This window comes from Planomicrobium soli (assembly GCF_003014655.1).
Classification (GTDB): Bacteria; Bacillota; Bacilli; order Bacillales_A; family Planococcaceae; genus Planococcus; species Planococcus soli_B.
Map to the genome: position 1 here is coordinate 1 of NZ_PYAT01000013.1, position 57671 is coordinate 57671.

49 protein-coding genes (1 of these 49 running past the window's edge) are annotated in these 57671 nt (G+C 43.7%); 34 read left to right on the forward strand and 15 right to left on the reverse strand.

Annotated elements, in window-relative coordinates; all coding sequences use genetic code 11:
- Nucleotides 1–537 precede the first annotated feature (537 nt).
- The 8 genes from B0H99_RS14305 (at nt 538) to B0H99_RS14340 (ending at nt 13584) form a co-directional block, all read left to right on the forward strand.
- Nucleotides 538–2082: a response regulator transcription factor gene (locus B0H99_RS14305; protein ID WP_106534375.1), complete on the forward strand. Its 1545-nt coding sequence runs from the start codon at nt 538–540 to the stop codon at nt 2080–2082.
- Nucleotides 2048–3850 (forward strand): sensor histidine kinase, encoded by a 1803-nt coding sequence (locus tag B0H99_RS14310; protein ID WP_245894545.1) that lies wholly within the window; start codon nt 2048–2050, stop codon nt 3848–3850. The genes B0H99_RS14305 and B0H99_RS14310 overlap by 35 nt, the downstream gene beginning before the upstream one ends.
- Before the next feature lie 150 nt (nt 3851–4000).
- Nucleotides 4001–5305: an ABC transporter substrate-binding protein gene (locus B0H99_RS14315; protein WP_106534377.1), complete on the forward strand. Its 1305-nt coding sequence runs from the start codon at nt 4001–4003 to the stop codon at nt 5303–5305.
- 110 nt (nt 5306–5415) lie between these two features.
- Nucleotides 5416–6357, forward strand: coding sequence for a carbohydrate ABC transporter permease (locus B0H99_RS14320; protein ID WP_106534378.1), 942 nt, complete (start codon nt 5416–5418; stop codon nt 6355–6357).
- Nucleotides 6354–7181 carry a carbohydrate ABC transporter permease gene (locus B0H99_RS14325; protein WP_106534379.1) on the forward strand — a complete coding sequence of 276 codons (828 nt, stop codon included), beginning with the start codon at nt 6354–6356 and terminating at the stop codon, nt 7179–7181. Before B0H99_RS14320 ends, B0H99_RS14325 begins: the two co-directional genes overlap by 4 nt.
- 366 nt (nt 7182–7547) lie before the next feature.
- Complete coding sequence (locus B0H99_RS14330; RefSeq protein WP_106534380.1) at nt 7548–9758, forward strand: alpha-galactosidase; 2211 nt, start codon at nt 7548–7550, stop codon at nt 9756–9758.
- A gap of 31 nt (nt 9759–9789) precedes the next feature.
- Complete coding sequence (locus tag B0H99_RS14335) at nt 9790–11514, forward strand: glycoside hydrolase family 35 protein (protein WP_245894546.1); 1725 nt, start codon at nt 9790–9792, stop codon at nt 11512–11514.
- 30 nt (nt 11515–11544) lie between these two features.
- Nucleotides 11545–13584 (forward strand): beta-galactosidase, encoded by a 2040-nt coding sequence (locus B0H99_RS14340; protein WP_106534381.1) that lies wholly within the window; start codon nt 11545–11547, stop codon nt 13582–13584.
- A gap of 116 nt (nt 13585–13700) precedes the next feature.
- Here B0H99_RS14340 and B0H99_RS14345 read toward each other — a convergent pair whose 3' ends face one another.
- Entirely contained in the window at nt 13701–14648 is a 948-nt protein-coding gene (locus tag B0H99_RS14345) for an ATP-binding protein (RefSeq protein ID WP_106534382.1), read from the reverse strand.
- Between the two features lie 207 nt (nt 14649–14855).
- On the opposite strand from B0H99_RS14345, the gene B0H99_RS14350 reads away from it, so the two are divergent.
- Nucleotides 14856–15356, forward strand: coding sequence for a VOC family protein (locus B0H99_RS14350; RefSeq protein ID WP_106534383.1), 501 nt, complete (start codon nt 14856–14858; stop codon nt 15354–15356).
- Nucleotides 15357–15498: 142 nt separating this feature from the next.
- Entirely contained in the window at nt 15499–16551 is a 1053-nt protein-coding gene (locus tag B0H99_RS14355; protein WP_106534384.1) for a C45 family autoproteolytic acyltransferase/hydrolase, read from the forward strand.
- 59 nt (nt 16552–16610) lie between these two features.
- Here B0H99_RS14355 and B0H99_RS14360 read toward each other — a convergent pair whose 3' ends face one another.
- A complete protein-coding gene (locus B0H99_RS14360) occupies nt 16611–17657 on the reverse strand; it encodes a C45 family autoproteolytic acyltransferase/hydrolase (RefSeq protein ID WP_106534385.1) in 1047 nt (348 codons plus the stop codon).
- A 144-nt stretch (nt 17658–17801) separates the two neighbouring features.
- Complete coding sequence (locus B0H99_RS14365; protein WP_106534386.1) at nt 17802–18464, reverse strand: B3/B4 domain-containing protein; 663 nt, start codon at nt 18462–18464, stop codon at nt 17802–17804.
- A gap of 64 nt (nt 18465–18528) precedes the next feature.
- On the opposite strand from B0H99_RS14365, the gene queG reads away from it, so the two are divergent.
- From queG to B0H99_RS14380, 3 genes are all read left to right on the forward strand, one after another.
- On the forward strand, nt 18529–19674 hold the full coding sequence (gene queG, locus B0H99_RS14370) for a tRNA epoxyqueuosine(34) reductase QueG (protein ID WP_106534387.1): 1146 nt from the start codon (nt 18529–18531) through the stop codon (nt 19672–19674).
- 9 nt (nt 19675–19683) lie between these two features.
- A complete protein-coding gene (trmL, locus tag B0H99_RS14375; RefSeq protein ID WP_106534438.1) occupies nt 19684–20157 on the forward strand; it encodes a tRNA (uridine(34)/cytosine(34)/5-carboxymethylaminomethyluridine(34)-2'-O)-methyltransferase TrmL in 474 nt (157 codons plus the stop codon).
- A 419-nt stretch (nt 20158–20576) separates the two neighbouring features.
- Nucleotides 20577–20885, forward strand: coding sequence for a hypothetical protein (locus tag B0H99_RS14380; protein WP_106534388.1), 309 nt, complete (start codon nt 20577–20579; stop codon nt 20883–20885).
- Between the two features lie 191 nt (nt 20886–21076).
- Here B0H99_RS14380 and B0H99_RS14385 read toward each other — a convergent pair whose 3' ends face one another.
- The gene (locus tag B0H99_RS14385) at nt 21077–22378 is read right to left on the reverse strand and encodes an NCS2 family permease (protein WP_106534389.1); all 1302 of its coding nucleotides are present in this window, start codon (nt 22376–22378) and stop codon (nt 21077–21079) included.
- A 211-nt stretch (nt 22379–22589) separates the two neighbouring features.
- Here B0H99_RS14385 and B0H99_RS14390 point away from each other — a divergent pair, with 211 nt between their 5' ends.
- The gene (locus B0H99_RS14390) at nt 22590–23090 is read left to right on the forward strand and encodes a DinB family protein (protein ID WP_181313681.1); all 501 of its coding nucleotides are present in this window, start codon (nt 22590–22592) and stop codon (nt 23088–23090) included.
- A gap of 107 nt (nt 23091–23197) precedes the next feature.
- On the opposite strand, the gene B0H99_RS14395 is transcribed toward B0H99_RS14390, so the two are convergent.
- The 3 genes from B0H99_RS14395 to B0H99_RS14405 are packed head-to-tail and all read right to left on the reverse strand — an operon-like array spanning nt 23198 to nt 24996.
- Entirely contained in the window at nt 23198–24043 is an 846-nt protein-coding gene (locus B0H99_RS14395; protein WP_106534391.1) for an RluA family pseudouridine synthase, read from the reverse strand.
- Between the two features lie 55 nt (nt 24044–24098).
- On the reverse strand, nt 24099–24569 hold the full coding sequence (locus B0H99_RS14400; RefSeq protein ID WP_106534392.1) for a thioredoxin family protein: 471 nt from the start codon (nt 24567–24569) through the stop codon (nt 24099–24101).
- Between the two features lies 1 nt (nt 24570).
- Complete coding sequence (locus B0H99_RS14405) at nt 24571–24996, reverse strand: disulfide oxidoreductase (protein WP_106534393.1); 426 nt, start codon at nt 24994–24996, stop codon at nt 24571–24573.
- A 129-nt stretch (nt 24997–25125) separates the two neighbouring features.
- On the opposite strand from B0H99_RS14405, the gene B0H99_RS14410 reads away from it, so the two are divergent.
- From B0H99_RS14410 to B0H99_RS14425, 4 genes are all read left to right on the forward strand, one after another.
- Nucleotides 25126–26670, forward strand: coding sequence for a carbon-nitrogen hydrolase family protein (locus B0H99_RS14410; RefSeq protein ID WP_106534394.1), 1545 nt, complete (start codon nt 25126–25128; stop codon nt 26668–26670).
- An 81-nt stretch (nt 26671–26751) separates the two neighbouring features.
- On the forward strand, nt 26752–28452 hold the full coding sequence (locus B0H99_RS14415) for a phospho-sugar mutase (protein ID WP_106534395.1): 1701 nt from the start codon (nt 26752–26754) through the stop codon (nt 28450–28452).
- Nucleotides 28453–28554: 102 nt separating this feature from the next.
- On the forward strand, nt 28555–29670 hold the full coding sequence (locus tag B0H99_RS14420; RefSeq protein WP_106534396.1) for a GAF domain-containing sensor histidine kinase: 1116 nt from the start codon (nt 28555–28557) through the stop codon (nt 29668–29670).
- A gap of 15 nt (nt 29671–29685) precedes the next feature.
- Nucleotides 29686–30321, forward strand: a complete 636-nt coding sequence (locus B0H99_RS14425; RefSeq protein ID WP_106534397.1) for a response regulator — start codon at nt 29686–29688, stop codon at nt 30319–30321.
- A 354-nt stretch (nt 30322–30675) separates the two neighbouring features.
- Here B0H99_RS14425 and rsgA read toward each other — a convergent pair whose 3' ends face one another.
- Nucleotides 30676–31731 carry a ribosome small subunit-dependent GTPase A gene (rsgA, locus tag B0H99_RS14430; RefSeq protein ID WP_106534398.1) on the reverse strand — a complete coding sequence of 352 codons (1056 nt, stop codon included), beginning with the start codon at nt 31729–31731 and terminating at the stop codon, nt 30676–30678.
- A gap of 483 nt (nt 31732–32214) precedes the next feature.
- On the opposite strand from rsgA, the gene B0H99_RS14435 reads away from it, so the two are divergent.
- The 3 genes from B0H99_RS14435 to B0H99_RS14445 all read left to right on the forward strand — a co-directional run bounded on the left by B0H99_RS14435 (nt 32215) and on the right by B0H99_RS14445 (nt 35346).
- Nucleotides 32215–33411 carry a cytochrome P450 family protein gene (locus tag B0H99_RS14435; protein WP_106534399.1) on the forward strand — a complete coding sequence of 399 codons (1197 nt, stop codon included), beginning with the start codon at nt 32215–32217 and terminating at the stop codon, nt 33409–33411.
- A gap of 128 nt (nt 33412–33539) precedes the next feature.
- The gene (locus B0H99_RS14440; RefSeq protein ID WP_106534400.1) at nt 33540–34832 is read left to right on the forward strand and encodes a DUF2254 domain-containing protein; all 1293 of its coding nucleotides are present in this window, start codon (nt 33540–33542) and stop codon (nt 34830–34832) included.
- A 109-nt stretch (nt 34833–34941) separates the two neighbouring features.
- Nucleotides 34942–35346, forward strand: coding sequence for a YndM family protein (locus tag B0H99_RS14445; protein ID WP_106534401.1), 405 nt, complete (start codon nt 34942–34944; stop codon nt 35344–35346).
- A gap of 89 nt (nt 35347–35435) precedes the next feature.
- Here the strand turns inward: B0H99_RS14445 and B0H99_RS18240 are convergent, their stop codons facing one another.
- The 3 genes from B0H99_RS18240 to B0H99_RS14460 form a co-directional block, all read right to left on the reverse strand.
- Nucleotides 35436–35777 (reverse strand): DUF5658 family protein, encoded by a 342-nt coding sequence (locus tag B0H99_RS18240; RefSeq protein ID WP_425440390.1) that lies wholly within the window; start codon nt 35775–35777, stop codon nt 35436–35438.
- Nucleotides 35778–36081: 304 nt separating this feature from the next.
- A complete protein-coding gene (locus B0H99_RS14455; protein ID WP_106534403.1) occupies nt 36082–36972 on the reverse strand; it encodes a cation diffusion facilitator family transporter in 891 nt (296 codons plus the stop codon).
- 259 nt (nt 36973–37231) lie between these two features.
- A complete protein-coding gene (locus B0H99_RS14460; RefSeq protein ID WP_146137274.1) occupies nt 37232–38326 on the reverse strand; it encodes a hemolysin family protein in 1095 nt (364 codons plus the stop codon).
- A 506-nt stretch (nt 38327–38832) separates the two neighbouring features.
- On the opposite strand from B0H99_RS14460, the gene kynU reads away from it, so the two are divergent.
- Complete coding sequence (kynU, locus tag B0H99_RS14465) at nt 38833–40086, forward strand: kynureninase (protein ID WP_106534405.1); 1254 nt, start codon at nt 38833–38835, stop codon at nt 40084–40086.
- On the forward strand, nt 40087–40707 hold the full coding sequence (kynB, locus tag B0H99_RS14470) for an arylformamidase (protein ID WP_106534406.1): 621 nt from the start codon (nt 40087–40089) through the stop codon (nt 40705–40707). It begins immediately after the preceding gene.
- Nucleotides 40708–40750: 43 nt separating this feature from the next.
- Here kynB and B0H99_RS14475 read toward each other — a convergent pair whose 3' ends face one another.
- Both B0H99_RS14475 and B0H99_RS14480 read right to left on the reverse strand, forming a co-directional pair.
- Complete coding sequence (locus B0H99_RS14475) at nt 40751–41188, reverse strand: low molecular weight phosphatase family protein (RefSeq protein ID WP_106534407.1); 438 nt, start codon at nt 41186–41188, stop codon at nt 40751–40753.
- Nucleotides 41189–41362: 174 nt separating this feature from the next.
- Nucleotides 41363–41881 (reverse strand): universal stress protein, encoded by a 519-nt coding sequence (locus B0H99_RS14480; RefSeq protein ID WP_106534408.1) that lies wholly within the window; start codon nt 41879–41881, stop codon nt 41363–41365.
- A gap of 474 nt (nt 41882–42355) precedes the next feature.
- Here B0H99_RS14480 and B0H99_RS14485 point away from each other — a divergent pair, with 474 nt between their 5' ends.
- The 3 genes from B0H99_RS14485 to B0H99_RS14495 all read left to right on the forward strand — a co-directional run bounded on the left by B0H99_RS14485 (nt 42356) and on the right by B0H99_RS14495 (nt 46723).
- On the forward strand, nt 42356–44092 hold the full coding sequence (locus tag B0H99_RS14485; protein WP_106534409.1) for an ABC transporter ATP-binding protein: 1737 nt from the start codon (nt 42356–42358) through the stop codon (nt 44090–44092).
- Between the two features lie 2 nt (nt 44093–44094).
- A complete protein-coding gene (locus tag B0H99_RS14490) occupies nt 44095–45849 on the forward strand; it encodes an ABC transporter ATP-binding protein (RefSeq protein WP_106534410.1) in 1755 nt (584 codons plus the stop codon).
- Nucleotides 45850–46198: 349 nt separating this feature from the next.
- Entirely contained in the window at nt 46199–46723 is a 525-nt protein-coding gene (locus B0H99_RS14495; protein ID WP_106534411.1) for a hypothetical protein, read from the forward strand.
- Nucleotides 46724–47824: 1101 nt separating this feature from the next.
- On the opposite strand, the gene B0H99_RS14505 is transcribed toward B0H99_RS14495, so the two are convergent.
- Nucleotides 47825–48028: a YheE family protein gene (locus B0H99_RS14505; RefSeq protein WP_106534413.1), complete on the reverse strand. Its 204-nt coding sequence runs from the start codon at nt 48026–48028 to the stop codon at nt 47825–47827.
- A gap of 74 nt (nt 48029–48102) precedes the next feature.
- On the opposite strand from B0H99_RS14505, the gene B0H99_RS14510 reads away from it, so the two are divergent.
- The 3 genes from B0H99_RS14510 to B0H99_RS14520 all read left to right on the forward strand — a co-directional run bounded on the left by B0H99_RS14510 (nt 48103) and on the right by B0H99_RS14520 (nt 50491).
- Complete coding sequence (locus tag B0H99_RS14510) at nt 48103–49260, forward strand: DUF445 domain-containing protein (protein ID WP_342750519.1); 1158 nt, start codon at nt 48103–48105, stop codon at nt 49258–49260.
- 12 nt (nt 49261–49272) lie between these two features.
- A complete protein-coding gene (locus B0H99_RS14515) occupies nt 49273–49620 on the forward strand; it encodes a YlbF family regulator (RefSeq protein ID WP_106534414.1) in 348 nt (115 codons plus the stop codon).
- Nucleotides 49621–49711: 91 nt separating this feature from the next.
- On the forward strand, nt 49712–50491 hold the full coding sequence (locus B0H99_RS14520) for an enoyl-CoA hydratase (RefSeq protein WP_106534415.1): 780 nt from the start codon (nt 49712–49714) through the stop codon (nt 50489–50491).
- Between the two features lie 261 nt (nt 50492–50752).
- Here the strand turns inward: B0H99_RS14520 and B0H99_RS14525 are convergent, their stop codons facing one another.
- Entirely contained in the window at nt 50753–50938 is a 186-nt protein-coding gene (locus B0H99_RS14525; RefSeq protein WP_106534416.1) for a YhzD family protein, read from the reverse strand.
- 123 nt (nt 50939–51061) lie between these two features.
- On the opposite strand from B0H99_RS14525, the gene B0H99_RS14530 reads away from it, so the two are divergent.
- The 5 genes from B0H99_RS14530 to yhaM form a co-directional block, all read left to right on the forward strand.
- Nucleotides 51062–51961, forward strand: a complete 900-nt coding sequence (locus tag B0H99_RS14530; RefSeq protein ID WP_106534417.1) for an ABC transporter ATP-binding protein — start codon at nt 51062–51064, stop codon at nt 51959–51961.
- Complete coding sequence (locus B0H99_RS14535; RefSeq protein WP_106534418.1) at nt 51954–53201, forward strand: ABC transporter permease; 1248 nt, start codon at nt 51954–51956, stop codon at nt 53199–53201. The genes B0H99_RS14530 and B0H99_RS14535 overlap by 8 nt, the downstream gene beginning before the upstream one ends.
- 101 nt (nt 53202–53302) lie before the next feature.
- Nucleotides 53303–54520, forward strand: coding sequence for a metallophosphoesterase family protein (locus tag B0H99_RS14540; RefSeq protein WP_106534419.1), 1218 nt, complete (start codon nt 53303–53305; stop codon nt 54518–54520).
- 4 nt (nt 54521–54524) lie between these two features.
- The gene (locus B0H99_RS14545) at nt 54525–57362 is read left to right on the forward strand and encodes an ATP-binding protein (protein WP_106534420.1); all 2838 of its coding nucleotides are present in this window, start codon (nt 54525–54527) and stop codon (nt 57360–57362) included.
- Nucleotides 57359–57671 carry the 5' portion of a 3'-5' exoribonuclease YhaM gene (yhaM, locus tag B0H99_RS14550; RefSeq protein ID WP_106534421.1) on the forward strand. The gene runs 626 nt beyond the window's last position, so the window shows 313 of its 939 coding nt (coding positions 1–313); the start codon lies at nt 57359–57361; its stop codon lies off the right edge, out of view. The genes B0H99_RS14545 and yhaM overlap by 4 nt, the downstream gene beginning before the upstream one ends.

A 57671-nucleotide genomic window follows, 5' to 3' on the forward strand; every position in this document is an offset into this window, starting at 1 on the left:
TGGTCGTGGGGGATGACAAGATCATAAAGGGCGGCATAAGGACTGGGTTTCATGGACGGTCTGTCTGGCATCATGGTTATCCCTCCTTGAAGTTAAAACCAGTATACAACAAAAAAAGCACCAAATTTCTAAAATCAGAAATTCGATGCTTTTTCTTAGGGTTTTTCAGTGGCCTCCCTTGAATGGGAAACGCCTTTTTTTCTTTACCATTGGTTAAATAGATCTTTCGTTTATGAATATTTATTTGGGTCCTTTGCCGGCAAACCCTTCTTAAACTTGGTTAACTCATTTTCTACTATCGAAACGCCTTGTGCTTGAAGCGGGCATGGGCGCTTTACATGTTGTTAACTATTCTAGCCATCGTTATACTAAAGGAAAGTATGGCAACAGTAAATATGGGTCAGTTATTTCATAACAACAGCTATATTAAATTTTAAGAGAGATTTTTACATCATTAGAAACTTGAAACCGTTTTCGAAATGGATTATTTTCTAAAAAATTTGCTTCTTACAAGTTTTATTCTAGGGGGATGCACTTATGGAAGAGCCTTGCAAAGTTCTGATTGTCGATGACGAGATGTTAATAAGGCAAGGAATCATCAACTATATCGATTGGGAATCAGAAGGATTTCAAATTATAGGAGAAGCTTCTAATGGCAAAGAAGCGATGCACATGATTGAACAATGTCGCCCTCATATTGTGGTTACTGATATTGTCATGCCGATAATGGACGGAATTGATCTGGTAAGAGAAGGGAAGAAAGCATTTCCCGAAATAGAAATAATTGTGCTAAGCAGTTTTGAAGACTTCGACTATGTCCGCTCGACTTTCCAAAGCGGCGTAGCTGACTATATATTGAAGCCTAAATTAAACGGACAAGAATTGGTGAAGATTTTGAACCGGGTGGCGGATCGGATTCCCAATTTAAGGCGTTCGACTGGCTTGCCGGAACCTAACCGGTCGATTGAAGAAATGCTTGGAAATTTACTGTTAGGTTACGAATCTTCACTGGATAAAACGGTTTTATCTTCTGTTTTTGTCAACAGTCATTTTCAATTAGTGGCCGTGTATGGAGAAAACTATGACATTTCTCAGCTTAAAACTGCATTTGCTAGTAATGTGGCGATCTTTCAGGTCTTATCCGAAGAAGCTGAAGCAACATTTCTGATTAATTTCAACTTTGATCAGTTGGAAGCTATAAGTGAAACAATCGAAGAGTATTCCCAAAAAGATGCGAAGCTAACTTGGTTAGTAAGCGAGCCGTTCGAGTCGATTGATAACTTGAAAAATGTATATGATGAAAGTCTTGTGAAGATGAAAAAATATTTGTTTTATCTGCCAGAAAAAACTTTGTTCATGCACAATCAGTTGCCGGTGGAACACGCCAAGCAACCCATTTTTGACTTGAACCATTTTATTGAAATGTTTAAAGACCGTATGTTCAATGCAGCTTTTACGTATTTAGAAAATCATATCGAGTATTTGTCCGGGCAGTATAACAACGACAGTTTTGAATTTAAATCATTTTTAGGCAATATCGTTTTCAACATTATCGTGTTAATGGACAATATGAAATATGGAACCCAGGATATTGAACGAAAAAAGTACAATTACTTTTCTTCGATCAATGAAGCGAATCACGTCAATGAGGCACTCCTTCAATTTAATGAATTTTTAGATGAAGTGCGGATAATCATTCTGTCGAATGACGAAGCAAATGAGCAGTCCAATAATCTCGAAAAAATCTTGGCTTATATTGAGCAGCACTACACTCAGCCGCTTCGGTTATCTGAAATTGCTGAGCATTTTCATTTTAATGCATCCTACTTATCTTCTTATTTCAGCACCCACCACAAAGAAGGCTTCAGCGAGTATTTAAACCGGGTCCGCATTAAGAAATCAATGGAGCTCTTAGAAAACAGCACCGTCTCTATATCGAACATTAGCGGGATGGTAGGATATTCGGAACATAGTTATTTTTGCAAAGTGTTTAAGCGCATAACGGGGACGTCTCCAGGCAATTATCGAAAGGAGCACCATGCCCAAAATGAAGAAACAAATAGTTCAAGTCTTAAAAAATAACAGCCTGTTCATCAAAATGTTTTTGATCATGGTGATCAGCATTGTTGCGGTTTCCTTATTGATTACCTTTAGCTCGATCCGGATGTCTTCCAACTTATTCATGAATACGTTCAGCATCACCAACACAAAAGTCTTGGAGCAAATCAAAACCCGATTCGAGTCGTATAGTTTTGCTATCGTCAGTGCAACGCATGAAGCTCAAAACAACGGCACCATTAAACGGGGACTGACGCGGGAAAATGAAAACGCGATTCAAAAATCCGGATCATACCTCAATATCATCAGGCAAATGGAGAGAATTTACCCGACAGTAGATTCTTATGACGCAAACATGATCATTCTAGGTGAAAATGAGCGGTTGTTCAATATGAATTACTCAAATTGGCCAGTATCCTGGGAAGTGTTAAGAAACCATTCGATTACGCAGCAATCAATAAGCGAGCCGACTACGCTGCATTATCATTTTATTTCGTCCAACTCGTTCAATGACAAGCCGATGATTGTGGCAACCAAAGCATTGATTGAAAGGTCGACAGACGAAGTTTATGGTGTCTTGTATTTTCCGATTCGGGAAGAGCAATTAAAAGCGTTTTATGAAGGATATACCAGCAAAGAAAACGAAGTACTGCTAGTCAATGAGACAGGCAGAATCGTTTCCAGTAATAAAGAAGAGCTGATTGGTGAGGACGCAAGCGACGTTTTGAATTTGGCAAAAGAAGTAGAAAATGAAGAATTGAAATTTAAAGACGTGCGCATCTTCGATACCGACTATATGTTAATGTCTGAATACTTGCCTACCTATAATATGTACCTCGTAAACCTGGTGGATAAAAATGTGGTGATGGACAATTTGATCAATACAAAAGAAATTATCCTTATTTCCTTAGGAATTGTTTTGCTTGCCGTTATCGTAGTGTTTCTAATTTCTCGGCGTATGACCAATTCCATTAGCAGGCTGGTCAAGCAAATTTCGACGATTTCCAAACATGACTTTAACAAGCCGGTTGCCGAATCAGGCGGATATGAAGCGAGAAAAATCGCTAATGCGTTCAACTATATGCTCAATGAATTGCAGGAATACGTGGATATTGTGGTCCAGGCACAGCAAAAGCAAAGAAATGCAGAACTGATGGCATTGCAGCATCAAATCAATCCGCATTTTCTGTACAATACCCTGGCCTCCATCAAATTCATGGTACAGCAAGGCAAAAAAGAAAAAGCGACCGATATGATCCATGCATTAATCTCGCTATTGCAAAATGCCCTCAGCAATATCGATCAGACAATCACAGTAGAACAGGAAATAAAAGATTTAAGAAACTATGTCCTGATCAATCAAGCCCGGTATGGCGACCGGATCAAAGTAAATTTCTTCATCTCTCCCGATTGCCTGGATTGCCAGTTGCCAAAACTCATTCTTCAGCCATTTATTGAGAACGCTTTTTTTCACGCGTTCAATGAAAAGAAAGAAGGGTTTATCCAAATATTGATCGGTCAAAAAGGAGAAAACCTTTTATGTGAAATTGTTGATAATGGCGATGGTATGGAGATAAAAGGCGATCATACTAAAGAAGATTTTAAAGAAAAGCGCCATCTGTTTAGCGGAATCGGCATTCGAAATGTTCATGAACGCATACAATTGCTTTATGGTGAGGAATATGGAGTAGAAATAACAAGCAAAAAAGGAGAAGGCACAAAAATAAAGGTAGAATTGCCTCTTCAAAAAGCGGAAACTCCTATAGAATCCAATGAAATTACAAGAATCTAAGAATATTCCAAGAAAAAACTTTCGAAGTTTGAACTATCTAATAATTTTCAAATGAAACATCTAAAGATTGTTCTAACAATCTTTTTTTTTTGGTCGCTATACTGTATACAAGGCGCAAAAGTAAAGCGCTTACAAAAAGGGGGATTATTGATGAAGAAATTGTTTCTAATGGTATTGCTGATAGTTGGCATGGTTGCATTAGCTGCTTGTTCGTCAGGGGATGAAGCAAGTAGTGGCAGCAATTCAGAAGGTTCATCGGGTTCATCAGGCGCAGACAAAATCACAGCTTGGGCTTGGGATCCAGCATTTAACATTGCTGCTCTTAATAAAGCAAAAGAAGCTTATAGCGGTGATGGTGAGTATGAAGTAGAAATTATTGAAAATGCACAAGACGATATTATCCAAAAACTAAACACGGGCCTTAGCTCTGGTACAACAAAAGGGATGCCAAACATTGTCCTAATTGAAGATTACCGGGCACAAAGTTTCTTGCAAGCTTACCCGGATGCATTTCATCCATTAACTGATGTTATCAATTCGGATGACTTTGCAGAATATAAAATTGCAACAACTAGCTTTGATGGCGAACAATATGGATTGCCATTCGATTCTGGCGTAGCGGGATTATATGTACGTACAGATTATCTTGAAGAAGCAGGCTACACAGTAGAAGACGTAACGAACATCACATGGGATGAATATATAGAAGTGGGCAAAAAAGTGAAGGAAGCAACAGGCAAAAACATGCTGACGTTGGATCCGAACGATTTGGCGCAAGTCCGCATGATGATTCAAACAACCGGTTCATGGTATGTGCAAGAAGATGGCTCAACGCCGAACCTTGCAGACAATGAAGCACTTGCTAAAGGATTTGAAACTTACAAAAAGATGATGGATGAGGACATTGCGAAAATCGTCTCTGACTGGAGCCAATTTGTTGGAGCGTTCAACAGCGGAGATGTAGCGAGTGTGCCTACAGGAAACTGGATCACGCCGAGCGTCAAGCAAGCAACTGACCAATCCGGGAAATGGGCAGTAGTACCAATGCCGCGATTGGATATGGACGGAGCAGTCAACGCTTCTAACTTGGGCGGCAGCTCATGGTATGTCTTGAATGTAGACGGCAAAGAAGAAGCTGCAGATTTCTTGCTCAATACGTTCGGTTCTAACCCTGACTTGTATCAAACACTTGTAAAAGATATTGGCGCTATCGGGACTTACTCAGCAGCAGCTGAAGGAGATGCGTTTGCAGTCGAAGATGAATTCTTTAGTGGACAGCAAATCATCTCAGACTTCTCTCAATGGACAGATGAAATTCCAGGCGTGAACTATGGTCTCCACACTTACGCAATTGAGGACATCTTAGTAACTGGAATGCAAGATTATTTGAATGGGGCAGAGCTTTCTAAAGTACTTGAAAATGCTCAGTCACAAGCTGAAGCACAACTCAAATAACGGATTGTAAATAAATAAAGCCTTGGGTTGCCGCCGAATAACTGGTCGAAGTGCTTTATGGCTCACCAGTGAGGCCAGCTCAAGGTTTTTTTATAGGAGGAATGAGAAAGATGAGCCAGCAATTAACGAAAAAGAACGAATTGGATCTTCCATTGCGCCATAAAGAGACCAAACGCCAAAAAACCAACTTGTATTTCAGAAAAAAAGTTGGCTGGTTGTTTGTCATTATCTCAATTATCGCAATTACGATCTTTAACTTTTACCCGATGGTTCAAGCCTTCCTATTATCCTTTCAATCCGGGATGGGTTCGAATCTAGAATATGTGGGCTTGGCTAACTGGAAGCGATTGTTTGGGGATCCGACCTTTATCGCAGCGCTAACCAATACATCAATCTTTCTGCTCATTCAAGTTCCATTGATGATTGTATTGGCGTTATTTCTTTCCGTACTGTTAAATGACCCAACATTAAAATTTAAAAGCTTTTTCAGAATCGCGATTTTCTTGCCATGTGTCACTTCACTGGTTGCTTATTCAGTTATTTTCAAATACTTGTTCGGTGTCGATGGGATCATTAATCAGTTTTTGGTCAACTTCGGTTTCGCCTCTCAAGCGGTCAATTTCTTAGCCGATCCGTTTTGGGCGAAGGTGGTTATCATCCTTGCCATTACATGGAGATGGACAGGATATAACATGATTTTCTATCTTTCCGCATTGCAAAACGTCGACAAGTCCATTTACGAAGCGGCAAGAATTGATGGCGCAAATGCCATCCAACAATTTTTCCAAATTACTGTGCCAATGTTGAAGCCAATCATTTTGTTTACTTCCATTACATCAACAATCGGTACACTGCAGATCTTTGATGAAGTTGTAAATATCACCAACGGCGGACCAGGGAATGCAACAATCTCCATTTCGCAATATATCTACAATCTTTCTTTCAAGTACACACCTGATTTTGGTTACGCATCGACCGTATCTTATGTAATCGTCATATTAGTTGTGATTCTTTCTATTATTCAATTCAGAGTGGCGGGTGAGAAAAAATGAAAATCTTCCAAAGAGCTAGTATCTATACGTTTCTAACTATCGCAGCCATCGTTTCCATCTTTCCATTCTTATGGATGATCGTCAGTGTCACCAACAAATCGGTTGATGTAACGCAGGGGCGTTTACTGCCAGGAACTCATTTGGTCGCAAACCTGCAGAAGTTGTTTGAAACAGTAGATATTGTACCTGCCTTAATCAACTCAACAATTATTGCGCTTATCTCGACCGTTTTGACGCTGCTATTAGCTTCGCTTGCAGGATACGGCTTTGAAATGTTCCGAAGCAGAGGAAAAGACATCGTCTTCACCATCTTGTTGTTGTCGATGATGATTCCTTTTGCGGCGATTATGGTACCGTTATACCGCATGTTCGGCAGTGTCACCAATACAATGCCGCTATTTGGAATCGATTCTCTAGGAGCCGTCATTTTGCCAACAGCTACAACTGCGTTTTTCATCTTTTTCTTCCGCCAGAACACGAAAATGTTTCCAAAGGATTTGGTAGAGGCGGGAAGAATTGACGGCTTGAGTGAGCTTGGCGTCTTTTTCCGAATTTATGTGCCAACGATGAAAACCACTTATGCAGCAGCAGCGATCATCACGTTTATGAATAGCTGGAACAACTACTTATGGCCATTAGTCATTTTGCAGTCACCAGAAAAACGGACGATTCCGTTGCTGATTTCCAATCTTGGCTCAAGTTATTCTCCTGACTATGGCGTTATCATGTCAGCCATCGTCATCGCCACATTGCCGACAGCACTCGTGTTCTTCTTGATGCAGAAACACTTTGTTGCTGGAATGATGGGATCGGTTAAGGGTTAAGGAATTAAGGTTAATAGTCGATATTCCGCAAAATAGCTCCGCTAAAAAGATATGCTCCTGCATCGCTTTGCTAGCTTCGTCGCAAAGACTTGGCCTTGCAGGCTACGGCCAATGTCTTTCCTACGGGCTTGAGCCGAACTAACTTGGGCTATTCGCCCAAGTGGATTTCGTCACTGCGCTTTCCTGCGGGAGTCTCCGCTATTTTGCTACATATCTACTTATGAAGCAGTAAAAGTATAGTTTGTTTCTATTTAATAAGTTACTTAGCTTTGGATGCGCTCAGGGGCTTATCGTGGGAGCTATGCCCAAAGCATCCAAAGCGGTGTATAGAAATGAATTCTTAAGATTTTTAGTAGGAGGGTAATTGTGCCGATTTTATACAACGACTCCACTCGAGAGTTTCATCTGCAAAATCAACAAACAAGCTATATATTTAAAGTTCTGGAGAACGAGCAGCTCGGGCATCTTTATTATGGAAAAAGGCTGCGCAACCGTGAGTCGTTTGATCGGCTGTTCCATGTTGGAGAAAGCCCGAATACTGCCTGCGTCAATGAAGGGGATCTTGTGTTTTCGCTGGATTTGATTAAACAAGAATATCCGGCTTATGGGACGACGGATTTTCGCGAACCTGCTTATCAAGTTTTACAGGAAAGCGGCAGCCGAATTACAAATTTCATTTATCAGAGCCACCAAATTTTCAAAGGCAAAAAGCGGTTAGAAGGTTTGCCTGCCACTTACGTGGAGAACGAAGACGAGGCAACGTCACTGGAAATTTCACTCTATGATAAAAAAATTGATGTGGAAGTCCGGCTTTCATACACCGTTTTTGAAGAATTAGGGGCCATTACAAGATCTGCACAATTTATCAATCATGGCCAGAGAAACGTGAACTTAACAAGAGCTTTAAGCGCCAGCATCGATTTGGCAGGTTCTGATTTTGAAATGGTCCAGCTTTCAGGTTCTTGGGCCAGAGAGCGGCACGTGAAAAATCGAAAACTGGTTCCGGGCATTCAAAGCATCGCGAGTACGAGAGGGACGAGCAGTGCCCAGCAAAATCCATTTCTTGCCCTAAAGCGGCCAGAAACCACTGAACATCACGGAGAGGTTTATGGCGTCAGTTTGATTTACAGCGGCAATTTCCTTGCTCAAGTAGAAGTGGACCATTATGATGTATCCCGCTTAATGATCGGAATTAATCCATTTGATTTTAACTGGCTGCTCGAAAGCGGAGAGAAGTTCCAGGCGCCTGAAGTGGTGATGGTGTATTCGGATAGAGGAATGAATGGCATGAGCCAGACGTTCCATCGGTTGTATCGTAGCCGATTGGCGCGCGGAAAATGGCGTGACCGGGAACGGCCGGTGCTGATCAATAACTGGGAAGCAACATATTTTAATTTTAATGAAGAAAAAATTATAGAGCTCGCAGGGGAAGCTAAACAGTTAGGCGTAGAACTTTTTGTATTGGATGATGGCTGGTTCGGTAAGCGGGATGATGATACGACTTCCCTTGGAGATTGGTTTGTTGATGAGCGGAAATTGCCGAATGGAATCACCAAGCTGGCCGAAGAAATCAACAAGTTAGGCTTAGAGTTTGGCTTATGGTTTGAGCCTGAAATGGTGTCAAAAGTTAGTGAATTGTATCGAGCGCACCCAGATTGGATCATCCATGTGCCGAATCGCCAATCTTCGCATGGCAGAAATCAGTTTGTGCTGGATTTCTCAAGACAAGAAGTAGTGGATTTTATTTACGGCATGGTGGCAAAAATCTTGCGCGATGCACCAATCTCCTATGTGAAATGGGATATGAACCGGTATATGACGGAAATCGGTTCATTGGAATTACCGGCAGACAGGCAGCGCGAGGTAGCGCACCGTTATATTCTTGGCGTCTATTCTTTATATGAGAGGCTTACGGCAGAATTTCCGGATGTCTTGTTCGAGTCCTGTGCAGGAGGAGGCAGCCGGTTTGACCCAGGTTTGCTCTATTATGCCCCGCAGGGATGGACGAGTGACGATACCGATGCGGTCGAACGTTTAAAAATCCAATACGGCACATCGATGGTTTATCCAGTCAGTTCCATGGGAGCGCACGTATCCGCAGTTCCAAACCATCAAGTAGGACGCGTCACAAGCTTGGAGACAAGAGCGAACGTCGCTTACTTTGGCGCTTTCGGCTATGAGCTTGATGTGACTATGATGACTGAAGAGGAAAAAGAAGAAGTTAAGCAGCAAATCATTTTTTACAAAAAAAACCGTTCACTCATTCAGCAAGGAAAGTTTTATCGAATCAAAAGCCCATTTGTTGATGATGGCAATGTTACGAGCTGGATGGTCGTCTCTGACGACCAAGCCGAAGCGATTCTCGGCTATTACCAAGTGCTGGCCCGGCCAAACCCTGGTTATACTCGGGTCTTCTTTGAAGGGCTGAATCCGGAATTTGAATATGCAATCGATGGTTTAGATGGCACGTTCTACGGAGATGAATTGATGAGCGCAGGCATGCAGTTTAACCGCTACCATTCGAACAAGCATCCAGCTGATTTTTCGTCAAACTTATTCAAAGTAACTCGTGTATAAAGGGAAAGCTTGATGCTTAGGAGGAATAAACGTGCTGACTGCTAAAAATGAATCGTTTTATTTAGAGGGTAAACCTTTCCAGATCTTATCAGGTGGAATGCATTACTTCCGCACAGTGCCGGAGCATTGGGAAGACCGCTTGCTGAAGCTGAAAGCTTTAGGGCTGAATACGGTGGAAACATATATTCCATGGAATTTCCATGAGCCGAAAAAAGGTAGATTCAATTTTTCGGGAATGGCGGATATCGAGCGCTTTATCGAGCTTGCACATAATTTAGGGCTATATGTGATCTTGCGGCCTTCACCTTATATTTGTGCCGAATGGGAAATGGGCGGTTTGCCGTCTTGGTTATTGAAGGACAAGGAATTAGTAATGCGAAGCAGCCATCCAAATTTCTTGGTGCATGTCGAAGATTATTTTGATGAATTGCTGCCTAAATTCAAACGCCATCTATATCAGAACGGCGGCCCTGTAATCGCTATGCAGATTGAAAATGAATACGGTGCTTATGGCAATGACATGGCTTATTTGAATTTTTATAAAGAGCAATACAAAAAGCATGAGCTGGATACCTTCTTGTTTACATCTGATGGGCCGAATTTCATTACACAAGGATCGCTTCCAGATGTAACGACTACGCTGAACTTTGGCTCACGGGTGGGCGAGGCGGTTGATGCGCTTGAAGAATTTAAACCGGGGTCACCAAAAATGGTCGCGGAATTCTGGATCGGCTGGTTCGACTATTGGACAGGCGAGCATACGGTGCGAAGCGGAGAAGATGTAGCCGCTGTCTTTAAGGAAATGATGGAAAAGAACATTTCCGTTAACTTTTATATGTTTCATGGAGGAACCAATTTTGGCTTCATGAATGGTGCCAATCATTACGATATCTATTATCCGACGATCACGAGCTACGATTATGATAGCTTGCTGACGGAGAGCGGTGCGATCACCGAAAAGTACAAGGCGGTAAAGAAGGTTTTGAGCGAGTACACCGAAGTGCCGGCGGATTTCAAAGAAACAACAACGGCGAAAGAATACGGAACAGTGGCGGTATCGGAGTCTGTCAGCTTGTTTGATGTACTTGAAGACATCAGCGAAAAAACCGAACATATTATACCCCTTGCCATGGAAGATCTCGGACAGGCATATGGCTATACGCTTTACCGGACGACAGTCAACCGCCAAGGGGAATTGAAGTTGAACTCGGACGCAATCCGCGACCGTGGCTATATTTACGTCAATGGCCGCTATATCACGACAACTTATATCAATGACACCGATAAAATCGTGACACTCGATTTCCCAGAGAAAGTGAATACGCTGGAAATTTTAGTGGAGAATATGGGGCGGGCCAATTACGGCGAGCATTTGACTGATCAAAAAGGATTGATCAAAAATCTCTGGCTCGGGGAGCAGTATTTCTTCCACTGGGAAATGTTCAAAGTGGAACTGGACCATTTGCCTGCCGATTATCAAAGGAGCAAACAAGAGCGGTTCCCGAAATTCTTCCATGGTTCTTTCGATGCAAACGAAGGATTGGATACATATGTTGATACAAAAGGTTTTACTAAAGGCAATGTTTTCATTAACGGCTTTAACTTGGGCCGCTACTGGAACACGGCAGGACCGCAGCAACGGCTTTATCTGCCGGGCCCTTTATTGAAAAAGGAAAACAATGAAATTGTTGTGTTTGAACTTGAGAACACGACGACTGACCAAATTCAATTGTTGGATCAACCGAAGCTTGGTTGACAGTGTTTAGAATAGAAGGGATGGAATCAGATGATTAATGAAAAACTACCGAAAATTTGGCACGGCGGAGATTATAACCCGGAACAATGGGATTCGAAAGAAATCTGGGATGAAGACGTCCGCATGTTTAAACTTGCTGGGATTGACGTTGCAACATTGAATGTCTTTTCATGGGCGTTGAACCAGCCGGATGAAGAAACATACAACTTTGAGTGGCTTGATGACAAAATCAACCGGCTTTATGAGAATGGCATTTACACGTGCTTGGCTACAAGTACAGCAGCACATCCAGCATGGATGGCGAAAAAATACCCGGATGTGTTGCGCGTTGATTTCTACGGCAGAAAACGCAAATTCGGCAGCCGCCACAATTCGTGTCCAAACAGCCCGACATACCGCGAATATTCGGAGCGGATCGCTGATAAGTTAGCGGAGCGCTATAAAGATCATCCGGCAGTATTGATCTGGCACGTATCTAATGAATATGGCGGCTATTGCTATTGCGACCAATGCCAAATCTCATTCCGCAACTGGCTGAGCGATAAATATGGCACGTTAGAAAAACTGAACAAAGCATGGAATACTGGCTTCTGGGGCCACACGTTCTATGAGTGGGACGAAATTGTCGCACCGAATATATTGAGCGAAGAGCGTGAAAACAATGAATCCGATTTCCAAGGCATTTCACTCGACTATCGACGTTTCCAGTCGGACAGTTTGCTGGATTGCTACAAGCTTGAGTACAATGCAATTCGCAAGCATGTTCCGAACACGCCGATTACAACAAATTTGATGGGCACGTACCCGATGCTTGATTACTTCAAGTGGGCAAAAGAAATGGATGTTGTATCGTGGGATAACTACCCGGCAATCGATACGCCGTTCAGTTACACGGCCATGACGCATGACTTGATGCGCGGATTAAAAAACGGACAGCCGTTCATGTTGATGGAGCAGACACCGAGCCAGCAAAACTGGCAGCCATACAACTCATTAAAGCGTCCAGGCGTTATGCGCTTATGGAGTTATCAGGCAATCGGCCGCGGAGCGGATACCATTCTTTACTTCCAATTGCGCCGCTCAGTCGGTGCTTGCGAGAAATATCATGGAGCGGTCATTGAGCACGTCGGCCATGAGAATACGCGTGTGTTCAAGGAAGTCGCTCAAATTGGTAAAGAGTTTAACCAATTAGGGGATACGCTGCTCGATGCGCGAGTAAACGCCAAAGTGGCTATCGTTTTTGATTGGGAAAACCGCTGGGCTGTAGAGCTTTCAAGCGGACCGTCCGTCTCACTCGACTATGTCAACGAAGTCCATAAATATTACGACGCGCTGTACAAGCTGAACGTCCAAGTCGATATGATTGGTGTCGAAGAAGACTTGAGCCAGTATGATGTGGTAATTGCGCCAGTCTTATACATGGTAAAAGAAGGCTATGCAGCAAAAGTAGAGCAGTTTGTTCAAAATGGCGGAACTTTCCTGACGACGTTCTTTAGCGGCATCGTCAACGAAACGGACATCGTGACACTTGGCGGCTATCCAGGTGAACTGCGCAACGTCCTTGGTATTTGGGCAGAAGAAATCGATGCGCTGCATCCGGATGAAACCAACCAGATCGTCATGAAAGATTCCCGCGGCAACATGAACGGCAGCTATTCATGTAACTTGCTGTTTGATTTAATTCATACCGAAGGTGCAGAAGCAGTCGCTGAATACGGCTCCGACTTCTACAAAGGTATGCCAGTTGTTACCGTAAACAAGTTTGGAGAAGGGAAAGCTTGGTATGTGGCATCAAGCCCCGACCAAAAATTCCTAGTTGACTTCCTGCAAACGGTCTGCGAAGAAGCTGGCGTTCAGCCACTGCTTGCTGTACCGGAAGGCGTTGAAACGACAGAGCGAGTGAAAGATGGACAAACGTATTTGTTTGTTTTAAATCACAATGCCGAAGAAGTGGCAATCGACTTGAAAGACAGACAGTATCAAGAGTTGCTTTCTGATCAACAAGTGAGCGGCACGGTCGAATTAGAAGGAAAAGGCGTTTTGATTTTAGCTAAAGCGCAAGAAATATAAAAATTAAAAAGCTGGCATAAAAAGAACTCTTTTTATGCCAGCTTTTTTCTTGGGTTTATTAGACTTATCAATTAACAGCTTTATTAAGCGTCAGCCATTGGCAGCGTCACTGCTATCTATAAAGCAGCTTTGAGAAAATCTTGCAGACGTTCGTAATTTTCTAATCCCAATCTTCGCTTTATTTTTCCTTGTTTGGAATATTGGGCTTCAACGTGTTCATCAATTAATAACAATACATTAAAAATAAACTCCTTTTGAAAACGAAGGGCTAATAAAATTGGATAGGAAAGATACATGCTTACATGTTCGTAACCATAGAAATTGTCTTTTTCGAACGGTAAGTTTTTGCGTACATAAGATTTTCCTATGCTATGCAGCAAGGCTACCCAGGAAAGCAGCTCTAATTCTTCCTCTTCAAAGAAGTTTTTGCGCAAGTTAGTCAGCACGCTATAGGAACGCTGAACCACTTGTTGTAATTCAAGAAGGGGCTTTGTTTCTTCGAATGTATGGTAAATTTTTAGAACTTCTTGAAAGCTCATCTCTTTCTTTCGGACAGTTTGGTAAATTTCTGTAGCCGCGATTGTTCCGTTTGTGGTTTCACTGAATACAGGATCGAACATGACGGTTACTTTATCAAAGTGCTCATTCAGCCTTGGAAATTGAAAACTGCGAATGTACCGCTCTATGGCTTCGTCCGGCACCCGTTCTTGGTGGATCCGCTTGTGGTTTCGGGCTTTTAGTATCGGATAAGGAGTAAGGAATACGACAGCTTCTGAATCTACTTGAAAGTTTTTAAGGCGATTCAGTAAACTTCTTCTCCTTTTAGAAGCCAAGTTTGTGGCATCGTATATGACATTTTTTCCTGCTTCAAGAGCAGCAGCGGTTTGCTGATACATCTCGGCAAAAACATTTTGTGAATCAATGTGGTCAGCAGATGCAAAGTGGCTTTGAGAAATTTGATCGGACGACAAATGCACCCATCCTTTATGGGAAGCAATGAAATCTCGGGCGTAGGTGGATTTTCCGCTTCCTGGCAGACCGATCAGCATCATAAATTGCGGCATGGCAATCTCCTCGTTTCACTAAAACTGAAAAAACCATAATTAATATATGTATACCCAAAAGAAAAATAAATTTAAGGGTACTGTTTTTATTTCCGCTAGTTGTTGTATTATGAAGGCAACTAGAATTGATGATATACATAGCCAGGCTTTATAGAAAATACGCTGTTGCTTTGATGCTGGCATTTTGCAGAAAAGGGAGGAAGTTGTATGGAGAGCAGGATCCAAAAGATTACCCCGAATTTCTGGTTTAACATGAATGCGGAAGAAGCTGTAAGTTTTTATACATCCATTTTCAAGAACTCTAAGATCGGACAAATTGTTCGCTATGTGAACGCAGGCCAAGAAATTCATGGAATAGTGGCAGGAACGGTAATGACCATCGAATTCCAGCTGGAAGGGCAGGAGTTTCTCGCTTTGAACGGCGGTCCTGAGTTCCAATTTACAGAAGCCCTTTCTTTGATCATTAATTGCGAGAACCAGGAAGAAGTGGATTATTATTGGGACAAGTTAACAGAAGGCGGAGACGAAAAATCGCAAGTGTGCGGATGGCTGAAAGATAAATTTGGCGTGTCGTGGCAAGTGACCCCTATTGCTTTAAATAGCATGCTCACGGATTCAGATACAGAAAAAGTAGAGAGGGTTATGACAGCGCTGCTCCAAATGAAAAAGCTGGATTTGGACGTGCTGCAGCGGGCTTACGAAGGATAACTTTGATAGAACTATAAAGCAGTGGCTAATTGCCGTCTTCAAATTTTTGAAGGCGGCTTTTCTTTGGTTTGTTTTTGAAATCCGTGAAACATCCGTGTATGCTGTTAGGGAAAGCCAGTCTGTAGCGGCAAAGGAGACTAAGATGAAAAAAATACATAGTGATATCATCCAATTCAGGGGAGATCATTTTCAATTTGGTTTTATGCAAGGAAAGCTATTGAAGGATTCGATGATACTAGAAAACCGGACAAAAGAATGGGGGCTCAAAAGGGCTCGATTTTTGATTGATGCAGCAGAAGCGGAAGCGATGTTTAAAAAGTTCGCGCCAAGTATATGGGATGAATTTCGCGGACTTCAAGCAGCCCTTGGCGTACCAATGGAAGAGGTGCTGCGCGATTTCGGCGGTTATCGGATCGACGCGTTGCCGAGTGGCTGTTCGATTAAAACGGCCGATGATTTTTTGGTGCGCAATTACGATTTCCATCCGCAGACTTATGAAGGGCGTTATATGTTATACCAGCCAACTGATGGAGGCTATGCAATAATTGGCCCATCTTCCCGCATTACCGGGCGCATGGACGGGATGAACGAAAAAGGATTGGCGCTTGGGTATAATTTTATCCACCGCAAAAAGCCAGGCGATGGTTTTGTCTGTTATATGATTAGCCGGATCGTTCTGGAAACATGTGCAACAGTTGATGCAGCAATCAAAGTGTTAAAGGAAATTCCTCATCGGGGTTCATTTAGCTATGTGGTGCTGGATGCGAGTGGAAAAAGGTCCATTATTGAGGCAAGCCCGAGGTCCGTCGAAGTTAGAAATGCAGATTCCTGCACGAACCATTTTGAAATCCATAAACAGGAGAACCGCAACTATTTGAAAGATTCTTATGCGCGCTTAGCGGCGATCGAGGAACAAAAAGATCAGACGGCTAACGCCTATAAAACATTCAAGCTGTTTAACGATGCAGACAAAGGTGTGTTCTCCAAGCTTTATAAAAGCTGGGCGGGTACAATCCATACGTCGGCTTATTTTCCAAAAGAGAAAAAAGTATGGTTCGCACTTGGTGGCGACCAGGAGCCAGTGGAATTCGACTTCAATAGCTGGCTCGCTGGAGAAGCCATTGCAAAAGGGCAAATCACGGGGGAGATCGACACAGAAATCGGTTTTGCCCATATGGATAAAATCCGTTTATAAACAGAGATTCTTCAAAACAAAAAGCGCTCTTTTCTAAAGAGAAAAGAGCGCTTTTTGTTTTATAGTTCTCCCATATTGACAAACTGAGCGTCAATATCGAGGTTTCCGTTGATTCGCTTTACGTATAGTTTTTCTCCGTCCAGCCATTTCTGAAAGTCGAGCATAAGCGGCAGCCGGTTCGGGCCTAACGCAAAGCCGACTTCAAGCGTTTCTGGAAAATAGGCAGCAGTATGAAGCGTCCCTGAAGCCGTAGCATACTTTTTGGAAAAAACGCCTTTATCCGAATCGTTGAGCAGCCGGAATGCGCTAAAGGCGTCCGTCAAACCGTCTTGATGATTTTGTATGGTTTGTTCACGACGCCGGGAATCTTCAATTTGATAACGGTTTTCTTCCGTCAATAGTTCAAAATGGTTTGTTGATACCGAAGCGTTCCGGACTTTGACTTCTCTTGGTGAGGCTTCGACCACTTTCGTTTCCCCAGACTTATCCAAGAGTACGTAACTGAACGAACGGCGATGCGGAATTTCTTTCAACAACGCAACCGCTTCTTCGATCGTTGCGCAGTTTTCGAGTATGAGACGCCCGATCATGTTGCAGATAAATCCATCTTCTGAATTGCGCCGGTTAATAAAGTTGTAACCCATGGACAATCCTTTTTCGTTAATGCCGTCAGTCCGTCCGGTAATTTGCATGGTCGGCCCGATTGTTGCATACCCGCCGTCAGTCGGCTGATACAAGGCAAATCGGCCTTCATAACCTAGCGGTGTGCTGTCGTAGTTCCGGACCATAAAATCTGGAGCTGTAAAGATTGAACAACCACTCCGGACATACTCCAAATAATAGCCTCCAAAATCTTTGATGGCGTCATACATCGGCCATTCCAATGCATCGGCCAACCCGCAAATTTCCTCCCAAATCGCTGGCGACAGATCCAGCAACAGCTTTTTCGCTTCTTGTTCATTTATTGTGAAATTCCGGTTTTGGGGACCCCATTGTTTTTTGCGGTTCGGCAAGATAAATGAGTTTTTCAGCATCTGCCCTTGCTCGAATCCAAAGTCGTAATGGCCCCCGCGAAACTGAATCACATCACTATGCACTCGTCCCACTTGCAATCCCTCTTTTTATCTCGAATTACCTTGAGTTTACTGCAGATTACCGGGAATGAAAAAGAATATGCCTACAACTTAAATGAGGAGAAACCTGCATAAACGAAACCCCTGCATCAAAAAATCGAAGCAGGGGTTTTGTTGCTACCACACAGCAATTTCTGCAGTTCCGCCATTAATGCCAGTAAACATATTCGAAGCGGCGGTAAGCATCTGAATGGCATTGTCTCGGTCCATGGATGGGCGCAGATAAAAGATATGTAATGCGTTGACGGTTTGTTCGGTGACCATAGTTCGCTTCGAATCAACATACGGACTGCCGAAAGCGCCTTGTTCGTCTTTTGAGACGAGGATATGGGTCAAGGTGTTGACGCGGTTGTTGATGCCTTCGTACTGGTCCCTTTCAGTGCCGACAGCAATTTCCACATTGCCTGAAATTTTGTCAGAATCATATAAGCCGAGCGGAATTTCATATTGCAGGGACAGGAAGCTGTTCATGTCGACCCCGGAATGGACAGGCGTTAGATAATTCTGCTTGCGGATCCTGCGGAAGAGAGCCTCTGCCGAAGGGCGGTAACGGCTAGGGTCGGCGCCGAGTGCTTTCCATATCAGCTGCCATTCAAGAAGCCCGGGAAAGTCCGTAATTTCTTTGTCTTCTAAATCAAAATACAATTGTTCCTGGAAAAGCTGAAGCCGGCCTTTTAGCATTTGAGGTGACTCGGAAACGGTGATATTGTTATAATGAATCGTTCCTAATTTAAAATCAGGAAGAATTTCAAGAATTTTAGGATTGACGACAATATCCATGGGAATCTTCCTTTCAAATGGTTTTTACCATCGTATCATAAAATAGAGTGAGGGGTTATCGACAATGAATCTCGAAGGGTTTCAACAAGAGCTTGTTGCTTATGCCTCTGAAATCGGGATTGATAAAATCGGTTTTGCATCAGCGGAACCTTTTTATAATTTGCGCCACCGCCTGATCCGCCAGCAACAGTTGAAGTACCAGTCCGGATTTGAAGAACCGGACATCGACAAACGGACGCGTCCGGATCTTTTGCTCGATGAAGCGGTAAGCATTATCGCAATTGCAATCGCTTATCCATCAAAAATGAAAGACGCCCCACAAGGTGTAAGGGGGGCACGGCGAGGCATTTTTTCTCGATCATCATGGGGGAAAGATTACCACGCGGCGCTAAGGGAGCGGCTGACGCTCCTCGAAGCCTTTATTGCCGCCCATTATCCTGAAGCCCGGATGCGCTCAATGGTGGATACAGGAGAGCTGTCTGACCGGGCGGTGGCAGAGCGTGCAGGAATCGGCTGGAGTGCAAAGAACACCAACATCATTACACCGGAATTCGGTTCGTATGTATACCTTGGGGAAATGATCACCAACATCCCATTCCGCTTTGATGAACCGATGGAAGACCAATGCGGCGATTGCCGGCTTTGCATCGATTCCTGCCCGACCGGCGCGATTGTCGAAGGCGGCCAACTGAATGCTCAACGCTGCGTTTCATTTTTGACGCAGACGAAAGGCTTTTTGCCGGATGAATTCCGTACCGTCATCGGCAACCGGTTATATGGCTGCGATACGTGCCAGACGGTTTGCCCGAAAAACAAGCGGAAAGCCAATCAGATTCATCCTGAGTTCGATCCGGATCCGGAAATCGCCAAGCCGCTGCTAGAGCCATTGCTGACTATTTCGAACAAGGAGTTCAAGGCGAAATTCGGTTATGTTTCCGGTTCGTGGCGCGGCAAAAAGCCGATTCAGCGCAATGCCATCTTGGCGCTTGCGCATTTCAAAGAAGCGAGCGCTGTGCCGGCATTAATTGAACTATTGATACGTGATGAACGGCCGGTGATCCGGGGGACCGCTGCTTGGGCAATCGGGAAAATCGGCACTGATGAAGGGCTGCTTGCCTTAAAGCAGGCGGAGCAACGAGAACAAGATGAAGAAGTACTAGAGGAAATTCAAAAAGGATTGGCATTTTTTGCTGAAGAATTGAAAGGATAAGTGAAAGATTTGGCTATACACATTGTTTTGTACCAACCACTGATTCCAGCGAATACTGGAAATATTGCCCGCTCATGCGCTGGAACAGGAGTGAAATTGCACTTGGTTCGGCCGCTCGGCTTTTCAACGGACGATAAAATGCTGAAGCGTGCGGGCCTCGATTATTGGGAGCATGTCGATCTGACTTATCACGATTCGCTTCAGGATCTGTTCGATAGCTATAAAGACGGAGAATTTTACTATATTACAAAGTTTGGCACAAAAACGTATACGACGTTCGACTTTTCAGATTTAAAGAAAGACCATTTCTTCGTGTTTGGCCAGGAAACAAAAGGCTTGCCAAGAGAATTGATCGACCAGAACCTCGACCGTTGCCTGCGGATACCGATGAACGAGCATATCCGTTCGTTGAATCTGTCGAATACGGCTGCCATCTTAATGTATGAAGCATTGCGCCAACAGAATTATCCAGGATTGCAATGAAAAAAGGACAGCGAAATCGCTGTCCTTTTACATTATTGCTCGTCAAATGTACCTGGTTTGTCATCGTGGCCAGCTGAAAGAATAGCTGACAAGAACGCTACACAAACGCCTAGAATAAGGATTAAGTTCACAATTAACGACCTCCTTAAAATGTCCATCTGTTTTTTAGTATAGCTTATACGCCAGGAAAATGAAATAAAAGTGAAGGTTGAATTGTGAAGAATTTCTGTCTATATTAACTGCATAAAACATAGCTTATACACATTAAGAAGGATTTCTTGAAATAACGGTTTATGGTGGCCATGAGGACTAAATGTAGTGAGTTTAATATAAAAAGCAAAAAAATAAAAAAATGTGAAACGAAAGTTGAACTCATCCGTATATATACTATACGAAAGTTTCGGAAAGAGGTGAAAAGAATGAGAATGAAAATTTCTGTGGCTTTATTGTGGTTGACGGGGCTTGCCGAAGCGTTCTTGGCAATTCCATTTCTTGGTGGCGGATTTGTTGTCAGCACAGGTTATACGGCGCTTGGCGTCATGTTTGTCCTCCACATAATCACATTGTTTTTCTGTTTTCGAGAATATTCACCAAAAAGCGGTTCCATTTTGGGGATTATCACAAGTTTAGTCGCTTGGTTCCCGCTGATTGGTTGGGCGTTTCACTTAGTAACAGCAATCGTCTTGCTATTTACAGCTGCTATCTCTGACCGCCGGGCAAGAATATAATCAACTAAAAACCGCCATTTTGGCGGTTTTTTATTTTGATGCAAAAGGCAGAAAAAGGCGAATCACTACAAACTAACCACTGATTTCTTCTATTATTTGTTGCGAGTAGAGTAGAAAAAAAGACATCCAGTTAAATTCAAACTGAATGTCTTTTTCTATGTTTTGCGCTCAAAATATTGATCGAGCTTCTATCAATGAGGCGCTATTAAAATTTGGATGGTGAAAAGCACAGCGAAGACGTAAAGGATTGGATGAACAGTTTTCGCTTTTCCTTTGAAGATTTTCATCAGTGGATAAGAGATAAAGCCGAGCGCGATTCCTGTTGCAATGCTTGAAGTTAGCGGCATAGCTAATAGGATCAGGAAAGCCGGAAACGCTTCGTCAAATTGTTCCCAATTGATTTGCTTGACCGCTCCAATCATCAGGCTGCCGACGATGATCAAAGCAGGGGCTGTAATGGCTGAAACACTCGACAGCGCACCAACAAGCGGCCCGAAAAATGCGGCTACTATAAAAAGAATGGCTACGGTCAACGTTGTCAAACCTGTCCGGCCGCCAGCAGCAACCCCAGCAGATGATTCCACATAAGCGGAAGTCGGGCTGGTCCCGAGCATGGCGCCGGCTGTAGCGGCAACCGAATCAGCCAGCAATGCTTGTCGCATGCGCGGCATTTTGTTTCCTTTCATCAGGCCTGCTTGTTTGGCTACACCGATCATTGTCCCAGTGGTATCAAAAAGCGTAACGAGCAAGAACGAAAACACAACGCCGTAAAGTCCGTATTGGATTACCAACTGAAAAGCTTCAACCGGGTTCCAAATGATGATGCCTTCAGGCAAAGAGGGCAATTTCAAAAAACCTTCTCCGAACTTCAATTGGCCCGTAAAGAAAGCGACAACTCCTGTCACAATCATGCCGTAGAAAATTCCGCCGTGAATATTCAGTGACATGAAAATAAGGGTTATCAATAAACCGAGCAATGCTAAAGCTACTGGTGGGGAAGTCAAATCGCCTAAACCCACTAAGTTTGCCTCATTGGCTACGACAATGCCGCTCAAACGCATACCGATAAACGCGATGAACAACCCGATACCTGCTGTGATGGCGTGTTTCAAGTTTTCCGGAATGGCTTCGATCAGCACTTTCCGTAACCGTGTCAACGATAAGATAACAAAAATCAATCCTGCGGCGAACACTGCCGCAAACGCGGTGGTGTAATCGATTGCGCCGCCCGAAGCAAGCACCATCGAAGTGAAATACGCATTCAATCCCATACCGGGAGCTATAGCAATCGGGTAGTTGGCAAATAGCGCCATCCATAACGTACCGATAACAGAAGCGACAATCGTCGCTAAAAAGACTTGGTCAAATGGCACGCCCGCCGCGCCTAAAATAACCGGATTGACGATAACAATATAAGCCATGGTCAAAAACGTAGTAGTTCCTGCCAACACTTCAGTTTTTACATCTGTTCCATACTCTTTTAAATGAAACATCTTCAAACCCCTTCCGAAACACGAACAATTTAAACAACCTATCAAATATTATTCGTTTATTAATGAAAAAGCAAGAGGTTTTGAAAAAAAATATGGAAAGCTGATTTTTGTATCGACTATTTATACGATGAGGACGCAAAAGATAGAAGGAAGAAAAACCTTATCCGTATGGTACTCTACTGTTAGAAAACTAAAACTGGGAGGACTAACAATGTCTAAAAAAGAGATGATTCTGGATCAATTAGCAGTTTGCCGGAACGAGGATAGTTGGATTAAGCCATTAAGTGCAGCGCTCAAAGGTCTGCGGATAGAAGAAGTAATTTGGAAACCGAATGAGGCTTCTAATTCGATCAGTGAAATCACTAGTCATTTGTTGTTTTACAACAGACGCTGGCTGAAGCGCTTTAAAGGGGAACCGGTGGGAGACAGCCCGGAACTCAATGCTTCGACTTTTCGGGCGATTGAGGCGTTGACCGAAACGGTCTGGCAAAACCATGTCGCTGAGCTGGATGCGAATCTTTTAGAGTGGCAAAAAGCAATTAGAGGTACAACTGAAGAAGAACTTCATAATTCCATTCCGGAATTTCCAGCAGAAGCTGTCTGGTGGGAAGCACTTTCCAATCTTTGTACGCACAATACGTATCACATTGGACAAATAATTTATATCCGTAAAGCGCTTGGCAATTGGGAAATTGCGGCGGATTGGGAATAATAAAGCAGTAGGAGTTAGTGAAGCAGCTTTAGTTCTATTGGCAGCTTCACAAACAAAAACCTGCATAGAAAACTCTATGCAGGTTGCTTTAGTTATTTTGAAGATATTTACCGTGAAGTATCTTCAACGACAATTTTTTCTCCGGTGAACGGGTGGATAAACGACATACGAAATGCGTGCAAATGATAGGCGCCGTCTTGTGTCGGCGTGCCGCCGTAAAGTTCATCGCCAATGACCGGATTACCGAGATGGGCAAGATGTGCGCGGATTTGGTGCGTCCGGCCAGTTTCAAGCGTCAGATGAAGAATCGATTTGCCTTCCATCCCTTTCACCACTTTGTAATGAGTGACTGCGCTTTGGCCGGTTGGCGATGCTATACGGCGAGTGGCATGATGGCGATCGCGTCCGAGTTTTGCATCTATTGTGCCAGACTTTTCGCGAACTTTCCCTTTGACTACCGCCTCATAATCGCGTACCAATTGTTTTTGCTCCAGCATGCGATCAGCGACGTTTTTAGCAACAGGATGCTTGGCTACCATCAATAAGCCGGATGTTCCTTGGTCAAGCCGGTGGACATGTTCCGCGTAGGATCCGCCATTGCGAACGATATGGCCGAGAATAGCGTTGATAAATGTATCAATCTGGCCCGCTTCGTTTGGATGTGTTTTCATGCCTTTTGGTTTGACAGCAATGAGAAAATGCTCATCTTCAAACAGAATCGGCAATTCGATGTCATGTTTCGGTTCATACGGCGAAGCGGCTGGCGGCAAGTCGAAATGCAACACTGTGCCTTTAGCCAATGGCTCTTTCCATATCACTTCTTGGAACTTATCATTTTTCACGCTTTTTGCCATCCGCATTTCATGGACGATCTTTTTGCCTAAGCCCCATTCCGACCGCAGCAATTCTTCGACGGTCATGCCGTCATCTTTCACTTTATAACTCCAACTCATCTGGCGTTCCTCCATAAAAAAGGATCATGCGCACTGCACATGATCCTTTTGTCAGTTATTTTAAAACTACTTCATTGAAAAACTTCTCAATATTTTCTTTCGGCTGAGCTCCAGCCCAACGCGCCACTTCTTTTCCGTCCTCATAGTGCACAAGTGTCGGAGTACCTTCAATCGCATAATCCTGCCATCCTTGTTCAAACTCTAACAGATTATACTGCAGCACGTCTACATCCATATCTTCAGCGACTGGCATCAAGACAGGCGTGGTCACTTGGCAGTGAGGACATGTCGGGCTGAAGAAATATACAGTTGTCGGTTCGCCGCTTGTGATTTTTTCATTGACTTCGTCAGGCAGCGCAATGTTCTGGTAATTTTCATCGTCCAACTGGTCGATGGTCGGCTGTTCCAGATTGTTCGTGCCGTATGGATTATTCGCAAGCTTTTTGCTGTTCGATTGGTTGGTTAAGAAGATGATCAAACCGAAAATCACAACAACAACAGCCGCGATGGCTATCATTTTTTTCATTTTACTTGTCCTCCTTAAGTGTTTTCCATAAGTAGATGCTCATACCGGCAATTAAGGTGAATGCGGTGAGCGCCAGAAATGGAATGGTGATAAATCCTAGCCAGTTGATGTATTGGCCCGTACATGGAACTTGCCCGCAGGCAGGAGCAGAATCAGCCAAAAAAGCAAGCTTTTGGATTCCATAGTGGTACAAAGCAATACCACCGCCGATAATAGCAAAAATCATAGTAGTGGCGGCAATGCGTATATTTTTCTGTACATAGGCGACGCCAATGATGATCACGAGCGGATACATGAAAATCCGCTGAATCCAGCACAGCTCGCAAGGTATGTAGCCCCGGATTTCAGAAAAGTACAGTGATCCCATCGTTGCGACCAGTGAAACAACCCACATGGACAGCAAAACGTTTTCTTGGCGCTTTGTCATATAAGAGTACCTCGTTTCAGATTTCTTCTATAAAAGTATAATTCTTAAACACCAGCAAGTAAAATATTATCATGATGCTAGACTATCCTATATAATGAACTATGAATCTTTTGTGAAGGAGTGGCTGTAGTGCCAGAACAGTTCGATTTATCCAATTTCGAAAAAAGCATGATCATCCGTGAGATGACTTATGCCGATATACATGCAATTATGGAAATGCAGCGTTTATGCTTCCCGGGTATGGATCCGTGGAAAGAAGAGCAATTAAGAAGCCATCTAGGCGTTTTTCCACAAGGTCAACTTGTTGCCGAACTTGATGGGAAAGTGATCGGCTCGTGCTCGAGCTTATTAATAAATTTTGATGAATATGATGACCGACACACATGGGACGATGTGACCGATGGCGGCTATATCACTAACCATAATCCAGATGGCTACAATATGTATGGAATCGAAGTCATGGTTCATCCCGAGTACCGGCGGATGCAGGTTGGTCAGCGGTTGTATGAAGCACGCAAGGAATTGGCGCGTGAGTTGAACTTGAAATCGATCATCATTGGCGGACGCATTCCGAATTACCACAAGCACTCGGATGAAATGTCGCCAAGAGAATATGTAGATTCGGTTTCCCGCCATAAAATCTATGATCCTGTCTTGACGTTCCAATTGATGAATGGTTTCCAGTTGATGCGCATCAATCCGAATTACTTGGATGATGATTTGGCATCAGGAAAATATGCGACTCTTATGGAATGGAACAATGTGGACTATAAGCCGGTTTCCAAACGCCATTTTAAAACCAGTTTGCCGGTCCGGATTTGTGTAGTCCAGTACTTAATGCGTGCAATTGAATCGTTTGATGACTTGGCGAGCCAAGTGGAGTATTTTGTCGATGTGGCATCCGACGCCCATTCCGACTTTGTTGTGTTCCCGGAAATTTTCACCACACAGCTTATGTCGTTCTTGAATGAACCATCGCCAAGCCAAGCCGTCCGGAAATTGACCGAGTATACGCCTCAGTATATCGAATTATTTACGGACCTTGCAGTGCGCTATAACGTCAACATAGTCGGCGGTTCTCACTTCGTTAAAGAAGAAGACGACGAAATTTACAACATTGCCTACTTGTTCCGCCGCGACGGCTCGATCGATAAGCAATACAAAATTCACATCACGCCGAACGAGCGGAAATGGTGGGGGATTTCAGCAGGAGATTCAGTCCGCGTTTTTGATACGGATTGCGGTAAAATCGCCATCCAAATCTGTTACGATATTGAATTCCCGGAGCTTGCCCGCATTGCAACTGATATGGGTGCCAATATCATCTTTACGCCATTCTGTACAGAAGACCGCCAAGGATACTTGCGTGTCCGTTATTGCGCTCAGGCGCGTGCTGTGGAAAACCAAATTTACACAGTTATTTCCGGGACAGTCGGCAACTTGCCGCAAACGGAAAATATGGATATCCAATATGCTCAATCCGGCATTTTCGCGCCGTCCGATTTTGAATTCGCCCGTGACGGAATTGTTGGGGAAACAAATGCCAACTTGGAAATGGTGTTGATCGGGGACGTGGATCTCGAGATTTTGCGCCGCCAACGCCAAAACGGTACGGTCAAGCAACTAAAAGACCGCCGCCACGATGTATACCGCGTAGAATACAAAAAAGATTAATAATCGGCCGCTTCCAGATGGGAGCGGCTTTTTTTCGCTTTCTTTGGTAAACTGAATGTAAAAGAAAGGGTGGTGTTTTTTATGGCTTGGAAAGAAAAGATCAAGCGCTGGCTTGAACACGATCAATTGGATGAAACGACGAAAGAAACATTGAATCTTTTGAAAGACGATGACAAGTGGGCAGAAGACGCCTTTCATCAGGATTTAGTATTTGGAACCGGTGGTATGCGCGGGGAGATTGGACCGGGTACCAACCGCATGAACATCTATACTGTGCGAAAAGCATCACAGGGCATTGCGGATTACATAAAAGAAAACGGTGCAGAAGCAATGGCAAGAGGGATGGTTATTGCTTATGACAGCCGTCGCATGTCGCCTGAATTTGCGATGGAAGCGGCCCGTACATTCGCGGCAAATGGCATTCATACCTACTTATACAGCGCACCCCGGACAACGCCGCAGCTGTCGTTCAGTGTCCGCTACTTGAATGCGTTTATGGGAATCGTCATTACGGCAAGCCATAATCCCCCTGAATATAATGGCTATAAAGTATATGGAGAAGACGGCGCGCAATTAAATCTGGCAGATGCCGATCGGGTCATTGAATACGTCAGCCAGGTGGAAGACGAACTGACGATCGACAATTCGCAATTCCAAGAAGACCATTTGGTCATGCTCGGTGAAAAATTGGATCAAGTGTACATTGCGAATGCGCTGACTGTACAGGAACAGGAAGCAAGTCCGATTCAGGCGGTCTTCACGCCGCTTCACGGTGCATCCGGTTCGACGGTCCAGCACTTGCTGAGCGAAGCAGGATATAACAGCATTACTTATGTAAAAGAACAGATGGAGCCGAACGGTGAATTCCCGACTGTCAAATCACCGAATCCGGAAGAAGCATCCGCTTTTGAAATGGCGATGCAGTATGGCGAAAAAGCCGGAGCGGATTTATTGATTGCAGTGGATCCGGATGGCGACCGTGTAGGCATCGCCGTTTGGGCAGGCGGCCATTATGAACTGCTCAGCGGAAACCAGACCGGCGCGATTTTAATCGAGTACTTGCTTAGCCAAAAAGAGCGAAAAGGTACACTTCCGGAAAACGGCCGTATTTACAAAACCATTGTCACTTCTGAATTTGGCCGGGTTGTAGCTGATGCTTACGGAGTAGGCTGTGAAGACGTGCTTACTGGTTTTAAATTCATCGGTGAAAAATTGAAAGAAAATGATGTTAACAAGACATTCGAATTTTTATTCGGCTATGAAGAAAGCTATGGCTATTTGATCAAGGATTTTGCCCGCGATAAAGACGCCGTGCAATCAGTCTTGTTGATTGTCGAAGCTGCTGCTTACTACAAGCAGCAAGGCAAGACCCTGCACGACGTTCTTGTTGAATTGTATGAACGCTTTGGCTGGTACCGTGAAAGCCTTGTTTCCATTACGAAAAAAGGCGTTGATGGCGCACGGGAAATCAGTGCGTTATTGGAAGGCTTGCGAAAAGAGCCGATCCAGGCTATTGCCGGTGTTCCGGTTGTCATGATAGAAGATTACGAAACGCAAAACCGGGTATTCACAGATCTTGAGAATCATGAAAAAATCGAGCTGCCGCAATCGAACGTCTTGAAGTATTTCCTGAAAGACGGTTCTTGGATTTGCGTCCGCCCGAGCGGAACCGAGCCAAAAGTCAAATACTACTTTGGCGTGTTTGCTGATTCGGAACGGGACAGCGATGAAAAGCTGGAATTCATCAAAGAATCCTTTCTGGACGAAATGAACAGCCGCTAACAAAGAAGCTCCCTCTTGCAGGGAGCTTTTTCATTCCAAAGTCTGAGGCACAAGCACAGGCAAAACGTGTATCGTTAAGGTACAGGCAATGAGGTGAAACGTATGGTTTTGGATGAACATTCGAATGTAGTGTTATTGAAAGAAATAGCGGAACTGCTCAATGAAGAAACCGATATGGACCGTATGCTCGATGGAGCCATCGGGAAATTATTGAAAGGTTCGAATTTCGAGACTGCTTGGATATTTTTCATTGATGAAAACGGCAAGCACCGATTGGTGGCGCATGCAAATTTGCCGCCGGCGCTTGAAGAAAAGAATTGCCGGCATCTGCAAAAAGGTGGCTGTTGGTGCGTCAAACGTTACCGGGACGGCGATTTGAAAAAAGCGTCGAATATTATCGCTTGCCAACGAATTGAAAATGCACTTTCCGCTAAAGCCGGAGATGCAGAAGGCATCACCCATCATGCCACAGTGCCGCTGCAATCCGGAGAAGAAAAATTTGGTTTATTAAATATTGCGGCGCCTGATACAGTTCGGTTTTCGAACGATGAACTGGCACTCCTAGAATCCGTTGCGTTTCAAATCGGTTCTGCGATCAAACGAATCGGCCTCACAAAGCAAGAACAAGAATTGGCGCTCGTCAAAGAGCGCAACAGGCTCGCACGTGATTTGCATGATTCGGTCAATCAGCTGCTGTTCTCCGTCACGTTGACTGCGCGCGGCGGAGTGGAAATGTCTGAAGACCCGCTGATTCAGGAAACCTTTCGGGACATTCAGCATTTAACACAAGGAGCGTTAAATGAAATGCGTGCGCTTATTTGGCAGCTTCGTCCGAAAGGGTTGGAAAGTGGCTTGCTCGAAGCCATCAAAGGGTATGCCGAAATGCTCGGCTTATCGCTCGAGCTAAAGGTGACCGGCGTCATTCAACTGCCTTCCCGTATTGAAGAAACCCTGTTCCGCATTGCACAAGAAGCACTCAACAATGTCCGGAAGCATGCGGGTGTCAAGGAAGTGGAGTTGTATCTATCGGTGACAACTTCTGATGTCATGCTTGTCTTGAAAGATGAAGGACGGGGATTTGCCGTTGACGGGGGTATCTATATTCCATCAATCGGCATCCAAAGCATGTGCGACCGTGCAATGGCGGAAGGCGGATCGGTAGAGTGGTCAAGCGAAATTGGAAGAGGGACGGAAATCCTTGTGCGGATGCCGTATTGAAAGGTGGGATGAACGGTGAAAGTGTTGATAGCGGATGATCACCATGTTGTTCGGCGCGGTTTGTTATTTTTCTTGAAAACGCAAAAAGACATTGAAGTGATCGGGGAAGCGGTCAACGGCAAAGAAGCGGTTGAAATGGCGAAGGAACTTCAGCCGGACATTGTCTTGATGGATTTGATGATGCCCGTAATGGACGGCATTCAAGCCACCCGGAAAATCAAAGAACAGAACCCCCATATCGTCATTTTGATGCTGACAAGTTTTTCGGACCGGGACCATGTCGTGCCGGCCGTTGAAGCCGGGGCAGCCGGTTATCAATTGAAAGATATTGAACCGGATGAACTGGTTGCATCGCTCCGAAGTTTAATGCGCGGCGAGAACACACTTCATCCGAAAGCAACTTCTGAACTGATGAAAGGGCCGGTAGAACCTCCAGCGCATACGGTCAATCTGCTGACTCCACGGGAACAGGAAGTGCTCTTTGAACTGACGAAAGGCAAGAGCAACCGTGAAATCGCCTCAGCGCTTTTCGTAACAGAAAAAACCGTCAAGACCCACATTTCCAATATCTTTACAAAACTTGGTGTGCAAGACCGCACACAAGCAGCTTTGTACGCAGTCAAACACGGACTGACAGAGCCGGCACAATAAAAAAGGAGTGATACGAAAACGTATCACTCCTTTTAAACTATCGAAAAACTCTCGACAGTTTTTTTCATTTCGCTCCATGCGGAAGCTTTCCACTTCATTCCAAGGTTATCCCAACTTGCAAACTATCCCTATATTTGAAAATCTGAATCCTTTTCATAATTTAAGAAGAATTATAGAGCTTTCAAGATAACCGAGCGAATTGGGCTTTGTTTCTATTCCTTTAGCTATGGAGCAAAACAGTGGAGACTCCTGCGGAATAGCAACGAGGATATTTTCTTGCACATCTATTATATGGGTTACTCAACAACCAAAAAGGAGTGATACGGAAAACGTATCGCTCCTTTTGTGATTGCTCTATCGTTTTTTCACAGGCCGTTTCCTGTAGTCTTTCGTAACTTGCTTCCACTTATTACGCTCTGCTTTTTGAGCAGCAAGGTCGCTCTTTCGTTCCATATGGGCGAGTTCGCGCTTCAGTTTCAAATAGCTCTGATAGCGGTCGCGCGGCAATTCTCCGGTTGCCAGTGCTTCTTGGATGGCGCAGCCAGGTTCATTGCCATGGCTGCAGTCACGGAAACGGCATGCATCCGCCAAAGTTTCCACATCGCTAAAACTAGTTTCCATGCCTTCCGAATAATCGCCGAGCTGAAACTCCCGCATTCCCGGCGTATCAATCAGCAATCCGCCTGTCGGCAATAATACCAATTCCCGGTGCGTGGTCGTGTGTCGGCCTTTGCTGTCATCTTCCCGAATGCCTTGTACGGCCATTAGTTCGCTTCCGGACAATGCATTGATAAGCGATGATTTTCCGACACCTGAAGAACCGAGCAAAGCGCCGGTTTTAGCGCCTGCCAAGATTTTCTGCAGTTCGTCTATGCCTTCACCGGTGACACTTGAAACCGCATAAACCGGTACGCCAAAAGCGACTGATTCCACTTCTTGTATAAAAGGTTCGATGTCTGCGCATTGATCTTTCTTAGTCAACACGACAATCGGATTTGCACCTGAATCCCAAGAGGCGATCAAGTAGCGCTCCAAACGCCTGACATTAAAATCATGGTTCAACGACATCACTAAGAATACATAGTCGACATTGACCGCAATCATTTGAATCTCTGATGTATCGCCAGCCGACTTCCTCGAGAATTGGGAAGAACGGGGAAGGACGCTGTGAATAATTCCTTTTTCTTCACCTGGCATTTGTTCGACCATAACCCAATCGCCAACTGATGGAAATTCTTGATGGCCGTGTTCGTGTTTATATTTTCCGGAAAGGGAACTGAGCCACTCGCCGTTATTTGTTACAACTCGATAAAGATGCTTATGTTCTAGCGTTACACGCCCAGGTATTCCCGGTGCTGCCGCTTTTTCTTGCCAATTGTTGTTCCAACCGTACTTTTCAATCTTACTCAATGTGAATTCCTCCTGTTTATGCATAATAAAAAGACCATGGATGCGCACAAATCGCAGTCCATGGTCCCCAGGCATAATGGAAGAAGCGTATCGGTTAAGAGCGATACACAGAAGGAGACACTATAGACTGGATTTGCGTTTTAGAAAATAAAATAGCCATAATGCCTCACCTCTTTCTTCAAGTTACCTTCACTATAAGGGAAGGCAAAGAACTGGTCAATAGATTTAATGGAAAAGAAACGAAAATCTGAAAAAAAGCGATGTTTTTAACAAGGTGGCTTAATTCCTGCATGAAGAACACATGAATGATGGATAAGATTATTTAGCATACGTTAGTGGCAGAGAAAGAGCGTAATTTAGCCGAAACTATGGTGGCGTTGGAGGAGAGCCGGTTCCTTTGATAAATTCCCCAAATTTGGGTGAAAGGAACGAGTCAAAGAAGCTGATGGGCGGGTATAGAAAAGGAAAAAAGGAGGAGAAGCGATGAACGGCTCTAATTCAGAAAAACCGGCTTTGTTTTCACCGAAATTTTTGCAAAATCCTTATCCGACATACAACGAGTTGCGGGGAACAGATCCAATTCACCAGGTAAGGTTTCCGGATGGCCAGCTGGGCTGGCTTGTAACCCGGTATGAGGACGCGGCTGAAGTTTTGAAAGACCAGCGGTTTATGAAGGATATTTCCAAATTATATGGTGGAAGTATGGATCAAATGAGTGTTTTTACGCAGAACATGCTATTTTCCGATCCGCCTGACCATAAACGGCTTCGAGGTTTAGCTCAAAAAGCATTTACCCCGAAATTGATTGCAGGCATGCGAAATCATATCCAGGAAATAGCGGATGAATTGCTAGATCCTCTTTCTGACAGGGAGACGATCCACTTGATTGATGAATTCGCTTTTCCCCTGCCGATTATTGTGATTTGCGAAATCCTGGGCGTCCCTGCAGAAGACCGGGACAAGTTCCGGGTTTGGTCCAACTCCTTGATTGAGGGAACAAGCGGAGAAATCGGCGTCAGCATTTTCGAGCATATGAACCAGTTTATTCAGTATTTAGGCGAGTGGTTTGCGAAAGTTAGAGAACATCCAGGCGATGATTTAATCAGCCAACTGATAATCGCGGAGGAAGAAGGCGATCGGTTGACGGAAAAAGAATTGTACGGTGTTGTGTCGTTGCTGATTATCGCTGGGCATGAGACGACAGTTAATTTGATCGGCAATACCGTACTGGCTTTATTGGAATTTCCGGAACAGCAAAAGTTGTTAAGGGAACATCCGGAAATGGTTCCGCAAGCTCTTGAAGAGTCGCTGCGCTATAACGGTCCTGTTGAATTCAGCACATCCCGCTGGGCATCAGAAAATTTAGAGCTAGGCGGACGTCAAATCCGCAAAGGTGACTTGGTTGTCGTATCTTTGAACTCTGCTAACCATGATCCGGCAAAATTCAATGATCCGGAAATATTTGATATTACGCGCGAGAAAAGCCCGCATCTAGCTTTTGGCATGGGCATTCATTTTTGTTTAGGAGCGCCGTTAGCCCGGTTAGAAGGGGAGATTGCCATCTCTAGTTTATTGGAACGCTTTCCGGATATACAACTGAATATCGATAAGAGCGAATTGGAATGGCGTCCAGGTATGATCGTCAGAGGCGTAAAAGAAATTCCGCTATCCATAGTCTGAAACTGCCGAGCGATTTCCGATAATTCGATAAGAAAGAGGGGAAGCACAGGTCCCTTCTTTTTTGTTGCGTTTGTTATTTGAAGATAAGGGGAAAAGGCTAACGAAAATATAGAAAGCAGGGATAGCATGTGAAGCCGATAGCCTACACAGTAAAAGAAAAAGTCTGGCTCATTCCGGCAGTGTATAGTGTAGCAGCGATTCTTCTATCACTGGCGGCTTTTTTTCTGGATTTGTATTTAGTGGAGCGGATCAGCCGCTTTATTCCACCTATCTTTTTAACCAGTGTTGAAGTGGGGCAGACCATTTTAGGGATTTTAACAGCCGCTATGTTGACGATGACGACCTTCACATTCTCGACGGTATTGGTTGTTTTAACCACTTATACGTCTCAATTCTCACCGCGGGCACCGGAGAACTTTATTCGCAGCAGCGCGACAAAACACGTACTAGGTATTTTTGTTGCAGGTTTTATTTTCAATATGCTTTCCCTTTTGTATATCCGAAAGGATGTATTCGACCATGAAATTTTAACGACGGCAATTGGAATCCTTCTAGTCTTTTTTTGCATCGCCACTTTCGCTTATTACATTCATTTTGTTGCGTCAAACGTCCAAGTCAGCACGTTAATAAATAAATTAACCAACGATGCTGAAGATGTTATCTCTCATTATAAGGCGTTCCAAGACGAACAGTTCGTGTCTTTGGAGAAATGGGATCCCTTTGGGGAAAAAGAAACCATTACTGCGACCAAAGCCGGGTATATTCAGTTCCTGGATTTGGTCGGATTGGTTGAATTCGCTGAAAAACATGATGTGGAAATTGAGATTGTCTCAAAAATCGGGGACTACGTCTATGAAGGAAAGCCGCTTATACACCTTTACTTGAAAAAACAGAAAAAGCTATCCTTGGATTATTTCTTTTCAATTGGAGATGAACGAACTCCTGAACAGGACCTTGGTTATGCAATCCAGAAAATCATCGAAGTAGCCATTCGAGCAATTTCTCCAGGGAGACAGGACCCAAACACCGCCAACGATATTTTGATTCGGCTCGGCCATCTGCTGGGGAAAATGGGAAGTCTGAAAACGGACGACTTGGTATTGGCTGATGATAAAGGAAAGAATCGTGTAATGTATCGATTTTCCCCATACCGGGAAATTTTGTACAAAGCGTTTTATCAAATTTCCTATCAGGGAAGAAGCGATATTTCGGTCATCTCCTCCATGGCTGAATCACTTACTGTCACAGCAGCCCTGGCGCCCGATTGGCGGCATGAAACTATTTGGAAAACCCAACTTCATATATTAGAAGGCATTAATGGAGATGCGTTAAAAGAAGCAGACTGGAATTATCTGCAATCCAAAGTAGATGAATTGGCATCGATAACGAAACAACAGCCTGTTGATGTTACCTCAATTTAAAATACTTAATAATTCTGTATAACAATTTGATAAATTTGTCTTAAAAATGATTATCAAAAAAACAACATGGGTATATTTTATATGACACCAAATAAAGGAGGAATAAAGGATGAATCACGTTAAGGCCCTTATTATGAAGTTCGTTATGATTGCCGCTGTCCTTTTAATCATTCTAACCTTGATGTTTGATGTGCCTTTTGCAGATACTTTATGGATCAGTTTGGTGCTTACGCTTGTAGCTTACGTAATGGGAGATTTAATGATTTTCCGAAAAGCTGGAGATGCGAGAAATCAAAACAAGCGCAATATGATTGCCACTTTTTCAGACATTATTGTCGCCTTTTTAGTCATATGGCTCATGGGAGATGCATTAGTAGGCGGAAATGTTGATATCGTCACACCAGCCATCATTTCATCCATTGTTATTGGTGCAGGAGAATGGTTCTTCCATAAATATCTTGACCGCAATGTTTTCCCTGAAAAACACGACCATACAACAACTGCAGCCCGGTAAAAGTTGCAGCCAAAAGCATCGCTTTCAGCGGTGCTTTTTTAATGCGAAAAATGCGGATACGATAAATTTTTAATAGAGAATAAAGCGGTTCAGAAAAAAACAAGAAAGCTGATCCAAATCACATGAAGAAGTAAAATTATGGAGTACAACGTGATGGTAGATATGAGGAAGTAGCGCCATTTGCCAGATTGCACAAAAACAAATGGGGTAAAAAGTAGACCGAAAAGACAAAGCGACAACAGCAATTTAATAACAAGAATAGTGACAGGGGAGAAAGATTGGAGTAGTGGATTCCCTTCGTTTATAAGCCCAAACGTTAAACCGAAGAAAGTGAGCATCCCGTCTAACACATTTAAAATGATTAATGCCCATATATGCTTTTTAAGGGGCATGCTGTTTTCAGCTATTATCATTTTTTCACCTCGCTTCATTTGATTTAGAATTTACTCTGCTTTTCTATGGGCATGCTGCCACTAAAAATAAGATGTCAAAATTCATCGAATGAAAAGCGGATTTTAGACACTATAGGTAATATTTCTTGATTAAATCAACTAATATATTATTTATAGAATTTTCAGATAACTTTATTCCTATTAACTATATGAATTTTTACCTATAAAATCAAGCGTAAAAGAAAATAAAATTTAAAGAATAAAAAAACCTGTCCAGAAAAACATCTGGACAGGTTTGCGTACGATTAATTTAGAAGAACTGGATAGAAAACAAGTTCATATTCTACTCTTCATCATCAAAGGGCATTGTAAAGTCAGGTTCTATATGGACAAGGATGACGCAATTCGGCTTTACTTTATGGATTTTCCGTTCAATTTCTTCTGTGATCCAATGGCTTTCCATGACATTCAAAGCAGGATCGACGGCAATCGTCAAATCGACGAACATCACATTTCCATGATTGCGCCCTTTGAATTCCCGTAAAATCCTTACGCCTGGAACTTTACGGACGATAACCGACATTGTTTCGCCTTCTTCTTCGTTGAAAGCATCCGTCAATGTAAGAACAGCTTCTTTGAAGATATCCCAAGCCGTTTTTAAAATAATGATACCGACAAGAAGTGCTGTAATAGTATCGAGAATCGGAGCGCCGAAAATTGCGCCGATGATGCCAATTCCAGCTCCGATACTGACCAAGGCATCTGAACGGTTATCGTAAGCAGCAGCTTTGACCGAAGGGCTTTTTATTTTTCTGCTTAACTTTATATTATAGCGATACACTCCGTACATAACGATGGCAGAAAAGAAAGCCACTCCAGCGGTGAACAGGGAAGGGGCAGTCTCCGGCGGCGCGAAAAAACTGCGAACTGCGTTAAGCAAAACTTGCAGGCTGATGACAGCCATGATGAAGGATGCTAAGAGGGAGGCAATCGTTTCAGCGCGTAAATGGCCATAATGGTGGTTTTCATCAGGCGGTTTCTGTGAAATTCGGAGACCTACCAGAACAGCTACTGAAGCAATAATATCGGATAAATTGTTCAAACCATCGGCTATTAGTGCTTCAGAAGAGCCGGTAAAGCCGAAGAAAAGTTTAAGTGCACTAAGGAATATATAGGCGCCAATACTCAGCCAGGCACCCTTTTCTCCTTTGCGCAAGTTTTTGTATACTTCCATTTTTGTTTCCCGCCTCCAAGTCTTGTAAACAAAGGGAAACGACCCTCAGATGAGAGCCGTTTCGTCAAATATTATTATTTTCACTGTTTGGTGTTTTATGTACTTCAAAATACTGGATGGCATAGTTTCCCATTTCTTTGATAGAGAATCCACAGCCTCGTTTAATGTTTCTCTGTCTTTCTATGGCAGCGAAATTCTAAGGTATAAACCATCCTTTAATAGTATCAACATCTTTATGGCCTATGTCAATCCCTAACAATCAGTTCACTTCATCAATGGGCATTTTTGAATCTAACACATAAGAACGTTTGTAAAGCGAGAGATTAGTTGAAACTTCATCACTATTGAACTCATCACGAATATCCCCAACAATTTCTTTTATAATATCTTCCATCGTGATAAGTCCGCAAGTACCACCGTATTCATCCCTTAATATCGCCATATGTGTACGTTCAATCTGCATTTTTAATAAAAGGTCACTTGTCTTTATAGAACCAATCACTTGAATGATGGGATAGATATACTGAGCTGCCGGTAAATCACCAATGGACGGGTCTTTTGCATAAGCTGTCAGCAAGTGCTTCATATTTATGAAGCCGATCACATGATCTTTGTCTTTGTCGATAATTGGATAGCGGGTCAACTTTTTAGTTCCGGCAGAGAAAAGAACTTCTTTTACAGTCAGATTCTTTTTAAACGTGACCATTTTGGTCCGGGGCACCATAATTTCTTTTGCCAGCAGGCGATTGAGGTCAAGAATTCTACTCGCATAAGCATATTTGAATGGAACAAGGCTACCGCTCTGATAACTTTCAGCCAACTTCCTTTTTAGCTCTTCTGTGGCATAACCATTAATAGAATGCTTGAACCGCCTTGTTCTGGAAAGGCGGGGGATAAAAATTGCTGAAGATTTAATAAGACTGATAAAGAAAGCGGAAAGTCTGTAAGTTTGATTGTACGGTTTTATATTCCATAAAACGATAGGTTGCAGATTTGGAATCTTAACGTTCTTCCAAGCTAATTTTCCAAAAGCAACCAAGATAAGTACACCCGTCGTCACAGTAATACTGAACGTCAGGAGTGCTTGAGCATTATTCGACAGGTTCGTGGCCATAAACAATGGCTGAGACGCTTTTACAATCGTTCCATAGCTCCACCCAAACACAGCTAAGGCAAAACCAATTAGGCAGAAAAGAAGATAATTATCTGTATCAGGGCGCTTTTTAGCACTAACAGTAATTTTATCTTTTTCGTCTGCAAACTGATTTAGGGGAATAGAACGAAATTTGGAAAGTGCATATTCACTGGCAGAAAAAAATGCAGCGCAAGCGACTAATACAGCGAACAAGATCAAATATATGGCAAGCTCCAAATAAGTCCTTTGCTTCAGTTTCGTAAAAGAAAGTGAAACAAAGTTTTCACCTCCTGAGGATGGAAAAGATGGATTAATTTCATCATAAAATAAATCGCTATAAAAGACAAACTATTCTGTCAAATAAGGCTGGATAAGTTGAACTAAGGAAATTTGCTTTCATACATCGTTTCTGTCGCTATAGCCAAGGCAAGGTTGTTTTTGGAATAGCACAATTAAAAATATTAAGTACGCCATATAGAAAAATTTTTAATTCTATTATGCGCTTGTTTTGTTATACAAATAAAGAAAAAGCGCATGAAGAGCAGAGGTTTTGCCGCCAGAGTAGTAAGATTATTTGTTTTTGAAAAATCCAATTATCTGACAGCTTCTTGATTGCGGTTTTATCCTCTGCAATGGTAGTCTGTTTGAAAATGACCATTGCACAAGCTGGTCTTTTAACAATTGTTCCGTAAGCGCAAGCATTTTGACAATTAGGAGGATGGCAAATGGCAACAGCATTTGAACTGGATCAAAAAGATGCTTTGGCTCGCTTTAAAAAAGAATTCTATCAGCCAGAAGGGCAAATCTATATGGATGGCAATTCACTCGGTCTTCTGTCAAAACAGGCAGAAGCCAAATTGATGAATTTGTTGGCAAGCTGGAAAGTTCATGGCATCGATGGCTGGACAGAAGGAGAGGAACCTTGGTTTACTTTAGCGGAAGAATTGAGTGCGCGCATAGCGCCAATAGTCGGTGCTAAACCAAGTGAAGTGATGGTAACCGGCTCTATTACGGCCAATATTCATCAAATGCTATCGACAGTTTTTCAGCCAACAACCAAGCGCTTTGCCATTGTGGTCGATGAACTGAATTTTCCTTCGGATATATACGCGGTGGAAAGCCATTTACGGCTCCGTGGACTTGATCCGGCCACCGCTATGCGGAAAGTTAAGAGCAGAGACAATTATACGCTGCACTATGAAGATATTGTTGCTCAATTGCAAGGCGACGTGGCCATCCTTTTATTGCCATCCGTCTTATACCGGAGCGGCCAACTATTGCCGCTTCGTGAAATTACTGCCGCCGCCCATGCTAGAGGAATTTTAGCCGGTTTTGATTTGGCCCATTCCATTGGCGCCCTGCCGCACCAGTTGCATGAAGCTGATGTGGACTTTGCAGTTTGGTGCCATTACAAATACATGAATTCAGGGCCGGGAGGAACTGGCGGGCTATACATTCATGAACGTCATCATCATCTGCCTCCGGGAACGGCAGGATGGTTTGGTTCCGATAAGGAGAAGCAATTTGATATGGATCATCATTTTTCGAAAGCGGAAGGTGCAGGGGCTTATCAGATCGGAACGCCGAATATCTTCAGCATGGCGCCGCTTTTAGGCAGCCTGGAGTTGTTTGAAGATGCCGGTATGGATGCCATCCGTGAAAAATCGTTGAAGCTGACTGCCTTGCTGCGGCAATTAATCGGTGAACATCTGCCTGAACTACTGGATGTAACACCTGTGGAAGATGAAAACCGTGGGGGCCATATCGCTCTTTCGCATCCGGAAGCGGCACGCATCTGCAAGGCATTAAAGCAAGCAGGCGTCGTACCGGATTTCCGTGCCCCAAACATTATTCGGTTGGCACCAGTTGCATTTTATACATCCTTCAGCGATGTGGAAGAGATGGTTGGGCGTTTGAAAAACATCATGCACGGAGAGCTTTATAAGAACTTTACAAATGACAGAAATGTGGTGGCGTAAATGACTAAGAAAATCATTGATATTTCAATGGAACTAAGCAACAAAACACCCCAATGGCCAGGGGACAGGCCCTTCTATTACGGCCTAACAGGTACAAAAGAAGAAAGCGGTTCAGTGAATGTCGGCGAACTAAAAACCAGTACGCATTTTGGTACGCATATCGACGCGCCGTTCCACTATGACAACGATGGATTGACAATAGAAAAAATGCCTTTGGACGTCTATATGTCCAAGGCGCAAGTAATGGATGTTACAGGGCTAGAAAAGATAACAAGCAATGATTTGAAGAAACTAGAAGACGGTGTGACAACTGTGTTGCTTAAAACAGGAACTTGGCAAGATCGATCAAAATTTCCTGAATCCTGGCCAGTGTTCGATGTGTCTATCGCTTCCTGGCTAAAATCCAATGGAATCCGTCTGCTTGGTGTGGATGTCCCTTCGGTCGATCAGGAGACGAGCAAAGACATGGAAATGCATCAAGCGTTGAATCGGGAAAATCGTTACATCTTGGAATCCGTCATATTGGATGACGTGGCAGAAGGAGTTTATGAACTTGTAGCACTGCCGCTAAAAATAAAAGGGGCTGAAGGAAGCCCAGTCCGTGCAATTCTCTATACGTAAAAGAAGGCAAAAAATAACCCTGTACCTGGTGAGGGTACAGGGTTTACATATAATCGGAGCGAAAATACGGCTCAAGGTTTTTGATGTTAATGGCAATTTCATCGCAAATTTCCTGGTAGAGGGCCCACTGTTCGAACGTGTCGGTTGACCTTAATTCCGGATTTCGAATGTTCCAGCGCAAAAGTTTCTGAGACGGCAAGTCAGATGGGATATCTCCTTGTTCAAAGTCCCCATCGTGCAAGGCGACAATTAAATCGGCTTCGCTGACTTCCTCTAAATTGTATGATCTAGATTGCACCTCAGGTATATCAAGCATAATTTCTTTCATAATTTCAATTGGAGTATCGGTGCAAAGAGAATCTTGATCCCAGGCGGCGCTGCGTATCTCCCAATCAGGAAGCTTCAGGCGGTTTGCCCAAATTTCAGCCATGAGCCCACGCTGCTGTTGGGGAGATAGAAAGTAAACGGTATGTTTAGACATGGCTGATCCCCTTCTTCCTCACTTTAAAGTTTCCCTTGTTAGTAATCTTTACCCATTTTCAGTCTGCTTAAACTAGTAGATTACTGATAAAAAAGAATCTAAAAGTTATATATTTATCAATAAATGAAGGCCTAATCGAGAGCCATTAAATGTCTGGCTTATCGGTCAGACCTTCTATTTTACAACTAATACCGAACAGGGTGAATCTTTCAATAGCTTTCTGCTCATCGATCCTACAAAAAAACGTTGAAGACCTGATTTTCCGCTGTTCCCGATGATAAGCAAATCGGTTTTCTGCTCTTCGATAAAAGCAGGAATCGTTATTGCTGCATTGCCTTCTAGCGCCAGGACAGCTCCAGAAATATTTTGGGCATCCAATTGTTGCTGGATCGCATTATGCATATGCTTGGAATATTCAGTGGAAGTATCTATGAAATCCCGAGGAGGTCTGTATCCCTTTTCCCCAATTTCTGGCGGCATAAACTGGGCATAACTACTGTCTATGCTTGCCGATACAATAGGAGCAGATGCATTTCCTGCTTCCATAAAGCCGGTTGTTTCCCGCTCTTCTTCGTTAACATAAATAATAGACAACTGAATATGGGGAAGAGCTTTTTTGAATTCAAGCGCTTTTTCAAACGCCAATCTACTGCCATCTGAACCGTCATAGGCGACCAGGATATTTTTAAACATTCCATTCACCTCAAATCCACTTTTCTACTAGTAAATTACCCTGCATAGAGGCATCGAAACATTTAATAATTTTTTGAAAATAAATAGTAGTTCGAAATAAGTTGACAATTCAAAATTGCGAGTGGTACTCTTAACCTATCAAATTCAAAGGAAGAGGAGGGCATGACAATGAAAAAAGTATTAGTGCGCGTTAAACAGAATTCTATACATTTGTCAGGCCATCCTATTTTTCAATGAATTTATTTCGTAAGTAGAAGTAAAAGGGAGAGGTCTGAGACCGATCCTTTTTTCGTGAGCGCATGCCCAGAAAACGGGTATGCGCTTTTTTGTGGTTTGATCAGCTAACCGCTGTTTAAATAAACTAATTAGTTAGAGGAGATGCAAAAGATGAACAGAACCCAACAACAGAAAATTATGATCAAGGAATCGCTAGAGGGCGATTAGCCAATCGGAAAAAGAAAGAAGGAGTAAGGTATGTTTGAAGTTTTATGGAAATTAAAATGGTTTTTTAAAGAAAATTGGCTGCGCTATACAGTAGCCGTCGGACTATTGTTTATCGCGAATATCATCGAAATTATTCCGCCATGGTTGATTGGCGTAGCGATTGATTCGATTGCGGAAGGCAGATTGAACAGCACGCTGCTTTGGCAATACATTGCCGTCCTGGCCGGATCACTTGTACTTGCCTATGTCATCAATTTTATTTGGCAATACCAGCTGTTTGGTGGAGCTTATGTTATCGAGCGGCAGTTGCGCTCTAGTTTAATGGGTCATTTTCTAAAGATGACGCCGACGTTTTACGAAAAAAATCGGACCGGTGATCTGATGGCTCGGGCTACCAATGACTTACGGGCAATATCGGAAACAGCAGGGTTTGGAATCTTGACGCTCGTCGATTCAACTTTGTACATGGCAACGATTATCGTTGCCATGGGCATGCTCGTATCATGGGAACTTACTTTTTTTGCGTTGATTCCACTGCCGATTCTGGCAATTGCCGTTCAGTTTTTGGGCAAAAAAATCCATGAGCGGTATATGGCAGCGCAAGACGCTTTCGGCGAGATGAACGACAGTGTACTGGAATCAGTCGGTGGTGTTCGTGTTATCCGTGCTTATGTGCAAGAACGCGCGTCTGAGCAGCAATTTGCTGAGATGACAGATGACGTTTATGAGAAAAACATGGCGGTCGAGCGAATAGACGCTTTGTTTACTCCAATCACTAAGGTGCTTACGTCCATCAGCTATATGATTGGTCTGGGTTACGGCGCATTCCTTGTAGCGGATGGTACGATGACGCTTGGAGATCTTGTTGCATTCAACGTCTACTTGGGAATGATTGTCTGGCCGATGTTTGCAATCGGCGAATTGATCAATACGCTGCAGCGTGGGAATGCTTCGCTTGACCGGGTCAACGAAACACTCGACTATGCAGAAGATGTGGTTGATCCAGAGCACCCGAAATCTACTGAACGGCCAGAGAAAATCGGTTTTCAGGATGTCAGTTTTACGTATCCGCAGTCAAGTTCAATCAATTTGCAAGGCATCAATTTGTCAATGAACAGCGGGCAGACGCTCGGCATTGTCGGAAAAACCGGCAGCGGAAAAACGACTTTCATCAAGCAATTGTTAAGGGAATATCCGCTTGGTGAAGGTTCAATTCGGATGAACGAAATCGATTTGCATGATATGACAAAAGAACAACTCCGCAGCTGGATCGGTTATGTTCCGCAGGATCATGTATTGTTCTCGCGGACCATTCGTGCAAACATTCTGTTCGGAAAATCTGACGCAACCGAAGACGAGATTCGCAACGCGTTGCGCTTGTCTTATTTTGAAAACGACTTGGAAATGCTGCCGAATGGACTTGATACACTTGTCGGTGAAAAAGGGGTGGCTTTGTCCGGCGGGCAAAAACAGCGCATTTCCATTGCACGGGCCCTTATTAAAAATCCTGAAATTCTCATACTGGATGATTCCTTGTCGGCGGTGGATGCTAAAACCGAGGCGAAAATCATCGAGAATATACAGAGGGAACGCTCGGGCAAAACGACGATCATTACGACACACCGCCTATCAGCTGTCCAGCATGCTGATTGGATTGTCGTACTGGATGACGGAAAAGTCATCGAAGAAGGAACCCATAACGATTTGTTGAAGGCACACGGTTGGTACAATGAACAATTCCTCCGACAGCAAATCGAGGAGGTGTAAAAATGGGGACAGGGAAACGATTAATAAAATATTCAATGCAACATAAAGGGATTTTAATAACGGGAATGATTCTTTTGGCAATAGCGGTGGCAGCCGATTTGGCGGCGCCGCTCATTGCGAAAGAAATTATCGACAATCATATTGCCGGGGCAGAAGGGACGGTCGATTTCGAACCGATTGCCTGGCTGCTTGCAGTGTTTTTTGCTACCGGGATCATGACTGCGGTTTTCCGGTATTTGCAGTATTTGTACCTGCAAAAAGGGGCAAACAGTATTATCAAGAAAATGCGAAATGATGTGTATGAGCACACACAAACGTTGCCAATACGTTATTTTGACAACTTGCCTGCGGGTAAAGTAGTGGCGCGTATTACGAACGATACAGAAGCGATCCGTGATTTGTTCGTGACGGTATTGTCTCAATTTGCGACAAGCTTTATGTATATGGCCGGAATTTACGTGGCACTTTTTTACTTGAACTGGCAAATGGCGCTGATTACGCTTGGTTTAGTTCCGCTGTTATACGGATGGATGCTGTTTTACCGGAAGTTTGCTGCCAGCTATAACCACGTGGTACGGGAAAAATTGAGCGACATGAACGGGATGATCAATGAATCCATCCAAGGCATGACGATTATCCAAGCATTTCGCCGGGAAAAGCAGATGAAAGAAGAATTTGAAGAAATGAACGAAAAGCACTTTAAGTTTCAACAGAAATTGTTGTTCTTGGAAGCTGCAGCTTCTTACAATTTAGTCGGGGTGCTGCGCTCCATGACGTTCATTTTGTTCATTTGGTATTTTGGCGGAGCGGCATTGTCCGGCTCCGAAGTAGTTACGGTCGGGGTATTGTATGCTTTTGTGGATTACATTATCCGCCTGTTTAATCCAATCAGCGGAATCGTCAACCAGTTTGCTAAACTGGAAAAAGCGCTTGTTGCGGCAGAGCGGGTGTTCCGTTTGCTTGATGAAAAGGGCGAAGCGGTCAGCGATGAAAAAATTGCTCGCTACCGCGGCAATGTGCGGTTTGAGAAGGTCTGGTTCGCTTATAAGGAAGAGGAATATGTCCTGAAGGATATTTCTTTCGAAGCGAAGCAGGGGGAGACAGTTGCTCTGGTCGGCCATACGGGATCCGGAAAAAGTTCAATCATGAACTTGCTGTTCCGGTTCTATGATGTGACAGAAGGCGCGATTACGATTGACGGCATCAATGTCCTTGAGATGAGCAGGCAATCGATGCGCGATCACATGGGCATCGTTTTGCAGGACCCGTATCTTTTTAGCGGCACCATTGAATCGAACATAACGCTTGGCGATAAACGCATCACGCGCAAAATGGTCGAAGGTGCACTTGTTGCAGTAGGCGGGGAGCGTGTGTTGAAGCATTTGCCGAAGGGCATCGATGAGCCGGTCGTGGAAAAGGGCAGCACGCTTTCTTCCGGACAGCGCCAATTGATTTCATTTGCCCGCGCGCTGGCATTCGACCCAGCTATTTTGATTTTGGATGAAGCAACTTCCAATATCGATACAGAAACAGAAGAAATCATCCAGCATGCGATGAATGTACTGAAGAAAGGGCGTACAACATTCATCATCGCACACCGGCTGTCCACCATCAAAAATGCGGACCGCATCTTGGTGCTCGACCACGGCAGAATTGCTGAAACAGGTTCTCACGAAGAGCTGATGAAGCTCGGCGGAATTTATTTTCAGATGTACCAAATTCAATCAGGAGTGTCCCAAACCCAGACTGTTGGGTAAGGGGCATTCCCTTTTTTATAGATAATTATTAAAGAAGGAAGAAAAAGGTTAAATTCAAAGTGGAAGTTGAAAAGAGCTTCAGGTGGGCGCTTTCCACGGACTGACTGCCGAATCTCCTCGTGCTATGCGCTACGGGATTTCTGCAGTTAGTTTTTCCTTTTAACCCAACAAAAAAAGACCAACAAATTGAATGTGGATAGAGGTCTTTTCAATTTGCATTTTTTCTTTTTGTACTTCAAAAAAGAACCTGTTACCTTCAGGATGCTTTTCTTTTGCTTAATAAAGAAGTTTGAATATTTTTGTAAAGGGGAACCTGGGTGTGTAGACTCTTCAAACTAGGGGGATTAATATGGAAAAAAATAATCGTGATGATTCTGTCCGAAAAGATTGGCAAGAGACTCAGCAATTCCAGGCGGCAGATCCAGGTGCAGACAGGAATATCGAAAAAGGAGAACGAGGGGATAACGAACTTCGAGAAAGCGGCACTTCAAACACTAACAACGATAGTTCGAACGAGCCTTACCATTCCGATGGGGAAACCACACTCAGAAAAAAAGACCCGGATAATCCAGCGGACTGGCGGGAATCGGAAGCAGCAAATCCGAGTAGAGAAACCGGTTGGCAAAAAAGCAATGATTGGGACGACACCATTCGGGAACCAGAGGGAACCTTTACAACGGGGGAACGCGGTAACGTAATAAACAGCGCAACTTGGGATCCAGATAGTCACTTACGTGAAGAAGATGTAGGGCACGTAGATGTGAATGATTACACCCAAACCAGCTCACCTGAAAACCAACCGGAGGAACAACAGACTAAACTTCACGAAGAGCGTTTGAACGTGAACAAAGACCGTGTTCAAAAGGAGAAGTAAATGTAGGAAAGCACGTCTGGTTTGAATCAATGCAGAAAACGCGGGAATGGAATTGCAGACACCTTTTAGTAGGAGGTAGCAACTAGTTTCACATTCCCATGGATAAGGAAGAGCCGCGAGAGAATTTTTCACTTCTATTAAAACTGTCTTAGTAAAGTAACAATAGGTTAGATGGAAATTCCTGATGAATCCAAAGCACACAAAAGATTTTTTGGAAGTTTAAAATAAAAAGTCTTACTTAGTAAAAACTGAATTGAGCCCTGAATGGTAGACACTTAAAAAGTGCGTACCATTCAGGGCTCAATTTATTGTAGTGACAATTTACGGTGTTCTCTTTTTTAATGAAAAATTCTTTTATAAGTTAGATTCGTATATTTAAAGAAACTCATGAAAAACATTAGCAGTCCATTGATTCTTTTCAGTTTCTTTATCATATAAGTGCCTAAGTAGGGAAGTGAAAACACGGTTTCCAGGCTCATCGTAGAAATCAGTGCCTCCGGTTTGGCGTCACTAATAGGTGGGAGGCGAAGGTGGGCGTACTGAAACAGCCGCATACTGTCATAAACCTGAGAAGAAAATTGTAATCTTCTCTGCTTCTTTGTTTTTGTCTCAAACTGCTTTCATGATTTCTGAGCAACAACTTCGGAAAAAAGTAACCGAAGCGTTGCTTGAATTATGCGAAACAGGGGATATTCAATGGATTTAATGAAATAGAACTAAAGTAGAGTAATAAATTTCAAAGAGACCTCTTAATGAATGATTAGTGGACATACTATCGAATTATAGGTGGTTTTTCTAAATGAATTACATAATCATACAATCAGAGACCTTTGTATAAGGATACTGGTTTTTCTCAAATCCTGTGTAAAATATAGATCCAAATAGATGCAATTTATCTTTTAAAGTGACATATTAAGTTATACTTGTGAAATTGATATTCAATGAAATATCGAATTTCCCTGACTTTATTTATAGCTAAATAGACTTTTTACCAGCACCGGCGCTTCAAAGAAGTGAGTGGAGTCAGAGAGCTTTTGTTACAAAAATGTTTAACTCCCCTGATAAAGAGGCAAACAAAAAAGCGCGGAACTTTTCCGCGCTTTAATCGTATACATGAAAGAGCATAAGTTCGTGGATCATCTTTTTGACGGCTTCTTCGTCATCAGGCTGCTTGGACATCCAAACAATGCGGCCGTCTGGATGGTATTCACCCGTAATCCGCTCATTTCGATAAAAAAATGAAATGTTCCACCCTGGAAGTTGGCGATTTTCAAACATTGGTGTAAATTTAAAATGTTGCAGCATATGAATCCTCCTTTGCTTTTCAATTTCATTATAGGTGGAGTGGAGCTGATTAACAAAGAAGAAAAAAGAAATGAGTGACGGAATTGAATATATTTGTGACCATTTTACTTATGATGACTATAGGCGCTTTGATCGGGGGGTTTACGAATTATATCGCTATTAAGATGTTATTCCGGCCTTATAAAGCGTTGTACATTGGCAAGTGGCGGCTGCCTTTCACACCCGGGCTGATACCGAAACGCCGCGATGAATTATCGACTCAACTTGGCCGGACGATCGTTCAGCATTTGTTAACGCCGGAAACGTTCAAAAAGCGTTTCTTTAATGAAGAAATGACCCGGAAAACAGAAAGATGGATTCAAAAACAGTTGGAAGTTCAGGTGTTCCAATCGCCGAGAACCATTAATGGGTGGCTTGAAGGAGTCGGCCAGCACGGGATTGATGCCCGCGTTGAAAGAAAGCTTGATGAATTGGTCGACCGCCAAGCGTTGGCGCTTGCCGATTATATCGAAGGGAAAACTGTAGGAGAATTGATACCTGACAAGTGGAAAGACGAAACGGAACTGAAACTGGTTCAAGGCGCGAAATATGCGATTGACCGCGGTTCGGATTATTTTTCTTCTCTTGAAGGCCGTGCCACGATCAAGAATTTTCTAGATGAATTTTTGGCTTCCCGTGGGCGTATCGGCAACATGCTGCATTCTTTGATAGGGGAGTCACGGCCGATTGTGGATCGTATCCAGCCAGAAATTATCAAATTTCTAAATTCCCCTCGGACGTTTGAATTTGCTGTAACGCTTGCTTACGGAGAGTGGGAAAAGTTCCAAGAACGGAAAGCCGATGAGTTATTAGGGGAATTCGACTTTAAACCAGCCCTTCATACCGTAAAACAATACGTCAAAGAAACGGCCAATGTCGAAGGACGTTTAAACGCGACACTTGCTGAGACTTGGCCAACAGGGGTAGAATGGACAAGAACCAACTTCACTCCGCTTGTGACGGAGTTCATCTTCCAGCAGGGAGAAGAAAAATTAGAAGAAACTTTGCTGAAAATCGACATTGAAGGCATGGTGAAAACGCAAGTTGATTCTCTTCCATTAGAACGCTTAGAAGAATTGGTTCTTGGAATTTCACAAAGAGAATTGAAAATGATCACGGCACTGGGGTTCGTTCTTGGGGGCGTAATCGGAATCTTCCAAGGGCTTCTTAGTCTCATGATGAATACAATTTAAAGGAGAATGATGATGGCAGTAAACATTTACGACGACATTAACAAATTAGCAAGCACGTTCCGTGAGACAGAGGAATTCGGTAAACTTCAAGCGGCAGTTGCAGCAGTAACTGCGGATGATGAGGCAAATGATTTGTTCAAAAGTTTCCGCGATCTTCAAATCACGCTTCAACAAAAACAAGCGCAAGGCGAAGAGATTACTGAAGAAGAAATAATGGGAGCTCAGCAAACTGCTCAAGCGGCACAGCAAAATCCAAAAATCTTGGCAATGCTAGAAGCTGAAATGGGCTTGAGCCAGATGATCGAAGAAGTTAACCGTGTATTGATTCAGCCGGTTCAATCTTTATACGAAAGCATGTAAAACTTTCTCTTAAATAAAGGGATAAAAGAAGAAGACACCGAATACGTAAAGATGAATGCTAATTCATTTTACGAAAGGGTGTCTTTTTTTTATGTATGAAACCATCCAATTAATAAAAGAAGGCCGTGTTGGCCACTTGCTGTTAAACAGGCCGAAATCGATGAATGCAATGAACGGCTTGATGATGAAGGAATTGGCTGACTGTTTTGAAACGCTGCTTCAAGACAACACGCTTCAAGTACTAATCGTCCGCGGAGAAGGCAGGGCTTTTTCTGCTGGAGGCGATATTAAAGAAATGATGGACCCCGAACAGCCAATGGATATCGACACAGTGATGAAAGATGTTTCCCGCTTGGCAAAAGCCCTTTATACGCTGCCGCAAATCACTATTGCAGCGATACACGGCGCGTCAGCCGGGCTTGGCTTCAGCATTGCGCTTGCATGCGACCACATCATTGCAGAAGAAAACAGTAAATTGGCGATGAATTTTATCGGCATCGGACTCGTTCCGGATGGAGGCGGGCATTTTTTCTTGAAAGAGCGTGTCGGAATTCCGAAAGCAAAGCAAATCATTTGGGCAGGGCAAACATTGAAAGCGCATGATGCAATGGCCAAAGGGCTGGTGGATGAAGTGACGGCAGAAGGACGGGCGCTTGAACATGCAGAAGCTTATGCAGAAGAAATGTTGGCATCGCCGCTGCGGGCTAAGCTGGCTTCAAAACATGCGTTGCATCAATTGAAGATCGAAGAACTTGATAAAGTGCTGGATATGGAAGCGGCTGCACAGTCAGCCATGCGAAAATCCAAAGACCACCTTGAAGGGATCCAGGCATTTGTTGAAAAACGTAAGCCGGAATTTACAGGAAAATAACTTTATCCTGGGCGGCATTCAACTTCTTTTCTGAGAGCGGCAATTAGAGGGGGGATGTATGAGTTGAAGAGAAGTTCTCATGCTCCCTTTCTAGTTATGAAGGAAGCCAAGAAGCGAGACAGCAGCTCCCGCAGACGCGAAGCGGCTTGTCGCTCATTTACGCAAAGCGCAGCTTTTGCGGAACAGTAACTACAGCAAATGTGATAGCTTTCTTTCTAAAATAAGGAAAAGCATGGCGAACCTCGCCATGCTTTTTGTCTTTTATGAATGGAACAGCAATAATTTTCCGTCAGGTGATACAAAGCGGTGAGTTTGGTCTAACAAGGCTTTTTCTTCAAGAAGTGCTTGCCCTTTTTCTTTTGCTTCATCATCATTTAAGGCGGTAACTGTTTCTTCCGCAATCAATTTTCCGGTTTGTTCATAGGCCGTTAATTTATATATTTTCATGCTGAAACCATCCTTTCTGAATGCTTATTCATTTTAAGTATAGCCGGTTTTATTTCAAAAGTCCTCCAATTGCGAAACATTTTATAGGGCATTTCGTATTACTAGGGGAGAGGAGGAGTCTATATGGCTTTAAATGTAGAACAGGCAACAAAAAGGTTTGGCAATTTTACAGCTGTCGACAATGTTTCGTTAAAAGTTGAACGCGGAGAAATGCATGGGTTTCTTGGTGCTAATGGTGCTGGAAAGACGACAACATTCCGGATGATTCTTGGGCTTCTGAATCCGAGCAGTGGACAAATTAGCTGGAATGGAAAAGCAATTACATATGCGACGAGCCCTGAAATCGGTTATTTGCCGGAAGAGCGGGGACTGTATCCGAAAATGAAAGTTGAAGACCAGTTGGTTTATTTAGCGGAGTTGCGAGCGATGCCGAAACGGGAAGCAAAACGTGAAATAGCAAATTGGCTGGAACGTTTTGAAGTCCCCCATTATGCTTCTAAAAAAGTGGAGGAATTATCTAAAGGCAACCAGCAGAAAATTCAGCTGATCGCTTCGCTTTTACATAAACCTTCATTGCTGATTTTGGATGAACCGTTCAGCGGACTTGATCCGGTCAATGTGGAAATGTTAAAAAGCGCCATTTTGGATTTTCAGCAACAAGGGGCGACCATTGTGTTTTCCAGTCATCGCATGGATCATGTGGAAGAATTATGCGACGACATCAGTATTTTGGACAAAGGAAAAATGGTTTTGTCCGGTTCGATCCGTGACGTGAAACGGTCTTTTGGCAAACAAAATGTACGCATTAAAATGGATGGTGATTTATCAGTTTTGATAAACGCAGAGGGTGTAGATAATTACAAAAAAACACATGACGGGGCCCTGTTTCAAATTGCTGATGAAGCAGCAGCGCAACTGCTTTTAACCGAGTCAATGAAATTAGGGGCGGTACGGCATTTTGCCATCGAAGAACCTTCGCTTGAAGAAATATTCATTGCAAAGGTGGGGAAAGCATATGCATAGTTTTTGGATCATCTTCAAGCAGGCATTTCTTACAAAAGCGACGACGAAATCTTTCATTATCACTACAGTAATTGTTTGCGCCTCTTTTTTCTTGCTGGCGAATATGTCAAAAATTCTAGATGTTTTTCAAGGAGAAGATGAGGACCATGTTCTTTATATTGTGGATGAATCAGGAGAACTGGCTCCACGGCTGCAAGAACAATTACAATTGGCGGATAGAGATATTCAAGCAGTGCCCACAGAGCAGACTGAAAAAGAACTGAAAGAAGGCATTGTGGCAGATACGGTGGAGGCTTATCTTGTGCTGGAACAAGGAGAAGAGCTGACGGCGCGCTATGTTACGAAATCAGCCAATGAGCTGGAAAACGGTTCTAATATTGAACAAGCGGTGCAGTCGCTGCAAACCATCTTGACTGCTGAAAAATTGAACTTGGACAACAACCAAGTCGAGCAATTGTTTGCGCCAGCTCTGTTCGAACGGGAAGCAGTATCCGAATCTTCAAAATCGCAGGAAGAACTGAGCCAGGCAAGAGGGCTTGTTTACATCTTGATTATGCTAATTTACATCTCCGTCATTTATTATCCGAATATGATTGCGATGGAAGTCGCTACTGAAAAGTCTTCGCGCGTCATGGAGATCTTAATTTCGAGCGTCTCGCCGGTCAAGCACATGTTTGCGAAAATTGCGGGCATCGGCACCCTTGGTATTTTGCAGATGTTGGCATTCGGGCTATCGGGCTTTATAGCCATCAAAACTGCTGGAACCAGTATGACAGAAGGGATTTACAGTGTTTTCGGTTTTGCGGATGTGAAAATCAGCACGTTTTTGTTTGCCGTCCTGTTTTTCTTATTGGGCTATTTCCTCTATGCGGTACTGGCTGCGCTGCTTGGTTCACTCGTCAGCCGGACAGAAGATGTCCAGCAATTGATGCTGCCGATGATGCTGTTGATCATTGTAGCCTCGCTAATTGCTTTTTCCGGTATTTCCGTCCCGGAAGCGAACTTCGTGACCATTGCATCTTTCATCCCGTTCTTCGCCCCGCTGGTCATGTTTTTGCGTGTCGGCATGCTTGATGTTCCGCTATGGGAGCCGTTGCTGTCCATCGCCATCATGCTTGTGACCATCGGGCTTCTCGGCTGGCTTGGGGCGCGTGTCTACCGAGGGGGCGTACTGATGTATGGATCAGCTCAATCTCTAAAAGATATCCGGAAAGCGATTGCGTTAGGCAATAAAAAATAACCAAAAGCTGTTTGCAGAGGAGTTTTTTGCAAACAGTTTTTTTTCGTTTGTTTCCATGGTAAAATTAGAACAAATATTCGGCTTTTTAAAGGGGTTTTATTATGGGACAAATTCGATTTATCCACGCGGCCGATCTGCATTTGGGCAGCCCGTTTACAGGTATGAAAGGGTTGCAAAAAGAGCAGTGGAAAAAGCTGAAAGACAGTACAATGGAAGCTTTTGACCAGCTTGTTGACTATGCTGTTGCGGAACGGCCAGACTTTTTGCTGATCGTCGGTGATATTTATGACGGAGAAGACCGCAGCCTTCGTGCACAGCATCGATTCCAGCTGGGGATGAAGCGGCTGAAGGATGCGAAAATTCCAGTAGTGGTCAGTTACGGTAACCACGATCATCTAAGCGGCAAATGGAGCCGTTTTGAATTGCCGGAAAACGTGCATGTATTTGGCCCAGCTGTTTCGCAAATGGAGCTATCGACGGAAAACGGAGACGTTATTATCACCGGCTTTAGCTACAGAGAACGGCATATTAAAGAATCGATGATTTCTGCTTATCCACCTGCTGAAAAACAGGAAACTTTTCATATAGGGATGCTGCATGGCAGTATGGAAGGAAATACAGCACACGCTGTATATGCCCCTTTTACAAAAGAACAGCTGCTCAGCAAAAACTATGATTACTGGGCGCTTGGCCACATTCACATGCGGCAGGAATTGCACCGGGAGCCTTCCATAGTTTATTCCGGCAATATCCAAGGGCGGCACATGGGCGAAACAGGGCAAAAAGGCTTTTACGATGTTATGTTGTCGAAAACAGAAACGAAGCTCTCTTTTGTGCCAGCGTCTGTCGTTCAATTTGACCGGCTTGTTATACCTTGTGGCAACATAATGCACATGAACGAAGTGTTGGAAGCATGCCGGGAAGGTGCGAGTGACTATGCCGGCCGCTACGGTGCAGCCGTCATAGAGCTCGAATTTACCGGCATACATACAGAAGCGGCGGAGCTGTTTAACGAGATTCCAGAAATTGAACTGATTGAAACCATTCGTGAGGCGATAGAAGGCGACGGAGAATTTGTCTGGATTCACAGCCTTGCTTTTGAAGAAAGCGGGAATGATTTGCCGATATCGCCGTTTGGCGAACAAATCATCGGGGTGATCAAAAATTGGGACACGAACGAGTGGAAAGAAGCGCTGAACGATCTTTACCGGCATCCAAAAGGCAGCCGGTTCCTTCATGCGCTAGATAGCGAGACCATTGAGGATTTCCGGGAAGGCGCTGTCCAAAAAATTCGCCGCAGCATACAAATAGGGGAGTAGCCACATGAAAATAGACAAACTGATTATATACGGATTTGGTAGGCATGAAAACCGGACAATCGATGTTAACCCGCATATGTCTTTGTTTTACGGACCGAATGAAGCGGGCAAGACAACCATCCAGCAGTTTATCATCCAAACCTTATTTGGCTATCCAGCACGCAATCAAGCGAAAATACGATATGAACCTAAATCAGGCGGAAAGTACGGGGGCCAAATTCATCTGGTTGACGAGAAATTCGGCCGAGTGATTATTGAGCGGGTAAAAGGAAAGTCGGCGGGTGATGTAACGGTCTTTTTTGAAGATGGTTCAAGGGGCGGCGAAGCAGAACTTAAAATGCTTCTGCGGGATTATGACCGAGCTGCATTCGAATCGGTTTTTTCATTTTCCATACATGAATTGCAAGGGCTGGAGAGGATGACTGAAGAAGAATTGAGCAGAACCTTGCTTGCTTCCGGGACTACAGGAATTGATGCCATAACTAAAATGGAAAGCCACCTTGAAAAAGATATGGGACTCCTGTTCAAAAAGAACGGGCGCAATCCGGTAATGAACTTGCTGATTGAAGAACTCAGGGGAATCGAAAGAGAACTTAAGGACTACCGGTCGGAAACGGAACTTTATAGTCCATATTTAAAACGAATTCACGAGATAGAAAACCGATTGGACGATATGACAGAAGAAGAAAAGCAGATTACGCATTACATGCGAAGCGCTGAAAAACAGCTTCAATCCCTGCCATTGCTCGAAAAGGCGGCAAGACTGGAGCAAGAGTTGAAAGAGCTTGAAGGAATCAACTTCCCGACTGATGGAAGTCGGCGCATGGAGCGGCTGCAAGACCGGATATCGGAAACAGTTGCTAAAATCGAATATACAGAAAACGAGTTAGGATTACTTGGCGATTTCAAGACTGCCCTTGAAGAGACAGAAGAGCTTGAGCAGTTGCTGGGCCGTGAATCGGAATGGCATCAGCTTCAAATGCTGTACCGCCAAAAAAAGGACGAAACGATTAAACTGCTGGACGATCAAGACCGGCTTGTCAATCTGGTGGGCATGGCTGAAGAGGACGCGCTTCAAAGCGATGTATCATTGACCCATGAAGAACAGCTGATTTCCTACATACAGCAATTGGATATGGAGGATGAAGAAAGGCGGTTTACTGCCCGCCAACAGTCTGAAGAAAAGAGCGTAATGGCAAACGTCCAAAAACAATTAGATCTACTTTTGGATCATCGCCCGACAGACAGTGAAAGGCAAGAAGCTCGGCAATGGCCGGAGACATCAATGCGGCTAGCAGAAGCAAAAGTTGCCAAGCGCTTAGAAAAATCTGCCGGTTCGAACACATTGGGCATCTGGTTGCTTGTACTTGGAGCACTTGGCATTCTCCTTGGATTGATGCAGGGAAATTACACAGTTGCCAGCCTGGCTTTTCTGGCAGGAGCAGCTGGTGTTTGGACAATCATGAAAAACGGAAAGTCCACAAAATCGGAAGGCGGCTATGAAAAGCTGTTGCAGAAATATGCAGGAAGAGAAGCGGAGTTGGAAGCCCTTGTTCAACGGGTGAATGAATACGACCGGAAATTCAAAGAAGCGAAAGCCCAACTTGCGGCAAGTACAGAAAAATTGGAAACACTCGTACAGTCAACTTCAGGACAGCCGGCAAAACGGGCTTATGAGCAATTTTTAAGGCAATTGCGGATTGATCCGCGTTCTAGCCGGGCGATGGTTTTGGACTTGTTTGAAAAATTACGGGAAATACAAGCCATTCACTCACGGCTTGGACGTTTGGAGCAAGATACAGTTATACTCGCCGACAAAGTAGACCACTGGCTGAAACAAGCGGAAACCGTCTCGGGAAGATCTCTTACTTCCGAAAGCTTGTATGCAGAACTGCGAAATGAATTTGCAGTGCGACAAAAGCAACAAGCAGAAAATCTAAAAAGAGAAGAAAAACAGAAGGAGCTTCAAGCCGAGTCCAAAAAGTTAACTGTTTTTCTAGAACAACTTAAAAAAGACATGCAGCTTTTGCTTGAGGAAGCAGCGGCTGCTGATGCGATAGAATTTTACCAATTTGCTGAAGCAATGGAGAAAAAAGAAGCCTTCTTGCAGGAGCTTGCGCCCATCCGATCGCAACTTGCTGTTATTGGCCGTATAGAGCTTCCTGTAGATTCGACTCCAGATGCACTGACTGAGTTCTTATCTCAGCAAGAAGCAGCCTTAACAGAACTCAAAAGTGAACGAAACCGCTTGCTCGCTGAACTGGCCGATAAACAGCAAACTACCCAAAAATTGTTGTCAAACGATGAATACGAAGAGAAGCTGCAGCAATTTGAAGAGAAAAAAGCTGAATTTGCCGACCTCGCAAAACACTGGGCGATAAACAAGTCAATCACTGAAGCGATCAAACAAACCATGAACGAATTAAAAGAAAAGAAATTGCCGTCAGTCATTGCTGATGCAGAAGCTTATTTTGCCAAATTGACAGCCCACACCTATACCGGCTTAGAAATGAATCCTGCCGGTTTTTTTGAAGCTATAAGAGAAGATGGCATGCGCTTCCATATTATTGAACTGAGCCAAGCGACAAAAGAACAAGCGTATATTGCGCTCAGGCTAGCTCTTGCGGTATCCATGCAGCAGAGCCATCCATTTCCGATCGTAATAGATGATGCGTTTGTCCATTTTGATCGCAGCCGCCTCCAGCAAATGATAAACTTAATAACAGAGCTGCAAGAGAACCATCAATTTATTTATTTTACCTGTCACGAAACTATGCAGCAGGTTTGGCCGAATGCCCATGTTATTCATGTGGCAAACACAGAAAGGGGCGTGCACTCATGACAAAAGGAATTACACAGCGGGCAGTAGGGGAAACAATCGACGAGTATTTGTTGATCAAACAATCCGTTAAGGGCGTCACAACAACGGGAAATCCCTTCATATCGCTCGTTCTGCAGGATAAAAGCGGAGATATCGAAGCGAAACTGTGGGATACAAAAGAAGAACAGGAAAAACTATTTGCTGCAGAAACCATTGTGCGGGTAGGAGGAGAAATCCATAATTACCGAGGGAAAAATCAATTGCGCATCAAGAGCATCCGTCCGGCAAAACCGGAGGAGAATCAATCGATCGCTGATCTGATGCCATCTT

Bases quoted from the DNA above. Each gene is read 5' to 3' on its own strand.
- B0H99_RS14405 (WP_106534393.1), bottom strand. From the start codon at position 24,996: ATGACAAAGCGCCAAGAAAACGTTTTGCTGTCCATGTGGGTTGTTTCA.
- B0H99_RS14445 (WP_106534401.1), top strand. From the start codon at position 34,942: ATGAATCACGTTAAGGCCCTTATTATGAAGTTCGTTATGATTGCCGCT.
- B0H99_RS14320 (WP_106534378.1), top strand. From the start codon at position 5,416: ATGAGCCAGCAATTAACGAAAAAGAACGAATTGGATCTTCCATTGCGC.
- B0H99_RS14395 (WP_106534391.1), bottom strand. From the start codon at position 24,043: ATGAGTTGGAGTTATAAAGTGAAAGATGACGGCATGACCGTCGAAGAA.
- B0H99_RS14485 (WP_106534409.1), top strand. From the start codon at position 42,356: ATGTTTGAAGTTTTATGGAAATTAAAATGGTTTTTTAAAGAAAATTGG.
- B0H99_RS14455 (WP_106534403.1), bottom strand. From the start codon at position 36,972: ATGGAAGTATACAAAAACTTGCGCAAAGGAGAAAAGGGTGCCTGGCTG.
- B0H99_RS14475 (WP_106534407.1), bottom strand. From the start codon at position 41,188: ATGTCTAAACATACCGTTTACTTTCTATCTCCCCAACAGCAGCGTGGG.
- B0H99_RS14325 (WP_106534379.1), top strand. From the start codon at position 6,354: ATGAAAATCTTCCAAAGAGCTAGTATCTATACGTTTCTAACTATCGCA.
- B0H99_RS14535 (WP_106534418.1), top strand. From the start codon at position 51,954: ATGCATAGTTTTTGGATCATCTTCAAGCAGGCATTTCTTACAAAAGCG.
- B0H99_RS14310 (WP_245894545.1), top strand. From the start codon at position 2,048: ATGAAGAAACAAATAGTTCAAGTCTTAAAAAATAACAGCCTGTTCATC.
- B0H99_RS14415 (WP_106534395.1), top strand. From the start codon at position 26,752: ATGGCTTGGAAAGAAAAGATCAAGCGCTGGCTTGAACACGATCAATTG.
- B0H99_RS14520 (WP_106534415.1), top strand. From the start codon at position 49,712: ATGTATGAAACCATCCAATTAATAAAAGAAGGCCGTGTTGGCCACTTG.
- B0H99_RS14390 (WP_181313681.1), top strand. From the start codon at position 22,590: ATGTCTAAAAAAGAGATGATTCTGGATCAATTAGCAGTTTGCCGGAAC.
- B0H99_RS14305 (WP_106534375.1), top strand. From the start codon at position 538: ATGGAAGAGCCTTGCAAAGTTCTGATTGTCGATGACGAGATGTTAATA.
- B0H99_RS14495 (WP_106534411.1), top strand. From the start codon at position 46,199: ATGGAAAAAAATAATCGTGATGATTCTGTCCGAAAAGATTGGCAAGAG.
- B0H99_RS14340 (WP_106534381.1), top strand. From the start codon at position 11,545: ATGATTAATGAAAAACTACCGAAAATTTGGCACGGCGGAGATTATAAC.
- B0H99_RS14540 (WP_106534419.1), top strand. From the start codon at position 53,303: ATGGGACAAATTCGATTTATCCACGCGGCCGATCTGCATTTGGGCAGC.
- B0H99_RS14385 (WP_106534389.1), bottom strand. From the start codon at position 22,378: ATGTTTCATTTAAAAGAGTATGGAACAGATGTAAAAACTGAAGTGTTG.
- B0H99_RS14350 (WP_106534383.1), top strand. From the start codon at position 14,856: ATGGAGAGCAGGATCCAAAAGATTACCCCGAATTTCTGGTTTAACATG.
- B0H99_RS14480 (WP_106534408.1), bottom strand. From the start codon at position 41,881: ATGTTTAAAAATATCCTGGTCGCCTATGACGGTTCAGATGGCAGTAGA.
- B0H99_RS14490 (WP_106534410.1), top strand. From the start codon at position 44,095: ATGGGGACAGGGAAACGATTAATAAAATATTCAATGCAACATAAAGGG.
- queG (WP_106534387.1), top strand. From the start codon at position 18,529: ATGAATCTCGAAGGGTTTCAACAAGAGCTTGTTGCTTATGCCTCTGAA.
- B0H99_RS14545 (WP_106534420.1), top strand. From the start codon at position 54,525: ATGAAAATAGACAAACTGATTATATACGGATTTGGTAGGCATGAAAAC.
- kynU (WP_106534405.1), top strand. From the start codon at position 38,833: ATGGCAACAGCATTTGAACTGGATCAAAAAGATGCTTTGGCTCGCTTT.
- B0H99_RS14345 (WP_106534382.1), bottom strand. From the start codon at position 14,648: ATGCCGCAATTTATGATGCTGATCGGTCTGCCAGGAAGCGGAAAATCC.
- B0H99_RS14365 (WP_106534386.1), bottom strand. From the start codon at position 18,464: ATGGATATTGTCGTCAATCCTAAAATTCTTGAAATTCTTCCTGATTTT.
- B0H99_RS14525 (WP_106534416.1), bottom strand. From the start codon at position 50,938: ATGAAAATATATAAATTAACGGCCTATGAACAAACCGGAAAATTGATT.
- B0H99_RS14400 (WP_106534392.1), bottom strand. From the start codon at position 24,569: ATGAAAAAAATGATAGCCATCGCGGCTGTTGTTGTTGTGATTTTCGGT.
- B0H99_RS14505 (WP_106534413.1), bottom strand. From the start codon at position 48,028: ATGCTGCAACATTTTAAATTTACACCAATGTTTGAAAATCGCCAACTT.
- B0H99_RS14315 (WP_106534377.1), top strand. From the start codon at position 4,001: ATGAAGAAATTGTTTCTAATGGTATTGCTGATAGTTGGCATGGTTGCA.
- kynB (WP_106534406.1), top strand. From the start codon at position 40,087: ATGACTAAGAAAATCATTGATATTTCAATGGAACTAAGCAACAAAACA.
- B0H99_RS14355 (WP_106534384.1), top strand. From the start codon at position 15,499: ATGAAAAAAATACATAGTGATATCATCCAATTCAGGGGAGATCATTTT.
- B0H99_RS14435 (WP_106534399.1), top strand. From the start codon at position 32,215: ATGAACGGCTCTAATTCAGAAAAACCGGCTTTGTTTTCACCGAAATTT.
- B0H99_RS14380 (WP_106534388.1), top strand. From the start codon at position 20,577: ATGAGAATGAAAATTTCTGTGGCTTTATTGTGGTTGACGGGGCTTGCC.
- B0H99_RS14420 (WP_106534396.1), top strand. From the start codon at position 28,555: ATGGTTTTGGATGAACATTCGAATGTAGTGTTATTGAAAGAAATAGCG.
- B0H99_RS14515 (WP_106534414.1), top strand. From the start codon at position 49,273: ATGGCAGTAAACATTTACGACGACATTAACAAATTAGCAAGCACGTTC.
- B0H99_RS14530 (WP_106534417.1), top strand. From the start codon at position 51,062: ATGGCTTTAAATGTAGAACAGGCAACAAAAAGGTTTGGCAATTTTACA.
- B0H99_RS18240 (WP_425440390.1), bottom strand. From the start codon at position 35,777: ATGAAGCGAGGTGAAAAAATGATAATAGCTGAAAACAGCATGCCCCTT.